34 protein-coding genes and 1 pseudogene are annotated in these 44,291 nt (G+C 71.5%); 25 read left to right on the forward strand and 10 right to left on the reverse strand.

The features are described from left to right. Nucleotides 1-457 precede the first annotated feature (457 nt). A complete protein-coding gene (locus QP119_RS09685; protein WP_284775703.1) occupies nt 458-700 on the reverse strand; it encodes a DUF4229 domain-containing protein in 243 nt (80 codons plus the stop codon). A gap of 7 nt (nt 701-707) precedes the next feature. Between QP119_RS09685 and QP119_RS11855 the strand changes: the two genes are divergently transcribed. The 4 genes from QP119_RS11855 to QP119_RS09700 all read left to right on the forward strand — a co-directional run bounded on the left by QP119_RS11855 (nt 708) and on the right by QP119_RS09700 (nt 4,068). After that, nucleotides 708-920 (forward strand): hypothetical protein, encoded by a 213-nt coding sequence (locus QP119_RS11855; protein WP_423777797.1) that lies wholly within the window; start codon nt 708-710, stop codon nt 918-920. Then, nucleotides 917-1,951, forward strand: coding sequence for an SLC13 family permease (locus QP119_RS09690; RefSeq protein ID WP_423777798.1), 1,035 nt, complete (start codon nt 917-919; stop codon nt 1,949-1,951). Before QP119_RS11855 ends, QP119_RS09690 begins: the two co-directional genes overlap by 4 nt. Before the next feature lie 66 nt (nt 1,952-2,017). Continuing rightward, nucleotides 2,018-2,467 carry a PH domain-containing protein gene (locus tag QP119_RS09695; protein WP_284775764.1) on the forward strand — a complete coding sequence of 150 codons (450 nt, stop codon included), beginning with the start codon at nt 2,018-2,020 and terminating at the stop codon, nt 2,465-2,467. After that, nucleotides 2,464-4,068, forward strand: a complete 1,605-nt coding sequence (locus QP119_RS09700; protein ID WP_284775705.1) for a PH domain-containing protein — start codon at nt 2,464-2,466, stop codon at nt 4,066-4,068. Before QP119_RS09695 ends, QP119_RS09700 begins: the two co-directional genes overlap by 4 nt. Before the next feature lie 127 nt (nt 4,069-4,195). Here QP119_RS09700 and QP119_RS09705 read toward each other — a convergent pair whose 3' ends face one another. Then, on the reverse strand, nt 4,196-4,672 hold the full coding sequence (locus tag QP119_RS09705) for a tRNA (cytidine(34)-2'-O)-methyltransferase (protein ID WP_284775707.1): 477 nt from the start codon (nt 4,670-4,672) through the stop codon (nt 4,196-4,198). A gap of 121 nt (nt 4,673-4,793) precedes the next feature. On the opposite strand from QP119_RS09705, the gene QP119_RS09710 reads away from it, so the two are divergent. Together QP119_RS09710 and QP119_RS09715 are read left to right on the forward strand one after the other, a co-directional pair. Next, nucleotides 4,794-5,654, forward strand: a complete 861-nt coding sequence (locus tag QP119_RS09710; protein ID WP_284775709.1) for a bifunctional methylenetetrahydrofolate dehydrogenase/methenyltetrahydrofolate cyclohydrolase — start codon at nt 4,794-4,796, stop codon at nt 5,652-5,654. A gap of 17 nt (nt 5,655-5,671) precedes the next feature. After that, nucleotides 5,672-6,022 carry a DUF3017 domain-containing protein gene (locus QP119_RS09715; RefSeq protein ID WP_284775711.1) on the forward strand — a complete coding sequence of 117 codons (351 nt, stop codon included), beginning with the start codon at nt 5,672-5,674 and terminating at the stop codon, nt 6,020-6,022. A 65-nt stretch (nt 6,023-6,087) separates the two neighbouring features. Here QP119_RS09715 and metX read toward each other — a convergent pair whose 3' ends face one another. The 3 genes from metX to QP119_RS09730 all read right to left on the reverse strand — a co-directional run bounded on the left by metX (nt 6,088) and on the right by QP119_RS09730 (nt 11,579). Next, nucleotides 6,088-7,227, reverse strand: a complete 1,140-nt coding sequence (metX, locus tag QP119_RS09720) for a homoserine O-acetyltransferase MetX (RefSeq protein ID WP_284775713.1) — start codon at nt 7,225-7,227, stop codon at nt 6,088-6,090. A gap of 162 nt (nt 7,228-7,389) precedes the next feature. Beyond that, a complete protein-coding gene (locus QP119_RS09725) occupies nt 7,390-8,709 on the reverse strand; it encodes an O-acetylhomoserine/O-acetylserine sulfhydrylase (protein WP_284775715.1) in 1,320 nt (439 codons plus the stop codon). A gap of 197 nt (nt 8,710-8,906) precedes the next feature. After that, a complete protein-coding gene (locus QP119_RS09730) occupies nt 8,907-11,579 on the reverse strand; it encodes an alpha/beta fold hydrolase (protein ID WP_284775718.1) in 2,673 nt (890 codons plus the stop codon). 279 nt (nt 11,580-11,858) lie between these two features. Here QP119_RS09730 and QP119_RS09735 point away from each other — a divergent pair, with 279 nt between their 5' ends. Both QP119_RS09735 and QP119_RS09740 read left to right on the forward strand, forming a co-directional pair. Continuing rightward, entirely contained in the window at nt 11,859-14,216 is a 2,358-nt protein-coding gene (locus QP119_RS09735) for a carbon starvation CstA family protein (protein WP_284775720.1), read from the forward strand. 47 nt (nt 14,217-14,263) lie between these two features. Continuing rightward, a complete protein-coding gene (locus tag QP119_RS09740; protein ID WP_284775765.1) occupies nt 14,264-14,467 on the forward strand; it encodes a YbdD/YjiX family protein in 204 nt (67 codons plus the stop codon). A 273-nt stretch (nt 14,468-14,740) separates the two neighbouring features. Here the strand turns inward: QP119_RS09740 and QP119_RS09745 are convergent, their stop codons facing one another. Beyond that, nucleotides 14,741-16,960 (reverse strand): NADP-dependent isocitrate dehydrogenase, encoded by a 2,220-nt coding sequence (locus QP119_RS09745; RefSeq protein ID WP_284775723.1) that lies wholly within the window; start codon nt 16,958-16,960, stop codon nt 14,741-14,743. Between the two features lie 437 nt (nt 16,961-17,397). Between QP119_RS09745 and QP119_RS09750 the strand changes: the two genes are divergently transcribed. From QP119_RS09750 to QP119_RS09775, 6 genes are all read left to right on the forward strand, one after another. Then, nucleotides 17,398-18,552, forward strand: a complete 1,155-nt coding sequence (locus QP119_RS09750; RefSeq protein WP_284775768.1) for an MFS transporter — start codon at nt 17,398-17,400, stop codon at nt 18,550-18,552. A gap of 46 nt (nt 18,553-18,598) precedes the next feature. Further along, nucleotides 18,599-19,516 carry an exodeoxyribonuclease III gene (locus QP119_RS09755; protein ID WP_284775725.1) on the forward strand — a complete coding sequence of 306 codons (918 nt, stop codon included), beginning with the start codon at nt 18,599-18,601 and terminating at the stop codon, nt 19,514-19,516. Then, on the forward strand, nt 19,516-20,319 hold the full coding sequence (locus QP119_RS09760; protein ID WP_284775727.1) for a trimeric intracellular cation channel family protein: 804 nt from the start codon (nt 19,516-19,518) through the stop codon (nt 20,317-20,319). Before QP119_RS09755 ends, QP119_RS09760 begins: the two co-directional genes overlap by 1 nt. 188 nt (nt 20,320-20,507) lie before the next feature. Further along, nucleotides 20,508-20,699 (forward strand): hypothetical protein, encoded by a 192-nt coding sequence (locus tag QP119_RS09765; protein ID WP_284775729.1) that lies wholly within the window; start codon nt 20,508-20,510, stop codon nt 20,697-20,699. Nucleotides 20,700-20,727: 28 nt separating this feature from the next. Beyond that, nucleotides 20,728-21,765: a tryptophan--tRNA ligase gene (trpS, locus tag QP119_RS09770; RefSeq protein ID WP_284775731.1), complete on the forward strand. Its 1,038-nt coding sequence runs from the start codon at nt 20,728-20,730 to the stop codon at nt 21,763-21,765. A gap of 131 nt (nt 21,766-21,896) precedes the next feature. Continuing rightward, nucleotides 21,897-22,979, forward strand: coding sequence for a YhjD/YihY/BrkB family envelope integrity protein (locus QP119_RS09775; protein WP_284775734.1), 1,083 nt, complete (start codon nt 21,897-21,899; stop codon nt 22,977-22,979). A 92-nt stretch (nt 22,980-23,071) separates the two neighbouring features. Here QP119_RS09775 and QP119_RS09780 read toward each other — a convergent pair whose 3' ends face one another. Then, complete coding sequence (locus QP119_RS09780; protein WP_284775736.1) at nt 23,072-24,544, reverse strand: D-alanyl-D-alanine carboxypeptidase family protein; 1,473 nt, start codon at nt 24,542-24,544, stop codon at nt 23,072-23,074. Nucleotides 24,545-24,811: 267 nt separating this feature from the next. Here QP119_RS09780 and gabT point away from each other — a divergent pair. The 3 genes and pseudogenes from gabT to QP119_RS09795 all read left to right on the forward strand — a co-directional run. After that, nucleotides 24,812-26,149 (forward strand): annotated as a pseudogene (gabT, locus tag QP119_RS09785) (4-aminobutyrate--2-oxoglutarate transaminase); the annotation flags it as partial. Nucleotides 26,150-26,430: 281 nt separating this feature from the next. Further along, a complete protein-coding gene (locus QP119_RS09790; RefSeq protein WP_284775739.1) occupies nt 26,431-27,885 on the forward strand; it encodes an aldehyde dehydrogenase family protein in 1,455 nt (484 codons plus the stop codon). A 113-nt stretch (nt 27,886-27,998) separates the two neighbouring features. Beyond that, a complete protein-coding gene (locus QP119_RS09795; RefSeq protein ID WP_284775741.1) occupies nt 27,999-29,573 on the forward strand; it encodes an amino acid permease in 1,575 nt (524 codons plus the stop codon). A gap of 47 nt (nt 29,574-29,620) precedes the next feature. Here the strand turns inward: QP119_RS09795 and QP119_RS09800 are convergent, their stop codons facing one another. From QP119_RS09800 to QP119_RS09810, 3 genes are read right to left on the reverse strand one after another with little or no spacing between them, the layout of a single operon-like run. Continuing rightward, nucleotides 29,621-30,853, reverse strand: a complete 1,233-nt coding sequence (locus QP119_RS09800) for a hypothetical protein (RefSeq protein ID WP_284775743.1) — start codon at nt 30,851-30,853, stop codon at nt 29,621-29,623. A gap of 45 nt (nt 30,854-30,898) precedes the next feature. Further along, nucleotides 30,899-31,894, reverse strand: a complete 996-nt coding sequence (locus QP119_RS09805) for a C40 family peptidase (RefSeq protein WP_284775745.1) — start codon at nt 31,892-31,894, stop codon at nt 30,899-30,901. After that, a complete protein-coding gene (locus tag QP119_RS09810) occupies nt 31,891-32,217 on the reverse strand; it encodes a hypothetical protein (RefSeq protein WP_284775746.1) in 327 nt (108 codons plus the stop codon). Before QP119_RS09810 ends, QP119_RS09805 begins: the two co-directional genes overlap by 4 nt. 59 nt (nt 32,218-32,276) lie before the next feature. Between QP119_RS09810 and upp the strand changes: the two genes are divergently transcribed. From upp to QP119_RS09850, 8 genes are all read left to right on the forward strand, one after another. Further along, on the forward strand, nt 32,277-32,921 hold the full coding sequence (gene upp, locus QP119_RS09815; protein WP_284775748.1) for a uracil phosphoribosyltransferase: 645 nt from the start codon (nt 32,277-32,279) through the stop codon (nt 32,919-32,921). A gap of 102 nt (nt 32,922-33,023) precedes the next feature. Beyond that, nucleotides 33,024-33,614, forward strand: coding sequence for a helix-turn-helix domain-containing protein (locus QP119_RS09820; RefSeq protein WP_284775749.1), 591 nt, complete (start codon nt 33,024-33,026; stop codon nt 33,612-33,614). 138 nt (nt 33,615-33,752) lie between these two features. Then, the gene (locus QP119_RS09825) at nt 33,753-34,958 is read left to right on the forward strand and encodes an amidohydrolase (protein ID WP_284775751.1); all 1,206 of its coding nucleotides are present in this window, start codon (nt 33,753-33,755) and stop codon (nt 34,956-34,958) included. A gap of 209 nt (nt 34,959-35,167) precedes the next feature. Beyond that, nucleotides 35,168-36,604: an NAD(P)H-quinone dehydrogenase gene (locus QP119_RS09830; RefSeq protein ID WP_284775752.1), complete on the forward strand. Its 1,437-nt coding sequence runs from the start codon at nt 35,168-35,170 to the stop codon at nt 36,602-36,604. A 321-nt stretch (nt 36,605-36,925) separates the two neighbouring features. Further along, a complete protein-coding gene (prpD, locus tag QP119_RS09835; RefSeq protein WP_284775754.1) occupies nt 36,926-38,440 on the forward strand; it encodes a 2-methylcitrate dehydratase PrpD in 1,515 nt (504 codons plus the stop codon). Next, entirely contained in the window at nt 38,440-39,366 is a 927-nt protein-coding gene (gene prpB, locus QP119_RS09840) for a methylisocitrate lyase (protein ID WP_284775758.1), read from the forward strand. Before prpD ends, prpB begins: the two co-directional genes overlap by 1 nt. A gap of 97 nt (nt 39,367-39,463) precedes the next feature. After that, complete coding sequence (locus QP119_RS09845; RefSeq protein WP_284775760.1) at nt 39,464-40,612, forward strand: bifunctional 2-methylcitrate synthase/citrate synthase; 1,149 nt, start codon at nt 39,464-39,466, stop codon at nt 40,610-40,612. A gap of 189 nt (nt 40,613-40,801) precedes the next feature. Continuing rightward, nucleotides 40,802-44,215, forward strand: coding sequence for a pyruvate carboxylase (locus QP119_RS09850; protein WP_284775762.1), 3,414 nt, complete (start codon nt 40,802-40,804; stop codon nt 44,213-44,215). Nucleotides 44,216-44,291: the final 76 nt, after the last annotated feature.

The following is a 44,291-nucleotide window of genomic DNA, read 5'->3' on the forward strand; positions in this document are numbered from 1 at the left end:
TGCGGGCCACTCGGGCGATCTTCTGGGCGTCCATGGGCAGCACACCTAAGTCGGTGAGTTGGTGTTTGCTCATGCCTCGGGCGGCTTCGGCGAGGTCTATGCCTTGCCGGGTGACCGTGATGAGTTGGTCGAGCAGGTTCATGGGCCCCAGCATGACGGGCGCACAAACGGTGCGCGAGGGGACTGCGTCCTGCTTGTGGAGTGCGGGGCGCGGTCCACAGGAGGCCTTGCAGGCCGCCGCACGGGGTTACCTATTTCTGGTACAGGGCGCGGGGAGGGGCCTACTTCTGCTAGTGGTCAGGGAAGACGGAGGATTGTCCGCACACAGCAGCTGGCGCAGCGTAGGGGAGTAGGGGATCAGAGCGGGCGTCACCGGGGCGCGGGAGTGCAACGACCGCGCCCGCACCCACCCGGACGGAACCGCCGAGGGACGCGACGGGACGTCGGCAATCGGGGCTCAGCGCCCGGCGAGCTCCTCGCGGATCCACTCCTTGCGCTGCTTCCCGCGCTCGTGGCGGGCGGCGACGGCCTGCGTGGCCTCGACGCGCATGCGCGGGAAGATCAGCATCGACAGCGGGAACGCCACCAGCAGCGCCAGCAGCGCCGACATCACCAGCGGCACGGGCGCCCCGATCAGCCACGCCGCGAGCTGGATGACCACCGTCAGCGCCAGGAACAGCCCGAGTCGCGCCAGCCCCATCGTCCCGATGACGCTCGTGCCGCTGGTCGGCGCGCTCGTCACCGGCCACGGCCCCGGAGACATCGGCGACTTCTTCGCCGAGGGCCTCGACTCGGTGATGAACGTCGTCGTGATGTTCATCTTCGCGATCATCTTCTTCGGCATCCTCCAGGACGTCGGCCCGTTCACCCCGGTGATCAAGGCGCTCATCCGCGCCCCCGCGGCAACGTCGTCGCCGTGACCACCGGCACCGCCGCCATCGGCATCGTCGCCCACCTCGACGGCTCCGGCTCCACGACCTTCCTGCTGACCATCCCCGCGCTGCTGCCGCTCTACCGCGCGCTCGGCATCTCCCGCTACATCCTGATCACCATCGTCATCGTCGCCCTGGCCGCCTCCGTGATGAACATGGTGCCGTGGGCCGGCCCGCTCGGCCGCGCCGGCGCCGTCATCGCCCAGGAACCCAGCGACATCTGGCTGCGGCTGCTGCCCATCCAGGGCGTGGCGGTCGTGCTCGTGCTCGTCGTCGCCGCCGGGCTCGGCCTGCAGCGGCGCCGCCGCATCGCCGCCCGCGGCGCCGCCACCGCCGACGTCGAGGCCTCCCAGGCCCAGCAGGACGAGGAGCGCCGCGAGGAGGGCTACAGCTACCGCACCGGCACGGCCTGCACCGTCGCCAACGTCGCCGTCGTGCTCGTCGCCCTGGTCATCCTGCTCGCCGGCCTCCTGCCGCCCGCCCCGACCTTCCTCATCGCCACCACCCTGGCGCTGCTGATCAACTTCCCCGACTCCCACTCCCAGTCCAAGGTCCTGCGCCGCCACGCGCCCAACGCCCTGTCGATGGCCGGCATCATCATCGCCGCCGCCATGTTCCTCGGCGTGCTCAACGAGACCGGCATGCTCGAGCAGATCGCCCTGAGCCTCGTCTCGGTGCTGCCGGCCGCCGTCGGGCCGTACCTGCACGTCATCGTCCGCCTCCTCGGCGTGCCGCTGAACCTGCTGACCTCCACCGACGCCTACTACTTCTCCGTGCTGCCCATCGTCCAGGAGACCGCCGCCAGCTTCGGCGTCTCCGGCATGGCCACGGCGCTGGCGCTGATCATCGGCAACGTCATCGGCACCTTCGTCTCGCCGTTCTCGCCGGCGCTGTGGCTCGCGCTCGGTCTGGCCGGCGGCGCGAACATGGGCCGCTACATCAAGCTCGCCGTCCCGATCGCCTGGGCGTTCTCCGCCGCGCTGGTGCTCGCCGCGTTCGCCTTCAGCATGCTGGGCTGACCGCGCGTGATTGCCGACGCCCCGTGTGCCACCATGGTGCCCATGAAGGACGCCGCCGCGCGGGGCATGAACCCCGTATCCCCGAAGCTGACCCGGGCGCGCTACCTCGGCCGCATGCCGTGGCTGGTCGTGCCGCTCATCGTCTTCGTCGTGCTCGGGGTGGTCGTCTCGCCGTGGTGGTGGATCGGCGCGGGCGTCTTCGCCGCACTGACCGTCTGGCAGGCCTGGATCATCCCCGCGCAGGTGCGCCTGCTCGGCTGGCTCGAGACCGACGACGAGCTGCTGATCACCAAGGGCCGCATGTGGCACACGTTCACCGTCGTGCCGTACGGGCGCATCCAGTACGTCGACGTGACCAACGGGCCGATCGAGCGCTGGCTGGGCATGAAGACCGTCACGCTGAACACGGCGTCCTCGACCTCCGACGCCACAGTCGAGGGGCTGCCCGCCGCCGAGGCCGACGCCCTGCGCGAGCGCCTGGCCGTCAAGGCGCGCGAGAGGATGAGCGGCCTGTGAGCGCACGTCACGCCCGCGACGCACACGACGACGCGGCAGACGACGAGGCGCCCGGCACCGACGCCGACGCCGGCTGGCACCGCGTCCACCGCGCTACGCCGCTGCTGCGCGCCTGGACCGCGCTGCTCGCCTTGGCCGCCGCGGTGGCCGTCAACGTCGAGGCCTCCGTCTACGTCGCGCTGTGGGGCCTGCTCCACGGCGGCCCCTGGTGGATCCTGCCGGCGGCGCTTGGCGCGGTCGTGGTGGTCTGCGGGCTGATCTGGCTGGTCTCGGGAATCTGGTGGCGCGCGACGGGCTACCGCATCACCGACGAGGAGGTCGAGCTGCGCCGCGGCGTGCTCAACCGGCAGCTGCGCACCGCGCGTTTCGACCGCGTCCAGGCCGTCGACGTCGCCGAGCCGCTCATCCCGCGCCTCTTCGGCCTCGCCTCGGTCAAGGTCGAGACCGCCGGCGGCACCGACTCGCACATCGACATCCTCTACCTGCCGCGCACGGTCGCCGAGGAGCTGCGCCGCGACCTCCTGGCGCGGGTGCGCGGCGGCTCAATTGCCGACGTCCCGTCCCACCCCTCCGGTGGTTCCCTCACCGATGCGCGGCCAGCCGGCGCACCGGTTGGGCCCGGCGCGGCGAGTGCCGCAAGCTCTGGGAACCGCGACCGGGGCGCGGACACGAGCGCATCCGCCGGCTGGGCGGGGCAGGGGAGCGGTGCCGTCGCGCCGGCCGGGCCGGTCGACGAGGACCGGCTGCGCGGGCTCGTCGACGAGATCCCCGCGCGGCGTGCGCTGGGCGCCGCCGCGCTGTCGACCAACACGGTCGTCGGCGTGGTCGCCACGGTCCTGCTGGTCGCCACCCCGATCGCGAACGCCACGGTCATCGGCGTGCTGCTCGCCGTGATCCCGTCGGTGTGGCGTGTGCTCAACACCTCGTGGCTGTTCACCGCCAAGATCGACGACGCCGACCGCGTCCTCCACCTCAACTACGGCCTGACCGAGCGCCGCCGCCAGGCGGTGCCGCTCGACCGGGTGCACGCGGTGAAGGTCTCCCAGACCCCGCTGTGGCGCCTGGTCGGCTGGTGGCGGGTCCAGGTCAGCGTCGCCGGCTACGGCGGCCCGCTGAACTCCAAGGCGGAGTCGACCTCGACCGTGCTGCCGGTCGGCTCCCGGGAGACCGCGCTGGCCGTCTTCGCCGAGATCACCGGCATGGACCCCGAGACGATCGAGCGGGTCGCCGCCCCCGAGGGCCACGGCGAGCCACAGTTCACCAGCCCCGCGATCGCCCGGTGGGTCTCGCCGATCGACCGCCGGCGGCAGTCCGTCACCCTCGCCGAGGGCCGCGTGATCACCCACCACGGCCGCGTCGGCCGCACCGTCGAGACGATCGAGACGGCCCACATCCAGGAGCTCTCGCTGACCCACGGGCCCATCCAGCGCCTGCTGGGCCTGGCCACCGTGCGCCTCGACCTCGTGCCCGGGCCGGTCTACATGAAGGGCCGCGATCTGGCGCACGCGGACGCGGAGGCGCTCGTCGAGAAGCTCCGCGACCGCCGGCTGCCCGCGCTTACCGGCACGGGCCAGCCGGGCCAGCCGGGCCAGCGGATCTGACGCCCGGCGGCGCGGGGTGGGGGCACCGGTGTCACGCCCGAAACGGGCAGCCCGCCGGGCGCCAGCCGGCCTCGCGGCCTGGCCGGGTCTCCCGCGTCGCGTCGGAGTGGCCCCGGCCCATCGGGCTCTACACGGCGCCGGGGAAGCCGAGCTGCCGCCAGGCCTCGAAGACCGCCACGGCCGCCGAGTTCGACAGGTTCATCGACCGCCGCGCCGGCAGCATCGGGATGCGCAGCCGCGCGGTCACCCGCGGGTGCGCCATGTGCTCCTCGGGAAGCCCGGTCGGCTCCGTACCGAAGAGCAGCGCGTCGCCCGGCCGGTACTCCACCGTGTCGAACCACGTCGAGGCGTGCCCGGTGAAGGCGAAGACCCGCGCGCCCGGGATGTCGGCCAGGCAGGCGTCGAGCTCGGGGTGGACGCGCACGTCGGCGAGATCGTGGTAGTCGAGGCCGGCGCGCCTGAGGTGCTTGTCGGAGAAGTCGAAGCCGAGCGGCTCGACCAGGTGCAGCGTCGCCCCCGTGTTGGCGCACAGGCGGATGGCGTTGCCGGTGTTACCGGGGATGACGGGGTTGTCGTAGATGACGTGCAGATCTGCTCCGGGCATGCCCGCAAGTCTAGAGCCGGCGCCCCGTGGCGCGCCCACGGCGACCCGCACGACGTCGTCAAGCGGCACCGGACACCCCCGGGCGTTGTCCCGGTCACGTGGCGGCGACATAATGGGCGGCGTGACTGCGATCAAACTGGACGGCAAACTCTTCCGCGCCGAGCTGCTCGAGGACCTCAAGACCCGGGTGGCCGCGCTCAAGGACAAGGGCATCACCCCCGGGCTGGCGACCGTGCTCGTCGGCGAGGATCCGGGCAGCCAGAACTACGTGCGCATGAAGCACCGCGACTGCGAGGAGGTCGGCATCCGGTCCATCCGCAAGGACCTGCCCGCCGAGACCACGCAGGACGAACTCAACGCCGTCATCGACGAGCTCAACGCCGACGACGCCTGCACCGGCTACATCGTGCAGCTGCCGCTGCCGGAGCAGCTCGACGAGAACGCCGTGCTCGAGCGCATCGACCCGGCCAAGGACGCCGACGGCCTGCACCCGGTCAACCTGGGCAAGCTCGTGCTCAACGAGCCCGCCCCGCTGCCGTGCACGCCCAACGGCTCGATCGCGCTGCTGCGCCGCTTCGGCGTGGAGCTGAACGGCGCGAAGGTCGTCGTCATCGGCCGCGGCATCACCGTCGGCCGCCCGATCGGCCTGATGCTCACCCGCCGCAGCGAGAACTCCACCGTCACGCTGTGCCACACCGGCACCAGGGACCTGGCCGCCGAGACCCGCGCCGCCGACGTCATCGTCGCCGCCGCCGGGCGCCCGCACATGCTCACCGCCGACATGATCAAGCCGGGCTGCGCGATCCTCGACGTCGGCGTCTCCCGCGTCGACGGCAAGACCACCGGCGACGTCCACCCGGACTGCTGGGAGGTCGCCGGCGCGATCTCGCCGAACCCGGGCGGCGTGGGCCCGATGACGCGCACCTTCCTGCTGGAGAACATCGTCGAGCGCGCCGAGCGGCTCGCGGGCCTGGCCGACTGAGGACTACCCTGGCCGCCGTGGCTAAAACCCCGATCCGCCCCGCGAGCCGACAGGAGGCGCTGGTCAACCCGCACGACCGGGAGAACCCGCCCTCGCGGCTGTCGCGGCGTGCCCAGCAGGCGATGCTGGCGGTCTTTCTCGTCGGGCTCGTCGTCGTGGCCGTCTTCGGGATGACCGAGCACTGGCGCCGCTCGACCTTCGGGCTGGGCGCGGCGTTCCTGTGGCTGGCCGTGATGCGGGCCTGCTGCGACGACTCCGTGATCGGGCTGTTCTCCGTGCGCTCGCGGCGGTTCGACGTCGCGTTCTGCACCGGCGTCGGCGCGCTGCTGGCGTTCCTGGCGGCGTCGGTGGACGCGCTGGGCAGCTGACCCGATTGCCGACGTCGCGCGTGGGGCGTGGTGCGTGACGTGCGGCGTCGGCGCGGGGTGGGGTACTAGATGTGGTACTCGATGCGACCCGCGGCGCCGGGGGCGTCCGGGTCGACCTGCTCGAAGAAGTTGCGCAGGATCCGGTCCATCTGACGGGTCTCGGTGAGGAAGGCGTCGTGGCCGACGGGGGAGACGATCTTGGCCATGCCCAGCAGGTTGCCCAGGTTGCGCGAGAGGTGCTCCTGCTGGTGGTACGGGTAGAGGATGTCCGTGTCCACGCCCGCGACGAGCGTGGGCACCGTGATCTCGCTGAGGGCGCGGTTGAGCCCCCCGCGGCCGCGGCCGATGTCGTGGCGGTTCAGTGAGTCGGTCAGCACGGCGTAGGTGCCGGCGTCGAAGCGTGCGGTCAGCTTGCGCGCCTGGTAGTCCAGGTAGCTCTCCACCGCGAAGCGCTGCCCGGCCGAGCGGTAGGCGCCCAGCGGGTTCTCGCCGTTCTGCGGGGTGGTGCCGAAGCGCTCGTCGATCTCGAGCTCGCCGCGGTAGGTCAGGTGCGCGATGCGCCGCGCCGTGGCCAGGCCGGCGTTCGGGGTGGCGCCGGTGTCGTAGTAGTCGCCGCCGTGCCAGTTCGGGTCGTTCTCGATCGCGGCGATCTGCGCGCCCTGGATGCCGATCTGCCAGGCGCTCGCCCGGGCGCTGACGGCGAAGACGGCCGCCGCGTTGACGACCTCGGGGTGCAGGTAGGACCACTCGAGGCTGCGCGCCCCGCCCATCGAGCCGCCGATGACGGCGAAGACGCTGGTGATGCCCAGCGAGTCGAGGAACTGCTTCTCCACCTCGACCTGGTCGCGGATCGAGACCGCCGGGAAGCGCGAGCCCCAGGCCCGCCCGTCGGCCGGGTGTGCCGAGCCGGGCCCGGTGGTGCCCTGACAGCCGCCGATGACGTTGGTGCAGATCACGCAGTAGCGGTCGGTGTCGATGGCCTTGTTCGGCCCGACGAGGTCGCCCCACCAGCTCGCGGCGTCGGAGTCGCCGGTCAGCGCGTGCTCGACGAGCACGACGTTGCTGCTGCCGTCGGCGTTCACGCGGTAGGAGCCCCACCGCTGGTAGGCGACGTGGACCTCCGGGATCGTCGCACCGGCCTCGGTGCGGAAGTCGCCGATGGGTTGACGGGCGAGCACGCCGGGGCGGGCGAGATTCGGTGTCACAGGGGCTCCTGGTCCGGAATTCGGGATGTGGGCGGTGGTGCGGAGGCGGGTGGCGCTATGCGGCCGCGGTGCGGCGGGAAGGATTCGGGGTGCCGCGCGCCACGCGCCCGCCGCACGGGTGCGGCGGGCGGTGAGGGGCGGGACGTCGGAAATTGGGGGCGGTTACGCGATGGCGTCGAAGCCGAGCTTGAGGTCGGCGATGATGTCGTCGATGTTCTCGATGCCCACCGACAGACGGATCGTCGACTCGGAGATGCCGGCGCGGGCCAGGCCGTGCTCGTCGGACTGGGAGTGCGTCGTGGTCGCCGGGTGGACGACCAGGGAGCGCACGTCGCCGATGTTGGCCAGGTCGGAGTGCAGCTTGAGCGCGTCGATGAAGCGCCAGGCCGCGTCCTTGCCGCCGTCGATGTTGAAGCTGAGCACCGAACCGGTGTACTTCAGGCCGAGCTTCTCCTTGACCTTGTACCACGGGGAGCTCGGCAGGCCGGCGTAGAAGACGTCGGTGACCTTGTCCTGGCCGGCGAGGAACTCCGCGGCCTTCTTGGCGTTCTCGTTGTGGCGCTCGATGCGCAGGCTCAGGGTGTCCAGGCCCTGCAGGGTCACCCAGGCGTTGAAGGGGGAGAGGGTGGCGCCGGTGTCGCGCAGCAGGCCGGCGCGGGCCTTCATCCCGAAGGCGACGTCGCCGAGCTCGGAGTAGACCAGGCCGTGGTAGGCCTCGTCGGGCTGGACGAAGTGCGGGAAGACCGGCTTGCCGTCGCGCTCGACGGTCCAGTCGAAGGAGCCGCCGTCGACGAGGATGCCGCCGATGCCGGAGCCGTTGCCGGTGTAGAACTTCGTCAGCGAGGCGACGACGACGTCCGCGCCCAGGTCCAGCGGGCGGACCACGGCGGCGGTGGCGATGGTGTTGTCCACGATCAGCGGCACCTGGTTGGCGTGGGCGACCTCGGCGATGGCGGGGATGTCCAGGACGTCGGCCTGCGGGTTGGCGAAGGTCTCGCCGTAGAAGGCCTTGGTGTTGTCCTTGACGGCGGCCTGCCAGCTGGCCGGGTCGTCCGGGTCCTCGACGAAGGTGACGTCGATGCCGAGGCGGTTCAGCGTGACCTGGAAGAGGGTCTCGGTGCCGCCGTAGAGGCGCGGGGAGGTCACGATGTGGTCGCCGGCGCCGGCGAGGTTGAGGATCGTGGCGGTCTCGGCGGCCTGGCCGGAGGCGAAGGCCACGGCGTGGGTGCCGCCCTCGAGGGAGGCCAGGCGGTTCTCGAGCACCTCGGTGGTCGGGTTGGTCAGGCGCGAGTAGATCGGGCCCGCGTCCTCGAGGCCGAAGCGCTGCTTGGCGTGCTCGGCGGAGTCGAAGACGTAGGAGGAGGTCAGGTAGATCGGCTGGTTACGCGCGCCGGTGTCGGATTCGACGGGCTGGCCGGCGTGGATGGAACGGGTCTCGAAGTTCCACTGGTCGGCGGCGGAGTTGTCGTACTTGGTGCTCATTGTCGGGTTCCTTGTCCGGTCTGCTGCGTTTGTCACTTCTCGCCGTCGGCCCGGTGGGCCGGCGGGGCATCGTGGTGTCTGCGCGATGTGGTGAGCAACCCTAGTGAACCAAGCGGTCTATAGCAAGGCCTCGTGAATGAAATTCTGAAACCGCAGGTGGTCGCGTTGAATGGACTGCATGGTATGAAACGCTCGGTCTAGATTTTTCCGGCGCCACGCGGGGCGACGGCGGCGCTCTCTGCGCGGTCGAGGAAGCCGAGGAGGTTCTCGGCGAACTCGGCCGGGAACTCCAGCTGCGGCATGTGCCCGCCGCCGTCGAAGACGGCGGCGTCCACCACGATGCCGGAAAGCTCCTCGAGCCCGGCGCGGAACTGGGCGTAGGGCAGGATCTTGTCGGCGTCGCCCCAGACGAACTGGACGGGGACGCCCGCGGCGGCGCGGCGGAAGCGGTCGACCAGGTCGTGGCACCAGTCCTTCGAGATGCCGCGCACCGAGCCGAGCTCCCGGACGAAGTTGCGGTAGGTGCGCGCGCGGGCGGGGTGGCGCCCGATCGTGCGCTGCACGCCGAGGCGGTGGCGGGTGACCGAGCCGGGGCGGCGCAGGATGAGGTGCTCGATCGGCTCGTAGAGCACGCGGTGGCGGGTCAGTTTCGCGTTCGTCTCGCCGACCAGCGGCAGCGCGACCAGGCGCAGCAGGTCGGTGGCGCGGTCGCCGAAGCCGGCGGGGTCGACCAGGCAGACCGCCGCGACGCGGTCGGGGTGCTGCGTGGTCATCTCCATCGACAGCGCGCCGCCCAGCGAGTTGCCCACCAGGCACACGCGACGCGGCCGGTCGCCGGCTGCGGCGGGGGAGTGCCCGGCGGCGTGCGCGTCGGGCGCGTCGACCTCGCCGAGCTCTTCGAGCACCCGCCAGATGAGCGCCGCGGTGTCCGGGACGGTCACGCGTTCGGCCGGGTCGCTCAGGCCGAAGCCCGGGATGTCGACGGCGATGACGCGGCGGCGCCCGGCCAGCAGTGTCGCCTGGTCGTCCCAGTCCTCCAGCGAGCGGCCGATGCCGTGGATGAAAACCAGAGGCGGGAGGTCGCCAGTGGTGCCGGCGTCGGCGCCGGTGTCGGCTCCGGCGCGGGAGGCGCCAGCGACCGGCGTGGCACCCGCGTCACCGGCCGCGCCGCTCGTGCCCGCACCGCCGGACGTGGCCGGGCCACCGCGGCGCACGCGCACGCTGCGCCCGTCGGCAATCACGAACTCCGCGGGCGGTAACGCCGACAGGTCCGCGGCGACGAAACGACCCTCGCTGCTGATCGAGCGCACCTTCGGCCCGGGCGCGGCGCGGCCGACCAGCTCGAGGCAACGCTTGCCGAATGCCATGTCCTCGCGCTGGTCGCCGCGGGCGAGGTCGGGAAGTTCCACCAGGTAATTCTGCGTGTAGCGCCACGGCGAGCGGTCGCCCTGGGCGGGGAAGTCGCCGATGGCGCGGCGGATGTAGCCGGCGTCGAAGTCGAGGAGCGGGCGGTCGTGGCGCCCCGGCGGCAGCACCGGCGCGTAGAACTCCTCGCCCGTCCGCCACAGCCGGACCATGTAGCGCGAGACCATGTCCGAGCGCAGCGTCCACGACGCGTTGACGTAGCCGACGGTGAAGCTGAAGTTCGGCAGGCCGGCCAGCATGATGCCGCGGTAGAAGACCTGGTCGGGAAGGTGGAGCTCCTCGCCGTCGATGCTGAGCGTCCCGCCGCCGAAGGCCTCCAGGTCGAGCCCCGTGGCCGTCACGATCAGGTCGGCCACCAGCTCCTCGCCGCTGGAGGTGCGGATCCCGGCCGGGGTGAACGTGTCGATGGTGTCGGTGACCACGCGGGCGTTGCCGTTGAGCGCGCGGAAGAAGTCCCCGCCCGGCGCCTTGCACACGCGCTGGTCCCAGGGGCGGTAGCGGGGCGTGAAGTGCTCGTCGATCTCGCGGCGGCTGAGGAACGGCCGCTGCATGAGCTTGAGCGCCGTCTTGAAGACGAACGGCAGGTGCTGGGCGATGACGTACTGGCCCATGTCGCGCACCGCGTGGTGGAAACGCGCCGCGCGGAAGGCCGGCGTGCGCGGCAGGATGCGGTTCCAGAAGCCGCTGATCAGGTCGACCTCGGGTAGCGGGGCGACGTAGCTGGGGCTGCGCTGGAGCATGGTCACCTGCGCGCCGGCCTCCTCGAGGGCGGGCACGAGTGTGATGGCCGTGGCCCCGGAGCCGATGACGACGATGCGCCGGCCCGCGACGTCGAGGTCCTCCGGCCAGTTCTGCGGGTGGATGATCTCGCCGGCGAAGTCCTCCTCGCCGGGGAAGCGGGGGCGGTGGCCGTGCTCGTGGGAGTAGTAGCCCGAGGCGTAGTGGACGCGGCGGGCGTAGATGGTGTGCTCGGTGGGCGCGCCGGGTGCGTCGTGGCCCGCGTCGGAGGCGTCGCGCGCGTCGGCAGGGTCGCCGGCGCTGCCGCCCGAGACCGCGGTGACCGCGTAGAGGTTCAGGTCCGTGCGCCAGTCGGAGTTTTTTATCCAGGAGTCGGTGTGCAGCCGCTCGAGCGCCCCGCACTCGCGGGCGGCGTCGCGGATGTACTCCTTGATGTCCTCGCCGCGCCCCAGCGTGCCCTTGTGCGGCCAGGGCCTGAAGGGGAAGGCGAAGGTCGCCATGTCCGAGTCCGAGCGGATGCCCGGGTAGCGGAAGGTGTGCCAGGTGCCGCCGAGGTCGGAGTGGACGTCGTGGATCTCCCACGCCCAGTCGGGGAAGTTCTCCGCGACGTGGTGGGCCATGTCGATCCCGGAGAGCCCCGCGCCGACGATGAGCAGGTCGAGCGGGCGGTCGATGGTTCCGGTGTCGGTTCCCGTGGTGGTTCCCATGCCCGGAGTGTATTGAATGTTGGTGGGCGATATCAGTGTTTCGGGGTGGGAACCGCCGACGGCGACCACCGGGACGTCGGAAATTGACGGTCGGCTGGGCGCCGCCCCGCCGCACCCGCGCCCGGGGGTGACGGGGAGTGAAATTCCCCTGTCAGTGGCATGTGTTATATGGTCTCTCCCTAAGTGGGATAGATATCCCACGTATTGAGAACTGTGGGTGAGTGGCACCCCGACCGAGGCGCCACCCCGTGCACCACCACGCACCGAAAGGCCAGCGCAATGAGCACAGCACTGACGCGTCCCGGCGCAGGCGGCGAACCGGCGGAGGCCGGCGCGCCCCAGCCGCCCGAGGGCCACGAACTGATCCGCAACGAAAAGACCGGCCGCATCGTCGGCGTCCAGCGCCCCGCCGGCTTCTCCGTGGCCGCTCGCATCACGCTCATGGTCATCGCGATCCTCGCCGCCGTGGCCTGGGGCGTGCTCGCCTTCTCCCGCGGCGAGCAGGTCAACTCCGTGTGGCTGGTCGCCGCCGCCGTCGGCTCCTACATCATCGGCTACACGCTCTACGCGCGCCTGATCGAGTACAAAGTGGTCAAGCCGAACGACGCGCGCGCCACCCCGGCCGAGTACGCCGCCGACGGCAACGACTTCCTGCCCACCGACCGCCGCGTCCTGTTCGGCCACCACTTCGCCGCCATCGCCGGCGCCGGCCCGCTGGTCGGGCCCGTCATGGCCGCCCAGATGGGCTACCTGCCGTCCACCCTGTGGATCGTCATCGGCGTCATCCTCGCCGGCGCCGTCCAGGACTACATGGTGCTGTGGGTCTCCACCCGCCGCCGCGGCCGCTCGCTCGGCCAGATGGTCCGCGACGAGATGGGCACCGTCGGCGGTGCGGCCGGCATCCTCGCCGTGATGACGATCATGCTGATCCTCATCGCGGTGCTCGCGCTGATCGTCGTCAACGCCCTGGCAGACAGCCCCTGGGGTGTGTTCTCCATCGCGATGACCATCCCGATCGCGATCTTCATGGGTGTCTACATGCGCTACCTGCGCCCGGGCCGCGTCGTCGAGGTCTCCGCCATCGGCATCGTGCTGCTGCTGGCCGCCATCGTCGCCGGCGGGTGGGTCGCCGAGACCACCTGGGGTGCCGAGATCTTCACCCTCTCCAAGGTCGCCCTGGCCTGGTGCCTGATCATCTACGGCTGCGTGGCCGCCCTGCTGCCCGTCTGGCTGCTGCTGGCCCCGCGCGACTACCTGTCGACCTTCATGAAGATCGGCGTCATCGCGCTGCTGGCCGTCGGCATCGTCATCGTCGCGCCCAAGATCGAGATGCCCGCCGTGACCCACTTCGCCACAGAGGGCAACGGCCCGGTCTTCTCCGGCGACCTCTTCCCGTTCCTGTTCATCACCATCGCCTGCGGCGCGCTGTCCGGATTCCACTCCCTGATCTCCTCGGGCACCACCCCGAAGCTGATGGAGAAGGAGTCCCACATGCGCATGCTCGGCTACGGCGGAATGCTCATGGAGTCCTTCGTCGCCCTGATGGCCCTGGTCACCGCCGTGATCCTGGACCGCCACCTCTACTTCGTGATGAACGCCCCCGCGGCGCTGACCGGCGGCGAGGCCGCCACCGCCGCCCAGTGGGTCAACAGCATCGGGCTTCCCGGCGACAACCTGAGCGCCGAGGAGATCACCGCCGCGGCCAACGCGATCGGCGAGGAGTCCATCGTCTCGCGCACCGGCGGCGCGCCCACCCTGGCCTTCGGCATGTCCGAGGTGCTCACCGACGTCTTCGGCAACGACTCGCTGCAGGCCTTCTGGTACCACTTCGCGATCATGTTCGAGGCCCTGTTCATCCTGACCACCGTCGACGCCGGCACCCGCGTCGCCCGCTTCATGATGACCGACTCGCTGTCCAACATCCCGGGCCTGAAGAAGTTCGGCGACCCGGAGTGGACCCCGGGCCACTGGATCGGCACCATCGCCACCTGCGGCATCTGGGGCGCGATCCTGCTGATGGGCGTCACCGACCCGCTCGGCGGCATCAACGTCCTCTTCCCGCTGTTCGGCATCGCCAACCAGCTGCTCGCCGCCATCGCCCTGGCCCTGGTGCTGGTCGTGGTGGTCAAGAAGGGCCTGTACACGTGGGCCTGGATCCCGGGTCTGCCGCTGGCGTGGGACCTGATCATCACCATGTACGCCTCCTGGCAGAAGATCTTCCACTCTGACCCGGCCATCGGCTTCTGGGCGCAACACGCGCGCTACAAGGAGGCGCTCAACTCCGGGGCGCAGTCCTTCGGCGCAGCCCAGACCCCCGAGGAGATTTCCGACGTCGTGCGCAACACCGCCGTGCAGGGTTCCCTGTCGATCCTGTTCGCCGTGCTGGTGCTCATCGTCATGGGTGCCGCGGCCGTGGCCTGCGTCAAGGCCGTGCGCGCCCGGGCGGCTGGCCTCGAGGTCCAGTCGAGTGAGGAGCCCGATCACCCGTCGAACTTCTTCGCCCCGCACGGGATGCTGGCCACCAAGCTGGACAAGCAGATCGAGGCCTACCAGGGCTCCGACGAGATGACCGTCGCCGGCGGCGGCGAGGCCGGCGAGCACGAGGTGCGTGCGAGCGCCGCCGAGGGGGCACGATGACCTCCGCCGTCTACCGGACCACGATTTCCGACGCCGCGCCCGGCGCCCTGACACGGGTCTGGCGGGCGACCTGCTCGGCGGTACGCTCGGTGGGCTGGTACCTCGGTGAGCTGATGGGCGACCACGACTACGCCAAGTACGTCGCGCACCTTCAGGCCCACCACCCCGACCGCGAGGTGCCCACGGAGAAGGAGTACTGGCGGGCCCGCTGGGCCGCCCAGGACGCGAATCCGGGCGCGCGCTGCTGCTGACTGCCGGGGTCGGCCGCCGTTGCATGTGCTTGACCCCGAAACGGCCCGATTGAGCGCCTGGCACATGCAACGGTGAGGGGGAGGGACGGGTCAACCGCTCCGCGATCAGCGCACCTGGGTGCGGTCGCGCCCCTGGGATCGACAGAACCGGCACAAACCACAAAGGGACCGCCCGGCCGGAGCCGGGCGGTCCTTTCTCCGGCGCAGAGGCGCCGCGCCTACGCAGGCCCGTGGGCCCGCGCGACGTCGGCAATCGCGCCGCGCGCGGAAGCGCTACTTGTCGGAGAGCGCGTCGAGCACCGCGTTGAACGCCTCGGAGGGGCGCATGACGGCGGAGGCCTTCGCGTCGTCGGGCAGGAAGTAGCCGCCGAGGTCGACCTCGGAACCCTGGTTGTCGATCAGGTCCTTGTCCACCTGCTCGGCGACCTCGCCCAGCTTCTCGGCCAGCGGGGTGAAGTACTCCTTCATCTCCGCGTCCTCGTCCTGGGCGGCCAGTGCGTCGACCCAGAACTTGGCCAGCCAGAAGTGCGAGCCGCGGTTGTCGATCTCGCCGACCTTGCGCGACGGCGACTTGCCCTCGGCCAGCACCTTCTCGGTGGCCTTGTCCAGGGCGTCGGCCAGCACGCCGGCCTTGCCGTTGTCGTTCTTGCGCTGCTCGTGGCGGTAGGACTCGGCCAGTGCCAGGAACTCGCCCAGGGAGTCCCAGCGCAGGTGGTTCTCCTCGAGGACCTGCTGGACGTGCTTCGGGGCGGAGCCGCCCGCACCGGTCTCGAAGAGTCCGCCGCCGGCCATCAGCGGCACCACGGAGAGCATCTTCGCGGAGGTGCCCAGCTCGAGGATCGGGAAGAGGTCGGTGTTGTAGTCACGCAGCACGTTGCCGGTCACGGAGATAGTGTCCTCGCCGCGGCGGATGCGCTCCACCGACAGCTTGGTCGCGGCGACCGGGTCGAGGATCTCGATGTCCAGGCCCTCGGTGTCCAGCTCGCCGAGGTACTTCTCCACCAGCGACTGGATGGTGCGGTCGTGGCCGCGCTCCGGGTCCAGCCAGAAGACGGCCTTCATGCCGGACTCGCGGGCGCGGTCGACGGCAAGCTTGACCCAGTCGCGGATCGGCTCGTCCTTGGTCTGGCAGGCGCGCCAGATGTCACCCTCGCCGACCTCGTGCTCGAGCAGGGTCTCGCCGGCCTCGTCGACCACACTCACGGTGCCGTCGGCCGGGATGACGAAGGTCTTGTCGTGAGAGCCGTACTCCTCGGCCTTACGGGCCATCAGGCCGACGTTGGGCACGGTGCCCATCGTGGTCGGGTCGAAGGCGCCGTTTTCCTTGCAGTCGTCGATGACGGTCTGGTAGACGCCGGCGTAGGAGGAGTCCGGGATGACGGCCAGGGTGTCCTGGGTCTCGTCGTTCTTGTTCCACATCTGCCCGGAGGTGCGGATCATCGCCGGCATGGAGGCGTCGATGATCACGTCGCTGGGCACGTGCAGGTTGGTGATGCCCTTGTGGGAGTTGACCATGGCCAGGTCCGGGCCCTCGGCGAGCGCCTTGTCGAAGGCGGCCTTGATCTCCTCGCCGCCGTCGAGCTCGTCGAGCCCGCTGAGGATGGCGGCCAGGCCGGACTCGCCGTTGAGGCCGGCGGCCATCAGCTTGTCGCCGTAGGCGTCGAAGACGTCCTTGAAGTAGGCGCGTACCACGTGGCCGAAGATGACCGGGTCGGAGACCTTCATCATGGTGGCCTTCAGGTGCGCGGAGAAGAGCACGCCGTCGGCCTTGGCGCGGGCGACCTGCTCGGCCAGGAAGTTATCGAGGGCCTCGGCCGACATGAAGGTCGCGTCGACGACCTCGCCGTCCTCGACCTTGAGGTCGTCCTTGAGCACCGTCTCGGTGCCGTCGGCGGCGGTGTGGACGATCTTCAGGGTCTGGGCCTTGTCGACGATCACGGACTTCTCGTTGTGGCGGAAGTCGTCGGCGTCCATGGTGGCGACGTTGGTCTTGGAGTCCTTCGCCCACTCACCCATGGAGTGCGGGTGGGAGCGCACGAAGTTCTTCACCGCGACGGGCGCGCGGCGGTCGGAGTTGCCCTCGCGCAACACCGGGTTGACGGCGGAGCCCTTGACGGCGTCGTAGCGGGCGCGGGCGTCCTTCTCCTCGTCGCTCTCCGGGTTCTCCGGGTAGTCCGGGATGTCGTAGCCGTCGGCCTGCAGCTCGGCGATGGCGCGCTTGAGCTGCGGCAGGGAGGCCGAGATGTTCGGCAGCTTGATGATGTTGGCCTCGGGCGTCTTGGTCAGCTTGCCGAGCTCGGCGAGGGCGTCGTCGACGCGCTGCTCCTCGGTGAGCCGGTCCGGGAACTGGGCGAGGATGCGGCCGGCCAGGGAGATGTCGCGGGTCTCGACGTCGATGCCGGCGGTCGAGGAGAACGCCTCGACAATCGGCTTAAAGGAATAGGTCGCCAGCAGCGGCGCCTCGTCCGTGCGGGTCCAGATGATCGTGGCCACAGTCTCTCCTTCAGTGATTGGTACTTTCAGACACTTCAACCCACCAGGTTAGCGGCGGGACCCCGGGCGTGCCGTGCGTGGTTAACCCCGTCCGGGAGCCCCGCGGCGTCGTCGTACCAAAACCGCCGGGCGGGGCCGGTCCGCTCCGCCGCTTGCGTGCGCCGCGCGTCACCCCCGTGTGTGCGCCGCGTCACGCATGTGCGTGCTTGCCGACGTCGCGTCGCTCGCCGCGGGCGGGCGCCGCCGGCGTGTGCCGCACCGCGCCCGCGCGGCGCGGCGTCGACCGTGTCACTGCGAGGCGTTCTGGCTGGGCGGGCCGGGAGAGCGGGGTGTAGCCTGCCCCGGTGACTTTCCGCACCATCAAGCCCGTCGGCCTGCCCGCGCGGCGCCCGCGCCCGCGGCAGACCGAGATCTCCGAGCCGCGCCGGATCATCGTCATGCTGGCGATGGCGGTCGGTGCCTTCGCCATCGGCACCACCGAGTTCGTCACGATGGGTCTGCTCAGCCTCATCGCCGAGGACTTCGGGGTCACCGAGGACGTCGCCGGGCGCATCATCTCCGCCTACGCCCTCGGCGTGGTCATCGGCGCGCCGGGCATCGCCGCGCTGACCGGGCGGCTGCCGCGGCGCCGCCTGCTGCTGCTCCTGACCTTCGGCCTGGTGCTGGGCAACCTTCTGACCGTGCTCGCCGCCGTGACCGGCTCGCTGTGGGTGCTCATGGCAGCCCGCGTCATCTCCGGGCTGCCGCACGGGGCCTACTTCTCGGTCGCCGGGCTCTCGGCGGCCTCGATGGCCCCGCCCGGCCAGCGCGGCCAGGCCATCGCGTTCGTCGGCATGGGCCTGTCGGTGGCCACCGTCGTCGGTGTTCCCGCCGCCCAGGCCCTCGGCCAGCTCGCCGGCTGGCCGGCCGCCTACGCGCTGGTGGTCGCGCTCTTCCTCATCTGCCTGGTTGCCCTGTGGTTCCTCATGCCGCACATGACCGAGATGAAGGCCACGGGCTTCCGCACCGAGCTCTCCGCGCTGACCAAGAGCCAGGTCTGGCTGACTGTGGCGATGGGCACCGTCGGCTTCGGCGGCATGTTTTCGGTCTACACCTATATCTCCTGGATCATGGTGGACCGCGCGGGCCTCGATCCGTCCTGGATGCCCGTGGTGCTCATGTGTTACGGCGTCGGCTCCGTGGTGGGCAACTGGTTCGGCGGGCGCATCGCGGACCGCAACCTCGAGTTCGGCATCCTGTTCTCGCTGATCATGATCGCCGTGGTGCTCGTCTGCTTCTACTTCTCCTCGACCAACGTCATCCTGGGCTCGATCAACTTCGGCTTCGTCTCCTTCTTCGGCTCCACGCTCATCCCGAGCCTGCAGATCCGCCTGATGGACGTCGCCGGCGACGCCCAGACCCTGGCCGCCGCCCTCAACCAGTCCGCCCTGAACCTGGCCAACGCGCTGGGCGCGGCCCTGGGCGGCGCGGTCATCGCCGCCGGCCACGGCTACGCGGCCCCCGCCTTCGCCGGCGCCGGCCTGGCAGCCGCCGCGATCCTGGTCTGGATCTCGGCCTTCCTGCTGCGCCGCCGCAGCCTCGCCGCGGATTGATAGCCCCGGACCGGGTTTTTGCGCCGCGCCCGATAGGATCGTGCGCATGAGCCTGACCGTCACCTCTGTCAACGTCAACGGCATCCGCGCCGCCACCAAGAAGCGCAATGAGGCCAACCTCGGCCTCGTCGACTGGCTGCACCACGCAGACCCCGACGTCGTGCTGATGCAGGAGGTGCGCGCCACCGTCGAGCAGGCCGAGAAGGCGCTGGCCGGAGCCCTCGAGGAAGGTTGGCACCTCGTCGTCGCCCCGGCCGCCGCCAAGGGCCGCGCCGGCGTGGGCATCCTGTCCAAGAAGGAGCTCACGGACGTCGAGATCGGCTTCGGCAGTTTCACCGACGCCGGGCGCTGGCTCGAGGGCACCTACGAGGCCGATTTCGGCCCGGTGCGCCTGGCCAGCCTCTACCTGCCCTCCGGCTCCGAGGACACCCCCAAGCAGGACGAGAAGTACCGCTTCCTCGACGAGTTCACTGACGTCCTCGCCGAGCGGGCACGCACGTACCCGCGCATGGTCGTCTGCGGCGACTGGAACATCTGCCACCGCCGCGAGGACCTGAAGAACTGGAAGGGCAACCTGAAGAAGTCCGGCTTCCTGCCCGACGAGCGCCGCTTCATGGACTCCGTCTTCGGCGCTTTCCCGGAGGACGCCTCGCAGACCGCGGACGTCGCCGAGGTCGGCACCTTCGCCGGCGCCGTCGACTACGCCGGCGGCCCGGTGCGCGAGCCGGCCGCCGAGCCGGCCTGGTTCGACGTCACCCGCCGCCTCAACCCCGAGGGCCCCGGCCCCTACACCTGGTGGACCTACCGCGGCCAGGCGTTCAACAACGACGCCGGGTGGCGCATCGACTACCAGGCCGCCACTGCCGAGATGCTCGAGCGCGCCGAGTCCGTGCACGTGGACAAGGCCGACAGCGTCGAGATGCGCTGGTCCGACCACTCGCCGCTGACCGTCACCTACCGCTGATGCTGCTCTCGATCACCTACATCATCGGCATCACCGCCGAGGCGATGACCGCAGCTCTGGCGGCGGGCCGGCAGCGCTTCGACCTCTTCGGCGTGCTCGTGCTGGCCTGTGTGACGGCCTTCGGCGGGGGAGTGGTCCGCGATCTTCTGCTCGACCACTACCCGCTGATCTGGGTGGAGAACCCCGTCTACCTGATCATTGTGCTCGTCGCCGCCATGGTGACCGTCTCGCTGTCCTTCTTGGCGAAGTACTTCAGCACCGTCTTCCTCGTCGCCGACGCCGTGGGCCTGTGCGCCTTCTCCGTGCTGGGCACCCGCATCGCCCTGGAGCTGGGCCACGGCTTTTTGATCGCCACGGTCGCCTCGGTGGCCACCGGCGTGTTCGGCGGCGTGCTGCGCGACCTGTTCTCCGACCGCATCCCGCTGGTCTTCCAGAAGGACCTCTACGCCTCGATCAGCGTCGGCATCACGGTGGTCTACCTGGGCCTGGACTGGGTGGGCCTGGAGGAGAACTGGATCATCCTGCTGACGCTCTCCCTGGGCATCGCCGGGCGCCTGGCCGCCCTGCACTGGAACATCTCGCTGCCCGTCTTCGAGTACCTCGGCGAGGAGCAGCAGATGGACCCGCGCCTGTACCGCGGCCTGCGCGGTGCGTACCGGGTGACCGGCGTGCGCCGTGCCCGGCTCGCTTTACGACGCCGCGGGGTGCACCCGCCCAAGCGCCCGCGCCCGCCCAAGTTCCTGCGCCGGCGCCGCCCCGGTGGCTCCGGCCCGGGAACCAAGGGCGCACCGGGCGCCGAGTAGGCCCGGGCGCCGCGCGCCCCGGCGGGGTGCGTTCGTCGTCGCGCCGGGCACCCTGTCGGCCGGGGGTCGGCGTGCCGGTCCGCCCGGCCGGGGGTAGGCGATCCGGGGCGCACGCGAACTCGGGGCCGGGGCGGGGTACCCTGTGCTTCCGGACCTATCAAACCAGCAAGAATGTAGGGTGAATTTCTATGATTCTCGCGATCATCTGCCTCGTCCTCGGCGTCGTCATCGGTGCGGCCTCCATCTGGGCGATCGGGGCCGCCGGCTTCACCGTCCTGGGCATCCTGTCCGGTCTGGGTCTGGCCGTCGGCGGCGCGCTGATCGTCGTCGCCTGGGCCCTTCTCGCCGACCGCATCAGCCCCACCTCCCGCAAGCTGTAGGGCCCCTGTGGCGCTAGACTGAACCGCCATGAACAAGCAAGCCTCCGCACAGCGTGTCCTCTCCGGCATCCAGCCGACGGCCGATTCCTACCACCTGGGCAACTACCTGGGAGCCCTCAAGCAGTGGATTGAGCTGCAGGACGACTACGAGGCGTTCTACTTCATCCCGGACCTGCACGCGATCACCGTCGACCAGGACCCGGAGGAGCTGCGCCGGCGCACCGTCGCCGGCGTGGCCCAGCTGCTCGCGCTCGGCATAGACCCCGAGCGCTCCACCCTCTTCGTCCAGTCCCACGTCCCGGCGCACGCCGAGCTGGCGTGGGTGCTGACCTGCCTGACCGGCTTCGGCGAGGCCAGCCGCATGACGCAGTTCAAGGACAAGTCGGCCCGCCACGGCGCCGACCGCACCTCGGCCGGTCTCTTCGCCTACCCGATGCTCATGGCGGCGGACATCCTGCTCTACCGCCCGGAGCTCGTGCCCGTCGGCGAGGACCAGCGCCAGCACCTCGAGCTGACCCGCAACCTGGCCGAGCGCTTCAACAACCGCTTCGGCGAGACCTTCGTCATGCCCGAGGGCTTCATCCCTAAGGGCGCGGCCAAGATCTACGACCTGCAGGACCCCACGGCCAAGATGTCCAAGTCCGGGCCGAACCCCAAGGGCCTGATCAACCTGCTCGACGACCCGAAGGTCTCGGCCAAGAAGATCCGCTCGGCGGTCACCGACGACGGCGACGAGATCACCTACGACCCGGCCACCAAGCCGGGCGTGTCCAACCTGCTGGTCATCCAGTCCGCCCTGAGCGGGACCTCGATCGAGGACCTGGTGGCCGGCTACACCGCCTCGGGCGCGCGCTACGGTCAGCTCAAGGTCGACACCGCCGACGCCCTCGAGGCGTTCACCACCCCGCTGAAGGCCCGCTACGAGGAGTACGTCTCCGACCCGGCCGAGATCGAGCGGATCCTGGCCCGCGGCGCCGAGCGCGCCAACGAGCTGGCCGACCCGCTGGTCGCCGAGGTCTACGAGAAGATGGGATTCCTCGTCCCGGCGCACAGGAAGGGCAACTGACCCTTAAACTGGCCGGGCGGAGTCATCCGCCCCGGCGCATCCGCCGGGTCTGACCCGGCGGGCGCCGCACGCCGCGTGCCCGCCCACGCGAAACCACGCCCCACACGCACCGAACCGCCAAGGAGCACACGATGGCCGCGACCGTCACCGACAGCGACGAGAAGAGGACCGACGTCTACGGCATCGAGCGGTCCACCGCCGACGAACCGGGCATGGTGGACAAGCTGCGCCGCAAGTGGGGCTGGTTCGACCACGTGATGCGCATGCAGGAGCGCTACGCTTCCTTCGGCGGCAACCAGTACTCCGCGGGCATCACCTACTTCTCGGTGCTGGCGATCTTCCCGCTGCTCATGCTCGTCTTCGCCGGCGCCGGCTTCGTGCTGGCCAACAACCCGGACCAGCTGCAGTCCCTCCAGGACTCGGTCACCGGCGCCCTCGAGGGCGAGATCGGCGAGATGATCAGCGGCGTCATCGAGACCGCCGTCGCCCAGCGCGGCGTCATCGCCGGCATCGGCGGTCTGACCGCCCTGTGGTCCGGCCTCGGCTGGATGGACAACCTGCGCTACGGCGTGTCCAAGATGTGGCGCCTGGACCCGACCGACGGCAACTTCGCCGTCAAGAAGGCCATGGACCTCGTCGGCCTGATCGGTCTGCTCATCGCGTTCGGTGTCGCCTTCGGTGTCACGGCCGTCGGCTCCTCCGGGCTGACCGCCCGCCTGATCGAGATGGTCGGCCTGGACCACGTGCCGGGCATCCAGTACGTCACCTGGCTGCTGGCCGTCCTCATCGGTGTCGCGGCCAACTTCCTGGTCATGCTCTGGATCGTGATGTACCTGCCGCGCACCCGCGTGCCGCGCCGCTCCGGCCTGCAGGCCGCGCTGATCGGCGCCGTCGCCTTCGAGGTCATCAAGCAGCTCGGTTCGGTCTTCGCCTCCAACGCGCTGAACAACCCGGCCGGTGCGGCCTTCGGCCCGATCATCGGTCTGATGGTCATGATGTACCTGGTCTGGCGCGTGGTGCTCTACGTCTCCGCGTGGGCCGCCACCACCGAGGAGTCGCTGCACCTGGTCAAGCTGCCCGCGCCCGAGCCGGCCGTGATCCGCGTGCGCAACGAGGTCCGCCCGGAGACCGTCTCCACCCCGGCCGCCGTGGGCGTCGGCGCCGCCGTCGGTGCGGCCGTCACCGCGCTGGCGACGCTGCTGCGCCGCCGCTGAGCGCAGACAAGGAAGGGGAGGGGCCGATGAAGGCCCCGCCCCTTTAGTCATGTCCCGCCCGGCTCCTGCCGCGCCGCGAGGCACGGCCGGCTTCAGCGCCGCCGGCGGGTCAGCCAGATAACCAGCCCCGCGGCCAGCACCACGGCGGCCACGACTCCGGCGCCGACCCAGGTGCCGCGCCCGGCCCACATACCGGCCTGCGCGGTCTTGCCGTCCGCGGCGTCGGCCTCGGGGGCGGTCGTCGCTCCGGCGCCGACCTTGTCGGAGGTCTCGGCCAGCGAGTCGATCTTCTCGCCGGCGGGCACCTCGTAGGCGGCGTGCAGGAAGCGCTGCGTCTGCTCCCACGCCCGGCCCTTGTCGATCGTCGTGTCCAGCACCACCGCCGCCAGGCGCCGCCCGTCGCGGTCGAGCGCGCCGACGAAGGTGTGGTGCGCGTCGTCGGTGTAGCCGGTCTTGCCGCCGATGCCGTCCGGGTCCTGCAGGAACAGCTGGTTGTCGTTCCACAGCTGGTAGCCGTTGGACGGGTCGTCGTCGGTGAACGGGTCCTGGCCGGGGGCGCTTGATTGCGGCCCGTCGGTCCCCGGTGCTGCGCCCGTCGCCCCCGGCTGCGCCGGCTGGGCGGGCTCGGTCGAGGCCTGGGCGGCGTCCGGGTCGTTGTCGTGGTGGCCGGGGAAGTTCACGTAGTCGGTGTCGACCATCTTCGCGAAGGTCGGGTTCTCCCAGGCCGCCCGGTACATCAGCGCCAGGTCGTGCGAGCTGGTCATCTGGCCCGGCTTGTCCAGGCCGGTGTAGTCAGCCACGTGCGTGTCGTGCGCGCCCAGGCTCTGCGCGAGCGCGTTGACCTTCTCCAGGGCGGCCTCCTCGCCGCCGAGGGCCTCGGCGAGTGCCTGCGCGGCGTCGTTGCCGCTGTTGAGCAGCAGGCCGTAGAGCAGGTCGCGAGCGGTGTAGGAGCCGGTGGTGCCGATGCCCGCCGAGGAGCCCTCCATGGTCGCCGCTTTCTCGCTGACCGGCATCTTGGCGTCCAGGTCGAGCTCGTTGATGGCGGTCAGCGCCAGCAGCACCTTGATGATGCTCGCCGGGCGGTAGCGCCCGTGCGGGTCCTTCTGGGCGATGACGTCGCCGGAGTCGATGTCGAAGACGATCCACGCCGCGGCCGTCTGCTCCTCGGGCACCTGGTAGCCCTTCACCGCGGTGATGCCGCAGTCCGCGCCCTCGGCCGGCGGCGGGGGAGTCGGCGACTCCTCGCCCGGAGCGAGTCGCTCGGAGGTCGAGCGCGGCTCGGCGGGGATCAGGCTGTGCGGGCACGAGTCGGTGTCCGGGGCCTTGTCGCGCGGGGAGAGCACGAGGTTGCCCAGCGCGTCGGTGACCGGGGCGTCCGACTCCGTGGCGGACTCCGCCCCCGACCGCTCGGCGGACTCCGCCGTGGGCTCCTGCGCCTGCTGGGCGAGTGCGGCGGGCGCCCCCGCCGCACTCACCGCCATCAGCGTGGCGGCTCCGAGGGCGATCGGGGCGAGCAGGGCGCGGCGGAGCTCCCGGCGGGCGGGACGGGTCAGGTGGCTGTGCATTGGCTCATGGTAGAACGCGCCCCGGCCTCGAGCCAGGCGCACGCGAGGAACGTTCCCCAAAACGGGCGCGGGCGCGACGTCGGCAATTTCAAACGCACCGCGGGGCGTATCAATCCATGTCTTTTTCGCATAAAAAGTATGTGATAGCCCGCGCGGGAGTAGTCTCCCCTGACAAGCGAGTATTGCAGATCACAAAACGAGTTCGAAGTGGCCTGCGCTCACCGCCCACGAGACACGACAAGACACGACGAAGGAGGATGAAGCCCCGTGGAGGATCTCACCTACCGCCTGCCCCAGGTCCGCAGCATCAAGCAGGGCCCGCCCGGACCCGAGACCGAGGAGCTCGCCCGCCGGCGCCGACGCCACGTCCCGCGCGCCGTCGCGCCCACCCTGCCCGGCGCCGTGGTCGACGCCGACGGGGGAGTGCTCGTCGACGCCGACGGCAACTCCTTCATCGACTTGTCCTCCGGGATCGCCGTGACCTCGGCCGGCGCCTCCAACCCGGCCGTCGCCGAGGCCGTCGCGGAGGCCGCCCGCCACTTCACCCACACCTGCTACCTGGTCAGCCCCTACGAGAACTACGTCGAGGTCGCCGAGAGGCTCGGCAAGCTGACGCCGGGCGACCACGAGAAGCGCACCATGCTCTTCAGCACCGGCGCCGAGGCGATCGAGAACGCCGTCAAGATCGCGCGTGCCCACACCGGCCGGCGCGGCGTGGCCGTCCTCGACGGCGGCTTCCACGGGCGCACCAACCTCACCCTGGCGATGACCACCAAGCCGCGGCCCTACAAGAAGGACTTCGGCCCCTTCGCCGGCGACATCCACCGCGCGCCGATGTCCTACCCCGTGCGCGACGGGCTGGTCGGCGAGGACGCCGCCGCGCGCACCATCGCCCACCTTGAGCGCACGACCGAGCCCGGCGAGATCGCCTGCCTGGTCGCCGAGCCCGTCCAGGGCGAGGGCGGCTTCGTGGTGCCGGCCACCGGCTTCCTGCCCGCGCTGGCCGAGTGGTGCCGCGGCCACGGCATCGTCTTCGTCGCCGACGAGATCCAGGCCGGCATCGCGCGCACCGGCACCTGGTTCGCCTCCGAGCACGAGGGCCTGGTGCCCGACCTCGTCTGCTCCGCCAAGGCGCTGGCCAACGGGCTGCCGCTGTCGGCGGTGACCGGGCGCGCCGAGATCATGGACGCCCCTGCCCCCGGGTCGCTGGGTGGCACCTACGGCGGCAACCCCGTCGCCTGCGCCGCCGCCCTGGCCACCCTCGCCGAGATGGAGCGGATGGGCCTTCCCGCCCGCGCCCGCGAGATCGAGACCGTCGCCCGCGAGGAGCTCGACGCCCTCAACGGGCTCGCACGCGTGGCCGAGGTGCGCGGCCGCGGCGCCATGATCGCCGTCGAGCTCGTCGACGCCGCCGGCCGGCCCGACCCGCAGGCCGTCGCCGACGTCGCGGTGCGCTGCGCGCAGGCCGGCGTGCTCGTGCTCACCTGCGGCATCGACGGCAACGTCATCCGGCTTTTGCCCCCGCTGACCGTCCCCGAGGACCTGCTGCGCGACGGGCTGCGCCAGCTGGTGCGCGAGATCGTCGCCCTCGACCGGGCGCGCGCGAGGGCCGCCGCCGTCGCCGGGGTGGGGGCGGCCAGTGCGGCGAGCATCGCCGCCGGGGTGCCGGCGCCGGCCAACCCGCTGACCAACCCGGCGGGCGCGGCCCGCGGCGGCGCAGACCGAGCTGCGGGTGAGGGCGCAGGTGACGCCGGCGGGGAGGCGCGCAACGAGCCCGGTGACGACCTCGTCGACGCCGACCCGGCCACCCGCAGGCTCGCCGCCGCGGCCGAGGCCGTGACCGGCTGCGCCGGCACCGGGGCCACCGGCACCGGGGGAGGTGCCCGATGAGCGCGGAGATCACCACCGGAATCTGGACCGGCACCACCGTAGGCCCGGCCACCGACGGCTCGACCTTCGACGTCCACGACCCGGCCACCGGCGAGATCATCGCCGAGGTCGCGGACGCCACCGTCGACGACGCCCTGGCGGCCCTGGGCGCCGCCCACGAGGCCCAGGACGCCTGGGCCGCCACCACCGCCCGGCACCGCTCCGTCGTCCTCGCCGACCTGGCGCGTGCGGTGAGCGCCCGCAGCGAGGAGCTGGCCCCGGTGCTCTCGCGCGAGATGGGAAAGCCGCTCCGCGAGGCCGCCGCCGAGGTGGCCAACACCGCCGAGTTCTTCCGCTGGTATGCCGGCGAGGCCGAGCGCCTGCCCGGCCGCTACGCCGACTCGCCCGGCGGGCAGGGCCGCATCCTGGTCACCCGCCGCCCCGTCGGACCATGCCTGGCAATCACCCCGTGGAACTTCCCGCTATCGATGGCCGCCCGCAAGATCGCCCCGGCGCTGGCCGCCGGCTGCACCGTGGTGGTCAAGCCCGCCGCGGAGACCCCGCTGGTCATGCTCAAGCTCGGCGAGATCCTCGCCCGCGTCTTCGGCCACCACGAGGTGCCCGACGGAGTCGTCTCCATCGTGCCGACCACCGACGCCGCGGCCCTCTCGTCCGCGCTGATGGGCGACCCGCGCCTGCGCAAGGTCACCTTCACCGGTTCCACCGCCGTCGGGCGCACGCTGGTGCGCCAGTCCGCGGACCTGCTGCTGCGCACCTCGATGGAGCTCGGCGGCAACGCCCCCTTCGTCGTCGCCGCCGACGCCGACCTCGACGCCGCCGTCGACGGGGCGGTGGCCGCCAAGACCCGCAACGCCGGCCAGGTCTGCGTGGCCGCCAACCGATTCATCGTCGTCGCCGACGTCGTCGAGGAGTTCACCGCCCGCCTGGCCGAGCGCTTCGACGCCCTGCCCGTCGGCCCCGGCTCCGAGCCCGGGACCGAGGTCGGCCCGTTGGTGACCCCCGAGGCCGTCGCGCGCGTGTCTTCGCTTGTCGACGCCGCGGTGGCCGCCGGGGCGCGCCAGGTCACCGTCCGCACCCGCGCCGACGTGCCCGGGGAGGGCTACTTCTACCCGCCGACGGTGCTCGCCGACGTGCCCGCCGGCGCCGACGTGCTGAACACCGAGATCTTCGGGCCGGTGGCCACCGTCAGCGTGGCCGGCGATCTCGAGGAGGCCATCGCCGCGGCCAACGACACCGACGCCGGCCTGGCCGCCTACGGCTACTCCGCCTCGGCGGCCGGGGTCGAGGCGCTGGCCGGCCGGCTCAAGGCCGGGATGGTCGCGGTCAACCGCGTCAACATCGCCGACGTCGCCGCGCCCTTCGGCGGGGTGGACCAGTCCGGCTTCGGCCGCGAGGGCGGCACCGAGGGCATCGAGGAGTACCTCGACGCCCGCTACGTCGCCCTGCCCTAGGCCGGGGGAGGGGGCTGCGGCAGACTCGGGCGACCCGGGCTCGCCTGCACCCGCCCACCGCGGCCACCCCGGCGAGACAGACCACAAGAAACCACACGGAAGGCCCCAGACCCATGACCACCACAGCCACCGGCGCCTCGGGCGCCGCGTCCCAGGCCGCGACGGCGACGTCGGGCACCACGCCGGCAGGCGCGACGTCGTCAAGCGAGAGCGCCCAGCGCGGGGTGAGCACCCTGCGCAACCGCCACGTGACGATGATCGCGCTCGGCGGCATCGTCGGCTCGGCGCTGTTCATCGGCTCCGGCAACGTCATCCGCTCGATCGGGCCGGCGGCGATCCTGTCCTACCTGCTCGGCGGGCTGCTGGTGTATCTGGCGATGAAGATGCTCGGCGAGATGGCCGCCGCCAGGCCCTCGGTCGGATCCTTCATGGACTACGCCCGCGACGGGCTCGGGCCCTTCGCCAGCTACCTCGTCGGCTGGCTGTACTGGTACTTCTGGGTCGGCGTGCTCGCCTACGACGCCGTCATCGGCGGCGAGACCCTGCACGGCTGGTTCCCGGCGATACCGGCCTGGGCGGGATCCTTGGCGGTGATCGCGCTGGTCATCGTGGCCAACGCGGTCTCTGTGCGCGGCTTCGGCGAGACCGAGTTCTGGCTGGCCAGCGTCAAGGTCGTCGCCGTCTTCGTCTTCCTGGGCGCCGGCACCCTCTATGTGCTGGGCCTGTGGCCGGGTGCGGGCTTCTCCGTGCCCAACCTGTGGGAGCACGGCGGCTTCGCACCCAACGGCTACACCGTCGCGCTCAGCGGCATGGCCGTGGTCATCTTCGCCTACTTCGGCACCGAGATCGCCGTGATGGCCGCCGCCGAGTCCGAGGACCCGGGTCCGAGCGTGCGGCGGGCGACCAACACCGTCATCTGGCGCATCCTGCTGTTCTTCATCGGCTCGATCACGCTGATCGCGGCGATCGTGCCCTGGAACCAGCTGCCGGACCCCACCGACGTGGCCACCGCCCCCTTCACCTACGTGCTCCACCTGTTCGGCGTGCCCGGCGCCGCGCAGATCATGGGGCTGGTCATCTTCACCGCGGTGCTCTCGGTGCTCAACTCCGGGCTCTACTCGGCCTCGCGGATGCTCTCCGCGATGGGCGCCCAGGGCTTCGCGCCGCCGGTGCTGGCCCGGCGCAACGCCCGCGGGGTGCCGGTGCCGGCGATCTTCGCGTCGATCCTCGGCGCGCTCTTCGCCGTCGGCTTCCGCTTCGTCTTCCCCGAGACCCCGATCTTCGAGTTCATCATGAACAGCTCCGGGCTGGTGGCGCTGGTGGTCTACGCGATGATCGCCTGCACCCACTTCGCCTACCGGCGGCGCATGTCGCGCGAGGAGGTGCGCGCGCTGGAGTTCCGCACGAAGTTCTTCCCGCTGATCAACCTGCTGGTGGTCGTGGGCGTGGCCGTGGTCTTCGTCATCATGATCGCCGACCCCGGCAGCCAGGTGCAGGTGTGGACCAGCCTGGTCGCCATCGCCTTCGCCGTGGCCGCCTGGCCGATCGCGCGCGGCCACGTCCGCCGCCGCGAGGCCGCGCAGGCTGAGGCGGCGGAGGCCGCAGATGCGGCGGCCGTGGAAGAGGCTGAGGCCGCGCAGGCCGAGCCGGCCTGTCCCGCGGGCGGCGAAAAGCCCGCGGCCGGTTAGCCGCGGGCTCGTCGGGGGAGGGGTGCCCGTCCGCGCGGGCGCTCCCGCTAGCTGCGCGAGAAGCGCTTGACCAGCAGCTGCTCCATCTCCTTCCAGCCCTCGGCCCGGTCGGTGAACGGCGGGGTCGGGGTGTAGCCGGAGGTCTCGGAGGAGCCGATCATGTAGGAGATGTAGTCCTGCATGCGCGGGTTGGCCAGGAAGAAGGAGTTGATCGAGTCGTCGCCGGCCCAGTCGGCGGCGTCGGCCATCAGCTCGTAGGCGCGCGCCATCTGGTCGGGGTCCACGGCGTCGACGCCCTTCTCGATGTCCTCGGCGATGCCCGCGAAGGAGTACGAGTTGTCCGCGTGCACCTCCACCTCGAGCTCACCGGCGTTGGCCAGGGTGACAAGGTCCTCCCAGGTGGAGAAGCGCTCGAGGTCGTGGCTGTGGTCGCCGATCATCCAGCGCACCAGCGTCTTGGAGTTGTTGAAGGTGAAGATCTCGCCGTAGCGGCCCAGGAAGACCGGGGCACCCTCGAAGTAGGTGCGCAGCGTGTACAGCGTCGAGCCATCGATGGTCACGCGCACCGGGTCGATGCCGGCGGCGGCCCATGGCGAGGAGTCGTACGGGTCGGCGGCGGCCTCCTTCTCCTTGCGCTCGGCCTCGGCTTCCTCGCGGGCGGCGGCCGCGGCGGCCACGGCGGCGTCGATGCGCGCGCGGGCGTCGTCGACGGCGGATTCGTCGAAGTCGGGGGTGCTCACCTGCTCGTCGAGGGCGGTGACGACCTTCTTCCAGTTGGTGAGCACGACGCGGCCCAGGCCGGTCCACTCGTCCATGCCCGGCTCGCCGGAGTAGTGCTCGGGGCCGCGCTCGAGGTTGTTGAGGATCGAGTGCGAGGCGAAGAAGACCACGGCGTCCTCGGCCGAGGTGACCGTCGCCAGGCTGCGGGCCATGCGCACCGCGGCGGCGACCTTGGTGACGTTCTCGTAGGAGGGGCGCTCGACCAGGTGGGCCGGGGCGCCGATGATGTCGTAGCTCTCCTTGTCGCGGGGGACCACGCGGTCCTCGCCGCGGGCGGCGAAGCTCTCCCACTTCGGGTGGGCCTTGAGGTCGTGGTCCGCGCCGGACTCGAGGAACACGAGCATCTCGGCGGGCGTGTCGAAGACGAACACGGAGGTGTCGTCGCCGAGGAAGGCCTGCCACTCCGAGCCGTGCTCCCGCCACTGGGGCGCCCACAGGGTGTAGTAGTCACCGCCGGTCAGCGAGATTTTCACCGGCGTGATGGCTGTCGAGCTACTCATGGGCGCACAGTCTACCCCGTGGACCACCCGTCACCCGCCGCTCGGTCAGCCCGTCGGACGGTAGAAGCCCTTGAAGGTCATGCCCATGTTGGAGGTGCGCACCGGGTTGGTCTGCACCGGGTCGCCGGCCTCGATCATCTGCCCGTCGCCGGCGTACATGGCCACGTGCCCGTCCCAGACGGCGAGATCCCCCGGCTGCAGCTCCTCGGCGCTGACGGCCCGGCCCACCGCCTGCTCCTCGGCGGTGCGCGGGATCTCCACCCCGGCCTGCCGGTAGGCCCACTGGGTCAGCCCCGAGCAGTCGAAGCCGCCCGGCTGCGTGCCGCCCCAGACATACGGCGTGCCCAGCTGCGTGCGTGCGGCGGCCACGGCCGCCTCGCCCTGGGCGGAGCCGCTTTCCGACGACTCGCCGCCCGCCGCGGCGGCCACCGCGTCGGCGTCGTGGGGCTCACCGTCGCCTGCGGCGCCGGCTGCCGCCCCGGGTGCGTCGGGTCCGCCCGCGCCGCCCGGAGTCGCGGCGCCCGCGTCGGCGGGCGCCGCGTCGAGGCCCGTGGGCCTGGTGAAGGCGCCCTCGGGGACGGCCTCGGAGGCCTCGGCGGCCCGGCCGGCGACCTGCTCCAGGCGGGCGGCCAGCGGGGCGAGTTCGGCGGCGAGGCGCTCAAGGCGCTCCTCGGCGCGCAGGCGGGCGTCGGTGAGAATGCCGATGGCCTCAGCCATCGCGGCCGGTGCCACCGGGTTGCCGGGCATCGCCATGGGCAGGGCGGTGCGGATGAGCCGGTCGAGGGTCTCGGCGACCAGCGCGGTCAGGTCGTGGCGCGCGCCGTCGGCCAGCGCGGCGGCCTCGGCCGCCACCCCGGTCAGCTCCCCGCGCTCCTGCTCGAGGACCGCGCCGGCACGCAGGTAGGGCTCGGGGTCCCCGCCGAGCAGCGGGCCGAGTGCCCCGGCCGCGGCGAGGTCGGGAAGCTCGGGGGTCTCCACGCCCGGAAGCCCGGGCGGGCGGGCGGCGGCCAGCGGGGCGATGGCGGAGGCGAGGTCGATCATCGCGCCTCACCGCCGCCCGCGCCGAGCCGGTCGTGGGGCAGGGCGGCGCCCAGCGCGGCGTCGTCAGTCTCTATGGCCTCTACGGCGCGCAGGCTGTCGGCGGCGAGCCTGCCGGCGCGCTCGGCCAGGCGCTCGCCGGCCTCGCCGAGGGTGTTCACCGCCTGTTCCAGGGCGCGGCGGTAGACCGCGTAGACGGGGGTCGCGGGCAGCACCGGCGGCAGCGGGCGGGTGGCGCGCGCTCCAGCTGCGAGGTCGGCGGCCAGCACGCGGGCGTATTCGGTGTCCAGGTCGAGGGTGTGTGGCGGGGACGTGAGTTTCTCCATACTCTCTTTGACCGGCCCGCACCCCTCGGCGGTTCCGTGGAGAACCTAGGATTGTGCCCATGGACATCACCGTGGTCGATCATCCCCTGGCCGCCTCGCGGCTGACCCTCATGCGCGACGCGCGCAGCGACAACGCCGCCTTCCGGGCCGCCCTCGCGGACCTGGGCGCGATGCTGATCTACGAGGCCTCCCGCGACCTCGAGGTCGAGCACTTCGACACCGTCACCCCCGTGGCCACCGCGGAGGGCACCCGCCTGAAGGAGCCGCCGATCGTGGTGCCGGTCATCCGTGCCGGACTCGGCATGATCGACCCGGCGCTCTCCATGATCCCGGACGCCCAGGTCGGCTTCATCGGCCTGGCCCGCGACGAGGAGACCCACGAGCCCGTGCCGTACCTCGAGGCGCTGCCCGAGGACCTCTCGGGCCGGCCCGTCTTCGTCGTCGACCCGATGCTGGCCACCGGCGGCTCTCTGCTGCACGCCATCCACCTGCTGGTCGCCCACGGCGCCACCGACATCACCGCCGTGTGCATGGTCTCCGCCGAGCCGGGGGTCAAGGCCCTCTCCGAGTCCGGGCTGCCGGTGCGCCTGATCACCGCCGCGATCGACCCCTCGCTCAACGAGGACGCCTACATCGTGCCGGGCCTCGGCGACGCCGGCGACCGCCTCTACGGCCCGCGGAACATGGACCTGGACCACATGTGATCCGCCACGCTGGGTGCGCCCCCGCGTGCACCGTCTCCCAATCGGCTCCGTGACCACCATGGTTGGCGGACAATGCTCGCCGCGGTGGGCAGAGTTGGAGCCATGGAGAAAACTTCGGAGCCTCATTGGCGTAGCTTCGCGCTTGCCCTGGGCACCCGGGTCCGCCGGCTGCGCGTGATGCGCGGGCTGACCCAGCAGGAGCTCGCCGAGGCCTCGGGGCTTTCGCGCAACACCATCAGCATGTGGGAGCGCAACGAGACCAACCGCAAGGGCGCGACCGACCCGACGCTGTCGAACGTCTACGCCGTCGCCCGCGCCCTGGACGTGCCGCCGGCCGTCCTCCTCCCCGACGCCACGCACACCCCGGGGCCGCGCTCCACCGACGCCGGCGTGCTCGACATCGACATGCGCTGGCCGGCGGCCGAGGGCGACACCCTGACCTTCCGCGAGCGCGAGCTCCTCGGCGTCCACCAGGCGCGCGAGACGCGCGAGTCCCGGAAGGACCCGGGCAAGAGGCCGGGCACCCGCGGCGGGCGCGGGCTCAACCGCCCCGGACGCTTCCCGCGCCCCGGCGGCCGCGGGGTGCCGGGCATGGACGGGCCCGGTAATGGACGGTCGGGCAAGGACCGTTCGGGTGAGAGTTGGCCGGGCGAGGGCGGGTCGGGCGGGGACGGACCCGGCGCGGACGAGTGAGCCGACGAGTCAGCGGAACCCGCACCGTAACGGCCCGGGCCGAAGTCGCCGGGTACTAAGATCGGGGGAGTATTTGTGCCCGGTCCCCGGGCAGCCGCAACCCCGGCCCGCGGAGAGTAGGAAGGCAGCGCGACGCACGTGCGCATCATCGACTCAGTGGACTCCTGGCTGCGTGAACACCACGACGAGGTGGTCTCCTGGCGCCGGCACCTCCACGCCCACCCCGAGCTCTCCCACATGGAGGAGGACACGACCCAGTTCCTGGTCGACCGCCTCGAGGAGCACGGGCTGGAGCCGAGGCGGTTCCCCGGCACCGGCCTGATGGTCGACATCGGGCCCGCCGAGGGGGAGCGCCTGGCGTTCCGCGCCGACATCGACGCCCTGCCGATCACTGAGCGCACGGGCCTTCCCTTCGCCTCGGAGGACACCGGGGTCTGCCACGCCTGCGGCCACGACGCCCACACCACGATCGCGCTGGCCCTGGCCTGCGCCCTGGCAGACTGCGCCGACCAGCTGCGCACCGGGGTGCGCGTGATCTTCCAGCCGGCCGAGGAGGTCCTCGACGGTGGCGCGCCGGAGGTCATCGGCTTCGGCGCGCTCGACCGGGTCGCGGCCATCTACGCCGTGCACGCCGAGCCGAAGCTCAAGGTCGGCCGCGTGGGCCTGCGCACCGGGGCGATCACCTCGGCGACCGACCTCGTCGACATCAAGGTCACCGGCCCGGGCGGGCACACCTCCAGGCCCCACATGGCCGGCGACGTCGTCTACGCCCTCGGCCGCCTGGTCACCGACCTGCCCGGCCTGCTCTCCCGGCGCATCGACCCGCGCACCGGCACCGTGCTCGTCTTCGGCACCGTCAACGCCGGCTACGCGCCCAACGCGATCCCGCGCCAGGGCAACGTCACCGGCACGCTGCGCACCGCGGACATGGGCGTCTGGCGCGAGATCGAGAGCCAGTTCACGGAGATGGTCCACCAGGTCGTCGCCCCGACCGGCTGCGAGGCCCACGTCCACTACACCCGCGGGGTGCCGCCGGTGCTCAACGACGACGTGGCGACCTCGATGCTCGCCGAGGCCGTGACCTCCCTGGACCCGCACGCGGTGGTCCAGGCCCCGCAGTCCAGCGGCGGCGAGGACTTCTCCTGGTACCTCGAGCACGTGCCCGGCTCCATGGCGCGCCTGGGCTGCTGGTCCGGCGAGGGCCGCATGCAGGACCTCCACCAGGACGACCTGGTCGTCGACGAGCGCGCCCTGGCCGTGGGCGTGCGCCTCTTCGCCGCCACCGTGGACCGCTACCACCGCTCCGAGCCGCCGGCGACGGCCGGCTCCGAGGCCTCCGAGTAACCCCGCCGGCCCGCCGCCGCCCGCGGTGCCGCAGCCGCGCCAGCCCGCTGCCGCCCGCGGTGCAGGGGTGGGGGCACACCCCCGGAGTTCCGTATTTCGAATGCCCCCAGCCCGGCGGTTGGCGGGGGCCTCCGTTAAGCTTGGGCGCGTACTGCCATCACTGTGAAGCACGCCGGGCACGCGCACAATTGTGTCGTGCCCCAAACGGTATGTCTGAAACCACTGCGGAGGAGAACCCGTTGTCCAAGCGCATCGTCATCATCGGCGGAGGACCGGCCGGCTACGAGGCGGCCCTCGCCGGCGCCAAGTACGGCGCCGATATCACCCTCATCGAGGATCGCGGCATGGGCGGCTCGGCCGTGGTGCTCGACTGCGTGCCCTCCAAGTCCTTCATCGCGGGCGCGAACATCCTCACCGACCTGCGGCGCGCGGAAGACATGGGCCTCAGCCAGAAAGCGGCGGAGGCCCCTTTCCATGTCGACGCCCTGAACAACCGTGTGCGCCGGCTCGCCCGCAAGCAGTCGGCCGACATCTACTCCCAGATGCGCCGCGCCGGCGTGACCGTCATCGACGGCCACGCGAAGTTCGAGTCGCGCACCGGGAAGCTGGCCACGCACTTCGTGCGCGTGGAGCACGCCGACGGCGCGGAGAAGACCTTCGAGTGTGACCTGGTGCTGGTGGCCACCGGCGCTCACCCGCGCATCCTGCCCGGCGCCCAGCCGGACGGCGAGCGCGTGCTGACCTGGCGTGACGTCTACAACCTCAAGGACCTTCCCGAGCACCTGATCGTCGTCGGCTCTGGCGTCACCGGCGCGGAGTTCGTCTCCGCCTTCGCCGAGCTCGGCGTGAAGGTGACCATGGTCGCCTCCCGCGACCGCATCCTGCCGCACGACGACGCCGACGCCGCCGACGTCCTGGAGACCGTCCTGTCCGAGCGCAACGTCCACCTGGTCAAGCACGCCCGCGTCGAGTCCGCCGAGAACACCGGCGACGGCGTCATCGTGCGCACCACCGACGGCCGCGAGATCGAGGGCTCGCATGCCCTGATGACCGTCGGCTCCATCCCGAACACCGACGGCATGGGCCTGGAGGGTGTCGGCGTGCAGCTGACCAAGTCCGGCCACATCCACGTCGACCGCGTCTCGCGCACCAACGTACCGGGCATCTACGCCGCCGGCGACTGCACCGACCTCTTCCCGCTGGCCTCCGTGGCCGCCATGCAGGGCCGTATCGCCATGTACCACGCCCTCGGCGAGGGGGTTACCCCGATGCGCATGAAGACGGTGGCCAACGCCGTGTTCACCCGCCCCGAGATCGCCGCCGTGGGTGTCACCCAGGCCCAGGTCGAGTCCGGCGAGATCTCCGCGCGCACCATCACCCTGCCGCTGCAGACCAACCCGCGCGCGAAGATGCGCTCGCTGCGCCACGGCTTCGTCAAGCTGTTCTGCCGCCGCCACTCCGGCATCGTCATCGGCGGCGTGATCGTCGCCCCGACGGCCTCCGAGCTGATCCTGCCGGTCGCCCTCGCCGTGAGCAAGAACCTCACCGTCGCCGACCTCTCCGAGACCTTCTCGGTCTACCCGTCGCTGTCGGGCTCGATCACCGAGGCCGCCCGCCGCCTCGTCGCCCACGACGACCTGGACTAGCCTCCCGGCACCTTAGCGCCGATCCCGCCTTCCCCGGCGGGGTCGGCGTTTCCGCGTCTCCGGGGAGATTGACGACGTCCCGGTGGCGCCCGTGCGAGGTCACGTTACCCCCCGGTCGCGGGCGCTTCGCGCCCGCGCGCGCCGGACGCCGCAGGTGGGCGCGCACGGGGGAGATGTGCGACGTCGGTAATCGAAGAAAACTATCCCGCTAAAAGTGAGAGGCGACACAACAGATGCTTTAGGGTGGGCAGCACCACACCATGCCGTGCGGGGCCGGACCGGCCGCGCACCGCCCGACACGAAGCGAGGAGTCGCCACGCAATGATCGAGCACACCGTCCGCTCCCACCGCTCCGCGGAGGACTTCCCCTACGAGGAGCACCTGGCCCACAAGATCGCGCGCGTCGCCGCCGACCCGGTCGAGGTGCCCGCCGAGACGGCCGAGATGATCGTCAACCGCATCATCGACAACGCCGCCGTCAGCGCCGCCTCCGTGCTGCGCCGCCCGGTCACCGTCGCCCGCCGCCAGGCCGAGGGGCACCCCGTGGCCGAGCGCGGCGCCGCCGTCTTCGGCGTACCCGGGCGCTTCTCCGCCGAGTGGGCCGCCCTGGCCAACGGCACCGCGGTGCGCGAGCTCGACTTCCACGACACCTTCCTGGCCGCCGAGTACTCCCACCCCGGCGACAACATCCCGCCGATCGTGGCCGTCGCCCAGCACTCCGGCGCCAGCGGGCGCGACCTGATCCGCGGCATCGCCACCGGCTACGAGATCCAGGTCGACCTCGTGCGCGGCATCTGCCTGCACGAGCACAAGATCGACCACGTCGCCCACCTCGGCCCCTCGGTCGCCGCCGGCCTGGGCGCCCTACTGCACCTGGACGTCGACACCATCTACCAGGCCATCGGCCAGGCGCTGCACACCACCACCGCCACCCGCCAGTCCCGCAAGGGCCTGATCTCCTCCTGGAAGGCCTTCGCCCCGGCCTTCGCCGGCAAGATGGCCGTCGAGGCCACCGACCGCGCGATGCGCGGCGAGGGCGCGCCCGCCCCGATCTGGGAGGGCGAGGACGGCGTGATCGCCTGGCTGCTCTCCGGCCCGGACGCCGAGTACACCGTCCCGCTCCCCGCCGAGGGCGAGGAGAAGCGCGCCGTCCTGGACACCTTCACCAAGGAGCACTCCGCCGAGTACCAGTCCCAGGCGCCCATCGACCTGGCCCGGCGCATGCGCGAACGCGTCCTCGACGCCACCGGCGGCGACCTGGCCAAGGTCGAGTCCATCGTGCTGCACACCAGCCACCACACCCACTACGTCATCGGCACCGGCTCCAACGACCCGCAGAAGTTCGACCCGGACGCCTCGCGCGAGACCCTCGACCACTCGATCATGTACATCTTCGCCGTCGCCCTCGAGGACGGCGACTGGCACCACGAGCGCTCCTACGCCCCCGAGCGCGCCCACCGCCCGGGGACCGTCGAGCTGTGGCGCAAGATCTCCACCGTCGAGGACCCGGAGTGGACCCGCCGCTACCACTCGACCGACCCGGCGGAGAAGGCCTTCGGCGCCCGTGCCGTGGTGACGCTTGCCGGCGGCACCGTCATCGAGGACGAGCTGGCCCTGGCCGACGCCCACCCGGGCGGCAACCGGCCCTTCGCCCGCGGGCAGTACATCGCCAAGTTCCGCACCCTGGCCGAGGGCGTGGTCGACGACACCGAGCAGGACCGCTTCCTCGAGGCGGCCCAGGCCCTGCCCGAGCTCGACGACCTCGGCGAGCTCAACATCGAGCTGAGCGCCGAGAAGCTCGCCGAGGCCCCCGAGACCCCGGAGGGGCTGTTCTGATGGCCGGCCTCTACTCCTCGCAGATCACCCCCACCGAGCGGCGCCGCCGCCTGCGTGCGGCGCTGTCCGGGCCGTCGATCGCCCGGCTGCCCGGCGCGTTCTCCCCGCTGGTCGCCCGCGCGATCGGGGAGGCCGGCTTCGAGGGCGTCTACGTCTCCGGCGCCGTCGTCGCCGCCGACCTGGCCCTGCCGGACATCGGCCTGACCACGCTCACCGAGGTCGCCGCCCGCTCCCACCAGATCGCCCGGGCCACCGACCTGCCCGTGCTCGTCGACGTCGACACCGGCTTCGGCGAGCCGATGTCCGCCGCGCGCACCGTCTCCGAGCTCGAGGACGCCGGCGTGGCCGGCTGCCACTTCGAGGACCAGGTCAACCCCAAGCGCTGCGGCCACCTCGACGGCAAGGAGGTCGTGCCCGCCGACCTGATGGTCCGCCGGCTCTCGGCGGCCGTGCGCGAGCGCCGCGACAGCGAGTTCGTCATCTGCGCGCGCACCGACGCCGCCGGGGTGGAGGGCATCGACTCCGCCATCGAGCGCGCGAAGGCCTACCGCGACGCCGGCGCCGACCTGATCTTCACCGAGGCGCTGCACACCGAGGACGAGTTCGCCCGCTTCCGCGAGGCTGTGCCGGACGTGCCGCTGCTGGCCAACATGACCGAGCTCGGCAAGACCGAGCTGCTGCCCGCCGGCCGCCTCGAGGAGCTCGGCTACGACGCCGTGATCTACCCGGTGACCACGCTGCGCATCGCCATGGGGCAGGTCGAAAAGGCCCTCGGCGAGATCGCGGAGAGCGGCACGCAGACCGGCTGGGTCGACCGCATGCAGCACCGCGCCCGGCTCTACGAGCTGCTGCGCTACGCCGAGTACAACGACTTCGACCAGTCGGTGTCCGCCTACTCCCGCGAGAACTACGACCCGAGCAACTGACAGGACCGTAAGCAACCGCAAGGAACCACATCCGCCCGGCCTCACCGGCCGGTCACCCCGGCCGCCCGGCCGGCGGAACACGAGAGGAACCACGACCATGACCGAGCAGAACGAGCAGAAGATCTACAAGGGCCTGGCCGGCGTGCTGGCCGACTACACCGCCGTCTCCAAGGTGATGCCCGAGACGAACTCCCTGACCTACCGCGGCTACCCCGTCCAGGACCTCGTGGAGAACTGCTCCTACGAGGAGGTCACCTACCTGCTGTGGAACGGGGAGCTGCCCACCGCCGAGCAGCTCGCCGAGCACAACGCCGCCGGGCGCTCTTACCGCGAGCTCGACCCGGGCCTGGTCGCCGCCGTGCACTCCCTGCCGGAGACCTGCCACCCGATGGACGTCGTGCGCACCGCCGTGAGCTACCTGGGCACCAAGGACCCGGAGCTGTTCACCCCGGACTCCGACCACATCCGCCTGGTCGGCCACCACCTGCAGGCCCAGCTGCCCATGGCCATCGCCCTGGACATCCGCCGCCGCGCCGGCAAGGGCGTGATCGCCCCGGACCCGGACAAGGGCGTGGCTGAGAACTTCCTGACCATGGTCTTCGGCACCGAGGAGGGCTCGCCGGCGACGAACCCGGAGGACATCCGCGCCTTCGAGCAGTCCCTGATCCTCTACGCCGAGCACTCCTTCAACGCCTCGACCTTCACCGCGCGCGTGATCACCTCCACGCGCTCGGACACCTACTCCGCGATCACCGGCGCCGTCGGCGCGCTCAAGGGCCCGCTGCACGGCGGCGCCAACGAGTTCGTCATGCACGCCATGGCGGAGATCGACGACCCGGCCAAGGCCGCCGACTGGGTCAACGCCCGCCTGGACGCCAAGGACCTGATCATGGGCTTCGGCCACCGCGTCTACAAGCGCGGCGACTCGCGCGTGCCCAGCATGGAGAAGGCCTTCCGCGAGCTGGCCCGCCGTCACGACCAGGAGAAGTGGGTCGAGATGTACGAGAACATGCAGGAGGCCATGGACGCGCGCACCGGCATCAAGCCCAACCTGGACTTCCCGGCCGGCCCCGCGTACCACATCCTGGGCTTCCCCACGGACTTCTTCACCCCGATCTTCGTGGTCGCCCGCCTGGCCGGCTGGACCGCGCACATCGTCGAGCAGTTCGAGAACAACTCGCTGATCCGCCCGCTGTCCGCCTACAACGGCCCCGAGCAGCGTGCCGTCGCGGACGCGAAGCGCTGATTCATTCACCCCGTGATTTCCGACGCCCGTGGTGCGCGCACCACGGGCGACGTCGTGTGAGGGGTGGCCGTTTCCGGCCTTTCAGAGTGTTTGATTACACTTTTGGGAGTACGCGTATTCACGCGCACAATCTGCAGGCGCGCGGTCGGGCCCTGCGCGCCGGGCTCACGGAGAAAGGACCGATGCCCCGTGGTATCCGAAAACACCCCCAGTTTTGAGAAGATCCTCGTGGCCAACCGCGGGGAGATCGCCGTCCGCGCGTTCCGCGCGGCCTACGAGGTCGGCGCCTCGACGGTGGCGGTCTACCCGGCGGAGGACCGCAACTCCTTCCACCGCTCCTTCGCCAACGAGGCCGTGCGCATCGGGCGCGACGACTCGCCGGTCAAGGCTTACCTGAACATCAAGGAGATCATCCGCGCCGCCAAGAAGACCGGCGCCGACGCGATCTACCCCGGCTACGGCTTCCTCTCCGAGAACGCCGCACTGGCGCGCGCGTGCGCGGACAACGGCATCACCTTCATCGGCCCGCCGCCGGAGGTCCTGGACCTGACCGGCGACAAGGCCGCCGCCGTCGAGGCCGCCGCCGAGGCCGGCCTGCCGATCCTGGACGACTCGCCGGCCTCCGACGACATCGACACCATCGTCGAGTACGCCGAGGGCCGCGAGTACCCGCTGTTCGTCAAGGCCGTCGCCGGCGGCGGCGGGCGCGGCATGCGCTTCGTCGAGAGCCCCGACAAGCTGCGCGAGCTGGCCGCGGAGGCCTCCCGCGAGGCGGCCGCCGCCTTCGGCTCCGGCGAGGTCTACGTCGAGCGCGCCGTGATCGACCCGCAGCACATCGAGGTCCAGATCCTCGGCGACACCGCCGGTAACGTCATCCACCTCTACGAGCGCGACTGCTCCCTGCAGCGGCGCCACCAGAAGGTCGTCGAGATCGCCCCGGGCCAGCACCTCGACCCGGAGCTGCGCGAGCAGATCTGCGCCGACGCGGTGCGCTTCTGCGAGCACATCGGCTACCAGGGTGCGGGCACCGTCGAGTTCCTCGTCGACCGCGAGGGCCGCCACGTCTTCATCGAGATGAACCCGCGCATCCAGGTCGAGCACACCGTGACCGAGGAGGTCACCCAGGTCGACCTGGTCAAGTCGCAGATGCAGATCGCCGCCGGTGCCACCCTCGAGGACCTGGGCCTGCGCCAGGAGAACATCCACACCTCGGGCGCGGCCCTGCAGTGCCGCATCACCACCGAGGACCCGAACAACGGCTTCCGGCCCGACACCGGCACCATCACCTCCTACCGCTCGCCGGGCGGCGCCGGCGTGCGCCTCGACGGCGCGGCCCAGCTCGGCGGCGAGATCACCCCGAACTTCGACTCCATGCTGGTCAAGATGACCTGCCGCGGGCCGAACTTCGCCACCGCCGTCGCCCGTGCCCAGCGTGCGCTCGCCGAGTTCGACGTCTCCGGTGTGACCACCAACATCGGCTTTTTGCGCGCCCTGCTGCACGAGGACGACTTCCAGCACAACCGGATCTCGACCTCCTTCATCGCCGACCACTCCTGGCTGCTGCAGGCCCCGCCGGTCGACGATGAGCCCAGCCGCATCCTCGAGTACCTCGCCGAGGTCACCGTCAACCGCCCGCACGGCGAGCCCTTCGAGGCCGTGCGCCCGCGGCTGAAGCTGCCCGAGCTCGACGAGTCCGCCCCGCTGCCGCGCGGCTCGCGCGACGAGCTGCTGCAGTACGGCCCGGAGGAGTTCGCCCGCCGGCTGCGCAAGTCGGACGCGTTGAAGCTGACCGACACCACCTTCCGCGACGCCCACCAGTCGCTTTTGGCCACCCGCGTGCGCGGCGAGGCACTCATCCCGGCCGCCCGTGCCGTCTCCCGGATGACGCCGAACCTGTTCAGCGTCGAGGCCTGGGGCGGGGCGGCCTACGACGTGGCCATGCGCTTCCTGCACGAGGATCCGTGGGTGCGCCTGGACGACCTGCGCCAGGCGATGCCCAACGTCAACATCCAGATGCTGCTGCGCGGGCGTAACACCGTCGGCTACACCCCGTACCCGGACGAGGTCTGCAAGGCCTTCGTCCAGGAGGCCGCCGACAGCGGCGTGGACGTCTTCCGCATCTTCGACGCGCTCAACGACATCTCGCAGATGCGCCCGGCCATCGACGCCGTCCTCGAGACGGGCACCACGGTCGCCGAGGTCGCCATGGCCTACTCCGGCGACCTGACCGACCCGAACGAGGACCTCTACACGCTGGACTACTACCTGCGCCTGGCCGAGCAGATCGTCAACTCCGGCGCGCACATCCTGGCCATCAAGGACATGGCCGGCCTGATGCGGCCGGCCGCGGCCAAGAAGCTGGTCAAGGCCCTGCGCCACGAGTTCGACCTGCCGGTGCACGTGCACACCCACGACACCGCCGGCGGCTCGCTGGCGACCTACCTGGCCGCCGCCGAGGCCGGCGCGGACGCCGTGGACGCCGCCAGCGCCCCGATGTCGGGCACCACCTCGCAGCCCTCGCTGTCCGCGGTGGTGGCCGCCTTCGCCAACACCTGGCGCGACACCGGCGTGGACCTGCAGGCCGTCTGCGACCTGGAGCCCTACTGGGAGGCCGTGCGCGCCCTGTACAAGCCCTTCGAGGCCGGCGTGCCCGGCCCGACCGGGCGCGTCTACCACCACGAGATCCCGGGCGGGCAGCTGTCCAACCTGCGCGCGCAGGCCACGGCCCTGGGCCTGGCCGACCGCTTCGAGCTCATCGAGGACACCTACGCCGACGTCAACGAGCTGCTGGGGCGCCCGACCAAGGTCACCCCGTCCTCGAAGGTCGTCGGTGACCTGGCGCTCGCCCTGGTGGGCAGCGGCGTGACCGTCGCCGAGTTCGCCGAGGACCCGAAGGCCCACGACATCCCGGACTCGGTCATCGCGTTCCTGCGCGGCGAGCTGGGCACCCCGCCCGGCGGCTGGCCCGAGGAGCTGCGCGAGAAGGCCCTGGCCGGACGCAAGGAGAGCCCGGACCCGCTCAAGGACCTCGAGCCGGAGGACTCCGAGGCCCTGCACTCCAAGGACCGCGCCACGCGCCGCAAGACGCTGGACCGCCTGCTCTTCCCGAAGCCCGCGAAGGACTTCGCCGAGCACCGCCAGCGCTACGGCGACGTCTCGCGCCTGGAGGACCGCGAGTTCTTCTACGGTCTGGAGGAGGGCGTCGAGCGCGTCATCCAGATTCCGGATTCCTCGCGGCGCATGACCGTGCGTCTCGACGCCGTCGGCGAGCCCGACGCGAAGGCCATGCGCTCGGTGGTCTGCACCGTCAACGGCCAGGTCCGCCCGCTGCGCGTGCGCGACCACTCGGTCGAGTCGGTGACCTCCTCGGTGGAGAAGGCCGACCCGTCCGTCGAGGGCCAGGTGCCCGCGCCGTTCGCCGGCGTGGTCACGGTGACCGTCGAGCAGGGCGAGGAGGTCAAGGCCGGCGACCAGGTCGCCGTGATCGAGGCGATGAAGATGGAGGCCTCCATCTCCGCCACCGTCGACGGCACCGTCGAGCGCGTGGTGATCAAGCAGGCCACCAAGGTCGAGGGCGGTGACCTGATCGTCGAGATCGCCTGACGGCGCCGGGCGCCCGGCGGCCCGGTCCGGCCGCTGAGGCGTACGGCCCGGACAGAGACGCCGCCCGGCGGGGATG

It is taken from the genome of Corynebacterium frankenforstense (assembly GCF_030211955.1).
GTDB classification, from domain to species: Bacteria; Actinomycetota; Actinomycetes; order Mycobacteriales; family Mycobacteriaceae; genus Corynebacterium; species Corynebacterium frankenforstense_A.

Excerpts from the sequence above, each read along its gene's own strand:
- QP119_RS09845 (WP_284775760.1), top strand. The coding sequence starts at position 39,464 with ATGACCGAGCAGAACGAGCAGAAGATCTACAAGGGCCTGGCCGGCGTG.
- QP119_RS09830 (WP_284775752.1), top strand. The coding sequence starts at position 35,168 with ATGTCTGAAACCACTGCGGAGGAGAACCCGTTGTCCAAGCGCATCGTC.
- QP119_RS09810 (WP_284775746.1), bottom strand. The coding sequence starts at position 32,217 with ATGGAGAAACTCACGTCCCCGCCACACACCCTCGACCTGGACACCGAA.
- upp (WP_284775748.1), top strand. The coding sequence starts at position 32,277 with ATGGACATCACCGTGGTCGATCATCCCCTGGCCGCCTCGCGGCTGACC.
- QP119_RS09695 (WP_284775764.1), top strand. The coding sequence starts at position 2,018 with ATGAACCCCGTATCCCCGAAGCTGACCCGGGCGCGCTACCTCGGCCGC.
- QP119_RS09755 (WP_284775725.1), top strand. The coding sequence starts at position 18,599 with ATGAGCCTGACCGTCACCTCTGTCAACGTCAACGGCATCCGCGCCGCC.
- prpD (WP_284775754.1), top strand. The coding sequence starts at position 36,926 with ATGATCGAGCACACCGTCCGCTCCCACCGCTCCGCGGAGGACTTCCCC.
- QP119_RS09765 (WP_284775729.1), top strand. The coding sequence starts at position 20,508 with ATGATTCTCGCGATCATCTGCCTCGTCCTCGGCGTCGTCATCGGTGCG.
- trpS (WP_284775731.1), top strand. The coding sequence starts at position 20,728 with ATGAACAAGCAAGCCTCCGCACAGCGTGTCCTCTCCGGCATCCAGCCG.
- QP119_RS09730 (WP_284775718.1), bottom strand. The coding sequence starts at position 11,579 with ATGGGAACCACCACGGGAACCGACACCGGAACCATCGACCGCCCGCTC.
- QP119_RS09805 (WP_284775745.1), bottom strand. The coding sequence starts at position 31,894 with ATGATCGACCTCGCCTCCGCCATCGCCCCGCTGGCCGCCGCCCGCCCG.
- prpB (WP_284775758.1), top strand. The coding sequence starts at position 38,440 with ATGGCCGGCCTCTACTCCTCGCAGATCACCCCCACCGAGCGGCGCCGC.
- QP119_RS09725 (WP_284775715.1), bottom strand. The coding sequence starts at position 8,709 with ATGAGCACCAAGTACGACAACTCCGCCGCCGACCAGTGGAACTTCGAG.
- QP119_RS09705 (WP_284775707.1), bottom strand. The coding sequence starts at position 4,672 with ATGCCCGGAGCAGATCTGCACGTCATCTACGACAACCCCGTCATCCCC.
- QP119_RS09800 (WP_284775743.1), bottom strand. The coding sequence starts at position 30,853 with ATGAGTAGCTCGACAGCCATCACGCCGGTGAAAATCTCGCTGACCGGC.
- QP119_RS09760 (WP_284775727.1), top strand. The coding sequence starts at position 19,516 with ATGCTGCTCTCGATCACCTACATCATCGGCATCACCGCCGAGGCGATG.
- QP119_RS09780 (WP_284775736.1), bottom strand. The coding sequence starts at position 24,544 with ATGCACAGCCACCTGACCCGTCCCGCCCGCCGGGAGCTCCGCCGCGCC.
- QP119_RS09750 (WP_284775768.1), top strand. The coding sequence starts at position 17,398 with ATGCTGGCGATGGCGGTCGGTGCCTTCGCCATCGGCACCACCGAGTTC.
- QP119_RS09775 (WP_284775734.1), top strand. The coding sequence starts at position 21,897 with ATGGCCGCGACCGTCACCGACAGCGACGAGAAGAGGACCGACGTCTAC.
- QP119_RS09795 (WP_284775741.1), top strand. The coding sequence starts at position 27,999 with ATGACCACCACAGCCACCGGCGCCTCGGGCGCCGCGTCCCAGGCCGCG.
- QP119_RS09685 (WP_284775703.1), bottom strand. The coding sequence starts at position 700 with ATGGGGCTGGCGCGACTCGGGCTGTTCCTGGCGCTGACGGTGGTCATC.
- QP119_RS09820 (WP_284775749.1), top strand. The coding sequence starts at position 33,024 with ATGGAGAAAACTTCGGAGCCTCATTGGCGTAGCTTCGCGCTTGCCCTG.
- QP119_RS09790 (WP_284775739.1), top strand. The coding sequence starts at position 26,431 with ATGAGCGCGGAGATCACCACCGGAATCTGGACCGGCACCACCGTAGGC.
- QP119_RS09735 (WP_284775720.1), top strand. The coding sequence starts at position 11,859 with ATGAGCACAGCACTGACGCGTCCCGGCGCAGGCGGCGAACCGGCGGAG.
- QP119_RS11855 (WP_423777797.1), top strand. The coding sequence starts at position 708 with ATGACGCTCGTGCCGCTGGTCGGCGCGCTCGTCACCGGCCACGGCCCC.